The organism is Agrobacterium sp. El2ro-1b, from assembly GCF_048298475.1.
GTDB classification, from domain to species: domain Bacteria; phylum Pseudomonadota; class Alphaproteobacteria; order Rhizobiales; family Rhizobiaceae; genus Agrobacterium; species Agrobacterium fabrum.
In genome coordinates, this window is the sequence record NZ_CP103459.1 from 1,633,397 (window position 1) to 1,690,734 (window position 57,338).

Sequence of the window (57,338 nt, forward strand, 5' to 3'; positions counted from 1 at the left end):
GCGGTTCGCCCCAGAACAATTGCACGTCGGCCTCGGTTGCGGCGACCTGCTCAGCCGCTTCGGAAGTACCGCCGACATAAAGCCTGGGATGCGGGCGGCCCTCCTGTGAGGTGATACGTGGCAGGACGGTGGAATTCTTCACGCGGAAATGCTCACCGTCAAAGGTGACATTTCCTCCGTCCAGAGCCGTCGTACCAGCCGCATGAACTCTTTCGTGCGGGCATAACGCTGCGCCTGATCACCTTCTTCGTCGCCATAGGCTGTAAGCTCGTCTCGACCCGAGACGACATTGATCCGCACGCGGCCACCGGAAAGCTGGTCGAGCGTAGCGGCGGCCGAGGCTAGGTTGGCCGGTTTCCAGTAGCCGGGATGGATGGCGATCAGCGGCTCGAACGTGGTGGTCCGCGCCGCAAGGGCTGCCGCCACCGTGAAGGTGTCAGGCCGGCCCCAGCCGGTGCCAAGCAACGCGCCCTTCCAGCCATGATTTTCCAGCGCCCTGGCGTGGCTGTTGAATGTATCGAGGCTGTTATGGTTGTCGCTGACGGCATCGCCGCGATGACCGGGTTTGACGTCATTGGGATATACCAGAGAAATTCGCTCGTGCTGCTCGCATCATCCGCCTGAAATGTCGGTTTGTCGCGCGGAGGAAGGTTCCGCCGCTGCGATTTCCGGTTTGGGAGGCGAAAACCTCCGATGGCATGAGAATGGCAAAGCCGCATCGGCTGGGCCAAGCAGCGGCGTTTCTTTTGGCATGAGGCGGGGGAAAAGCTTTGCTCAGACTTTGCCCATATTGCACATATTTTCCATGTAAAAAATTGAGATAAAAGATTCCGTTTTTCCGGTTATCCTAAAGCCCATTGGAACCCATTTTCTACGCTGTCGTCATAGCTTGGTTTGATTTTTCCCGAGGTTTGAAAAGGTGAGCAAGGCAATAGTCGACGGGAACCGCAGGATTCTCCATTTTTGAGGCACACCGCCCGCAAACCACGGAGTAGGCATGTGTACCACCTTGATTGTCCCCGGTCTGAACGGTTCGGATGAGGGGCATTGGCAGCGGCACTGGTTGCTGGATGATCCTCAGGCCCGGCTGGTCGATCAGGACAATTGGCAATGCCCGGTTCTCGAAGACTGGATTGATCGTCTTGAGGCAGCGCTTTCCGCAGTTGAAAGCGCCTATATTGTTGCCCACAGCCTCGGTTGCCCGCTCGTGGCGAATATGGCGTCGCGACCTTCGGCTGCCAAAATCAGGGGTGCGCTTCTGGTCGCTCCCGCCCATCTCGATCGGGTGGAGGCGATGCATCCCTGTATCGTCCGGTTCGGCGCGTTTCCGCATCAGCCGCTTGCTTTTCCCAGTCTCGTCGTGGGGAGCATGAACGATCCCTATATGAACCCTGAAGAGCTGGCGCGAACCGCCACCAGATGGGGAAGCGACCTCGTCAATCTTGGCTGCGTCGGGCACATCAACATCGCCGCCGGTTTTGGTCGGTGGCCGGGTGGTTATGCGCTTTTCGACCGTCTGAAATCGATTGCTGAAAAGACCGCGACCGGATCGAGACTACACGGGTTGTCGGCGATACATGGCGCGTATCTTCAAAGCGACGCCAGCGTGCTCTGAAACGGAATTTTTTCCGCGGCCACATCCTTGGTCGACGTTTGCCGGCGACGCCTCAATTATAGAATAGTAATTTTATGGAAAATATTGACGATTTTTGCCAGTCGCCGGAGGATAGGGGGAATTGAGCAAAGGAGGCGCACATGCCGCAGGGACTTCATGCGTTTACTTTCGATCTGTTCGGCCTGACCCGGCGTCAGCCTCGTGAAGACGAGCCGCTTTATCTTCACCCGCTGGATCACTCCGGGCGCATCCGGCAGGGGAAAAGCGATCTCGAACTGGAGCGGGAAGAGATCTGCGAAATGAACTTCGCGATGCTGGGCCTTTACCCGGTCTTCTGAGCACAAGCGTTCCTTTGCCTTTGGGAGCGCCATTCATCCGAGAGAGAAACTCTCCGCGATGGATGGAAATTGGAACAAAATTTCTTAAACGCGCCGGGGAACTGGTTACCCTTTCATCATGACGTCGCATCGCCCGAGGGGCGGATTGCAAAGGACCTGCCGATGAGCAAGCACGATAAACCACTCGATTTCCTGTGGTTCATACCCACTTCCGGCGATGGCAGCTATCTCGGCTCCGATGATCTGTCGCGTCCCGCCGATCCCGGATATTTCCGGGAAATTGCCCAGGCCGCCGACAGGCTTGGTTATTCCGGCGTGCTCATTCCCACCGGCGTTGCCTGCGAAGAATCCTTCATTCTCGCGGCCAATCTCGCTGCCTATACCGAGAAGCTGAAATTCCTTGTCGCCATTCGCCCGGGCGTTGCTTCACCCGCTTATTACGCGCGTTTGGCCTCCACGCTCGATCGTGTGTCCCATGGGCGGTTGCTGCTCAACATCGTTGTTGGCGGCAGCGCGCAGGAACTGGCCGGGGACGGCATCTTCCTGCCGCATGACGAGCGTTACGACCATGCCGACGAATTCTTTCAGGTGTTCAATTCCCTGATCGAAACCGGCAAGGGAGATCTCGACGGCAAATACATCAAGGCGCAGGGGGCCAGGCTCGGCCTGCCGCCGGTACAGGAACCGCGCCCGCCCCTTTATTTCGGCGGCTCTTCCGATGCCGGCATCGATTTCTCCGCTGGGATCACTGACAAATATCTTACCTGGGGCGAGCCGCCGGCACAGGTGGCGGAAAAAATCGCCAAGGTGCGCGCCGCCGCCGCCCAAAAGGGGCGGGAGGTGACATTCGGTATCCGCCTGCACTTCATCGTGCGCGAAACCGATGAGGAAGCCTGGGCCGATGCCGATAAGCTGATTTCCAAGCTTTCCGATGAGACCATCGCCTCTGCCCAGGAAGTCTTCTCCAAGGCATCGGACTCCGTCGGGCAGGCCAGAATGCAGGCGCTGCACAATGGTCGGCGCGACAAGCTGGAGGTCTCTCCGAACCTGTGGGCGGGTATCGGTCTCGTGCGGTCTGGCGCGGGCACCGCGCTGGTCGGTTCACCGAAGACGGTGGCGGCACGGCTCAGGGAATATCAGGCGCTCGGCATCGATACCGTCATTGCTTCCGGGTATCCGCATCTCGAAGAAGCCTATCGCCTGTCCGAGTTGCTGTTTCCGGAAATCGGCATCGACGGGCCCAGAAACCAGATCCGGTCGTCGTTCGGCGCAAAACAGGTTTTCGGCGGCGGCGGCCATGGCGGCAACGTCAAGCTGGTGTCCGGATCCTGATCCATCCGTGGAGAGTTTGCAGCGATACCAACGCAACGGCGGCATATAAAACATTATTTCTATAGAATATTATGATTATGGAAAACGATGTCTATTTCAGCCCCCGCCACCGCTGCTAGCTATTGAACAATTCAGCTGTTTCAGGAGCCACGCGATGACATTGCAATATGCGGCCAAGGATCAACAATTCATCAATCTGCGCGACCCGGTCGCCGGCAGGGCGGCGGATGCCGACAGCCTCAAGGCGGCGCTGCGGACACTCGGCGGCGGCGTCAGCGTGATTACCGCAGGCGAAGGGGATGAGCGAACGGGCGCGACCGTGACATCGGCCACCGCTTTGTCGGTCGATCCGCCGCGAATCCTTGTCGCGCTCAACCGCTCCTCGTCCACATGGCCGGTGGTGCAGAGTTTCGGTCATTTCGCCGTCAACATCATCGGCACGAACCATCAGTTCGTCGCCAACCAGTTTGCCGGTATCGGCGGCCTGAAGGGCCCGGACCGGTATCGCGGTGCGGAATGGACAAGGCTGGCGAGCGGGGCCCCCATCCTCGAGGATGCCGTGGCCGCGATCGATTGCACCATCGAAGAGACGATCGAGCGTCACAGCCACGTCATCGTCATCGGCAAGGTGGAGGCGATCCGTGTCGGCTCCGGCCATTCGCTGCTCTACCAGAACGGGCGTTATCATTCACTGGACTGAGCGTCGGTCGTTTCGGCGCTTTCATTTTGTCATTGTTTGAGGGAGTTGAGCATGGGATCCGTCACGTCTCTTGGCGAAAGACTTCGTTTCGTTCCTCCACGCCTCGGCGCGGATATCGATGTGCTGACCGTCGCCCGGACGATCGCCGAAAAATGCGCCATCGAAAATCCGGGGCAAATCCATGCCCGGATTGCCCGCTCCGGCCTCCTCGCTCTCTCCGTTCCAACTGATATGGGCGGGGCGGATATCACCAATGATGTTCTCTCGCAGGCGCTTTCGATCATTGCCGCGGCCAATGCCGATGCGGCGCATGATCTCGTCGAGCATTTCACCGCGCTTGAATTCATCCGCAATGCGGGCGGCGATGAGCAGCGCAGGGCCCTCTTCGCCCGCCTCGATCTTGGTGAGACTTTCGCGCTGGCGACATCCGATGGCGGGTTGGATCAGGCAATCCCGGTGACGGCCGACGACTATGCCCTGCGGCTTCCCGACGACATTGCGCAGTTGGCAAGGGCCAATAATGCGGACTGGATCGTCGTTCCAGCCGTCAACACATCCGGGCAGCCCCTGCTTGTCGTTATGCGCAACCGACTGAATATCTCATGGGAGGGCCTGCTGCGCGCCGATCAGGTGGTGTTCCTCGCCCAGGGTGCGGAAAATCTCGCCGCCTCCGTTTCCACCCTGTTAAAGGCTGCGGTGGCTCTGGGGCAAAAACAGCGTGAGCTTTCGGGATTGCTGATTGACAGGCTGGCCGATGATGGCGCGGCGAAACCGGTCATTGGGGAAATATTCCTCGCGATCGAACTGCTGAAGGCACAGATATCAAGTCTGGCGACCCATATCGACGCGGCGCAGGTGGGAGCGGAAAACGTCACCTGTCGTTCGGTCCGCAACAATGCCATCACGCTGGAAATTCTGATGGCGCGCCTTGGTCTTATCGATGATGTCAGCGAATCCGGGCTCATCGCATCGCTGGTGGATGATCTGCGCCGGCAATAAAGAGGACGCTGCCGTCTCTGCGAAGTCCTATTCGCCGGCTGGGATGGACCGCTGGTCCTGCCCATCCTTTGCGACGAATTGCGCGAGCGTCATATTGTCCAGAATGGTTGCGATGGCATCACGCACGTCCGTCATCGAAACCCTGACCTGACAGGTTTCGGGATCATCGCAGTCATCGCAGGCTTCAAAGGCCGTGCGGCTTGCGCAGCGAATGGGCGCAAGCGGGCCATCCAGCGTGCGGATAACCTGTCCGATCATGATTTCGGAGGGCAGTTTCGAGAGCGAATAACCGCCATTCGGGCCCTTTTTGGAGCGCAGAATGCCGCTGTTGCGCAGTTCCAGAAGAATGGTGTCGAGGAATTTTTTCGGGATGTTGTTACGGGTCGCAATCTCGGTCACGAAAGCGGTCTCGCCCTGGGGCAACCGCGCCAGATCGACAAGCGCCTTCAATCCGTATTTGCCTTTTTTGGTCAACATCGCCTGATCCGAAAAGAGAGCCGGCGCATTCACAATGCCGGATCATATTATTCCCAACTTACTTAGTAGTTTTTAGCGAATTCCGGTGCAAGCCCGTTTCAGCGCGGTCTCGGGTGAAAGCGCCCTGTCGCAGTCTTTTGAGGCGAGGTTTTCAGCGTTTTCGAGCACCTTGATCGAGGCAGGCTTCGAAAACCTGACTGAAAACAATATTTTCTCTGATCCCCTCGCAGCATGGAACAAACATCCTTTATTAGAATATAAAATCGGTAGACAAACTATGCATCAAGACACACGAGGTGACGATGTATACGCTCAGTTTGCTCGACAAGAGCCCGGTGCCAACGGGTGAGGACGCGGTAAGCGCGTTCCGCGACACGATCAATCTTGCCAGGCGCGCCGAGGAACTGGGGTATCGCCGGTTCTGGGTGGCTGAACATCACAATTCGCCGGAACTTGCGGGTTCTGCGCCCGAGGCGCTGGTGGCTTGGATTCTGGCGAAGACCTCCCGTATCCGCGTCGGTTCGGGTGGCGTGATGCTGCAGCACTACAGCCCCTACAAGGTTGCCGAGGTCTTTAATGTCCTCTCCTCGCTGGCGCCCGGCCGGGTCGATCTTGGCGTCGGCAAGACACCGGGCGGCCTGCCGCTTGCGACCTCCGCCTTGCAGCAGGCCTATGATCCCGCCCGCAAGCCGGATTTCGAGACGGCTTTTGGTGCGCTCACGACATTTCTCGCCGGCAGCGCGCCGCAGGACCATGCGCAGGCGGGACTACAGGCGACACCCGTGCCGCCGATTGCGGCGGAGCGGTTCCTGCTCGGCGCCAGCCCGGAAAGCGCAAGGCTTGCGGCGTCGAAAGGATGGAATTTCGTTTTTGCCGGCCATCTCAATGGTGATCCGGAGGTTCTGCGCCGCAGCCTCTCGGCTTTCCGTGACACAAGCGGCGGAAGCGCGCCGATCCTTGCCCTCTCGGCTTTTGCCGCAAGCGATCCCGCGCATGCGGCAAGGCAGGTCGAAGGCCAGCGCATCTACCGCGTATTCCTGAGCGATGGCAGGGCCTTCAATCTCGGTCGCCGCGAACAGGCGGAAGAATTCGCGCGGCAATCCGGCGACAGCGATTATCGCATCGAGGAGCGCAAGCCCAATGTCCTGCATGGCGGGCCGGACGATATTCACCGGGCGCTGCGCGCGCTTTCGGAAGAGCACGGCATCGAGGAATTCATCATCGAGCCACCGCATGTCGGTGCCGATCAACGGCTTGCCTCGATCGAACTCTTGGCCACGCATCGCCTTTCCCGGGCGGCGTGATTTTGTCCTCAGGAGAAAATGACATGACGAAAAAGAAAATCCGTTTCGGCATCATGCTTCAGGGTCCCGGCGGGCACATGAACGCCTGGCGTCACCCCAAAAGCCCGGTGGATGCCAGCGTCAATTTCGACTTCTTCAGGAAGACCGCGCTGAAGGCGGAAGCGGCGGGCATCGCCTTCGCTTTTGTGGCGGACGGCCTCTATATCAACGACAAGTCCGTTCCGCATTTCCTCAACCGGTTCGAGCCGCTGACCATCCTTTCGGCGCTCGCTGCGGTCACCTCGAAGATCGGTCTCGCGGGTACGGTCTCCACCTCCTACAGCGATCCCTTCACGATTGCCCGACAATTCGCCTCGCTCGACCTTCTGAGCGGCGGCCGCGCGGGGTGGAACGCAGTGACGACGCCGCTTGAAGGCACGGCGAAGAACTACAGTCGCAACCACCCCGAACATGCGTTGCGTTACGAAATCGCCGACGAATATCTAGAGGTCATCAAGGGCCTGTGGGACAGCTGGGACGACGGTGCCTTCGTGCGCAACCGCGAGACGGGGCAATTCTTCGACCGAGACAAACTCCACACGCTCGGCCACAAGGGCCGTTTCTTTCAGGTGGAAGGCCCGCTCAACATCCAGCGGTCGCCGCAAGGGCAGCCGGTGGTGTTCCAGGCCGGTTCTTCCGATGCGGGCATCGGCCTTGCGGGCAAACATGCGGATGCAGTTTTTACCAATTCCGCCTCGCTGGAGGAAAACCAGACCTTCCTGAAGCGTGTGAAGCAGAGCGCCGTCGCGCAGGGCAGATCGGCGGCGGACGTCAAGATTTTCCCGGGCATAGGCCCCATCGTCGGGGAGACGCAGGAGGAGGCGGAGGCGAAATACGATGTCATCCGCAACCTCATCACGATAGAGGATGCGCTCGCCTATCTCGGACGCTTCTTCGATCATCATGATTTCAGCGTCTATCCGCTGGATGAGCCTTTCCCCGAGCTCGGCGAGATCGGCAAGAACAGCTTCCGCTCGACGACCGACCGCATCAAGCGGCGGGCGAAGGAAAAGAACCAGACGCTCAGGGAAGCGGCGCTGGAGGCCGCAACGCCGCGTGAAGGTTTCATCGGCACGCCGGACAAGGTGGCGGACGAGATCATCCGCTGGGTGGAGCATGATGCGGCCGACGGCTTCATTCTCGGCTTCCCGGTGATTGCCGAAGGGCTGGATGATTTCATCCGCCTCGTCATCCCGGTGTTGCAGCGGCGCGGTTATTTCGATCCGCATCTGGAAGGCGCGACTTTGCGCGACCATCTCGGCCTGCCTTTCAAGGAAAGTGTCTATTCCGGCAGCGAAAGCAGCGCGAACAAGGCCATCGCATAAGGTTGCGGCCGGGCGGTGGTGATCGCCGCCCGGCACAGATTTCAAGACGTGGGGCGAAAACGCGCTGCGCAGGAGACAGAACCATGAATATCCGCATTGACGGCGCGCGTCCGCAGGACGACGCCGAACGGGGGATCTTTGCCTTTATCGAGGAAAGCATCGCCATCCGGCACGATCTTCACCGGCATCCGGAGCTGTCGCTCAAGGAGACGCGCACGGCGGCGCTCATCGCCCGTTATCTCCTGTCATTCGGATATGAGGTGACGGAAGGTGTTGGCGGTAACGGCGTCGTCGCCACGCTGAAACGCGGTCAGGGCGAAAAACGTCTCGGCATCCGCGCCGATATCGATGCGCTGCCAATCCATGAAGAGACGGGCCTTGCTTATGCCAGCGAAACACCGGGCATCATGCATGCCTGCGGTCACGATGGCCATACGACGATACTGCTTGCCGCCGCCCGGTATCTCGCCGAAACCTCGAATTTTTCCGGCACGCTGACGCTGATCTTCCAGCCTGCGGAAGAAATCGGCGCCGGTGCGAGAGCAATGATAAAGGACCGGCTGTTCGAGCGTTTTCCCGTCGATGCGGTCTTCGGCCTGCACAATTGGCCGGGCGTCGAAACCGGCCAGTTCGGCTTCGTCGAAGGCCCGGCTATGGCCTCTGTCGACAAGGCGAGGGTCCGTATCATCGGCAAGGGTGGGCACGGCGCAGCACCACATGAGACGGTCGATCCGGTTCTCGCCTCGGCCAGCTTCATCACCGCCCTGCAAAGCATCGTCTCGCGCAATATCGATCCGCGTGAGATGGCGGTTCTGACGGTCGGTTCCATCCATGGCGGAACGGCCTCCAACGTCATTCCCGAAAGCGTGGAGCTGCAAATCACCGCGCGCGCCTTCTCAATCGCCGTGCGCGACCGGCTGGAGGAGCGGCTTCCGGCGCTGGCCAAAGCGCAGGCGGAAAGTTTTGGTGCAACGGCTGACGTCTCCTATTCCCGTGGTTTCCCGCCGGTCATCAATCACGTCCAGCAGACGGCCTTCGCCCGCGATGTCGCCAGACGGCATTTTCCTGCTGCACAGATCGCCGACGCCTTTCAGCCGCGGACGGCGAGCGAGGATTTTGCCTTCATGCTGCAGGAGCGGCCCGGCTCCTATCTCTTCGTCGGCAATGGCGAAAGCGCGCCGCTGCACAGCCCCCACTATGATTTCAACGACGCGATCATCGCACCGGCAGCGCGTTTCTGGGTGCGCCTGGCCGAAACCTACCTCTCCTGACGCAAAAATTGAGGACAAGGACATGAGCGACAGTTTTTTCTACACATCGGTCCAGGATCCGCTCGCAACCCCGCTTCTGGAGGAGTTGCTGTTCGAATATGACAGCCGTTACGGCACCTTTTTCAACGCCGAAGGGGCGAGAGCCGAGCTGAACAAATATCCGCCGGAGGCCTTCAGTCCGCCTTCGGGCAATTTCCTGCTGCTGCTGCGGGATGGCGAGCCGATCGCCGGTGGTGCCTTCATGCGTCACGACGAAGAGACCGCCGAGTTCAAGCGGGTCTGGACCCATTCCGCCCACCGCCGGCAGGGGCTTGCAAAAATCGTGCTGCGCGAACTGGAAGAGCAGGCGGTCCGGCAGGGTTATGCCCGCGTCTATCTGACCACGGGTTTCCGCCAGCCGGAGGCGGTCGGCCTTTATCTCACCAATGGATACCGCGCGCTTTTCGATACGGCGGCCGACCCCGAGACGATCAGGTCGCTGCCCTTCGAAAAATGGCTTTCCGACACGGTTCTGGATGGAGCGCCGATCCCGGTGGCCCAGCCGCAACCTTCCCCGGCCCACCCCTGAAAGGCCTGTTCCGATGACAATAGCCTCTGATTTTCCGCATGTTGCATTGAACGAACCGAAGGCCGCGCCGGTCGAGAGCGGTTCGGCCAAAAGCGGTTACTCCCATTTCCGTATCGTCCCGGCCCGGTATCCGCTGCGGACGGTGGGCACGGTTTTCTCCGTTCTCGTCATCGCGGCCGTCCTGCATTCCGTTTTCGGCAATCCACGCTGGGGCTGGGACGTGTTTGCCGAATGGTTCTTCGCCGAACCCGTGTTGGTCGGCCTTGGGCGAACGCTGCTGCTCACCGCGCTCGGCGCCCTTTTCGGTTTCGTGCTCGGAACGCTGTTGGCGCTTGCCCGCGTTTCCCGTTCGCCATTGCTGGTCGCCGTCTCCTGGACCTATATCTGGATTTTCCGGTCGATCCCGCTGATCGTGCTTCTGCTGATCCTCAACAATCTCGGTTATCTCTATGAGACCGTGACGATTGGCGTGCCCTATACCGGCATCAATTTCTTCAGCTGGAACACCACGCAGCTTGTGACGCCCTTTGCGGCTGCCATTCTGGGGCTGACGCTCAATCAGGCCGCCTTCGCATCCGAAATCGTGCGCGGTGGTATTCTCTCGGTCGATCAGGGCCAGCTGGAAGCCGCCGCCGCACTTGGCCTGCCACGCCGGCGGCAGGCCTCCCGTATCATTCTGCCGCAGGCGATGCGCTCCATCCTGCCGACCGCCTTCAACGATATTATTGGCCTCGCCAAGGGCACGTCGCAGGTCTATATCCTCGCGCTGCCGGAACTGTTCTACACGATCCAGATCATCTATCGGCGCAACCTCGAAGTGATCCCACTGCTGATGGTGGCGACCGTCTGGTATCTGGTGATCCTGACCGCGCTTTCCATCGTCCAGCATCATATTGAGCGACACTTCTCGCGCGGCGCGCTGCGCAATCCGCCGCCCTCCCTGTTTGCCACGATCTTCCGCACCTTCCTGCCGCGCAAATCAACGCCTGGAGCGGTGGAGACGGTCACGGCCAAGTCCGAACGTAAGGCACCGGCTCGCGCGGTGAGCTTCCAGCTCGGCAATCGCGGCGGTTCGGTCAATATCCACGGGGTTTCGAAATCCTTCGGATCGCTGAAGGTGCTTGACGATATCAGCCTCTCCATCCCGGCAGGCAGCGTCACCACCATTCTCGGCCAGTCCGGCTCCGGCAAGTCGACCTTGCTGCGCTCCATCAATCATCTCGAGCGCGTCGATGACGGTTTCATCGCCATCGATGGCGAGCTGGTTGGTTATCGCCAGAAGGGCGACACGCTTTACGAATTGAAGGAGCGGGAAATCCTCAAACGCCGCGCCGAAGTGGGCATGGTGTTCCAGAGCTTCAATCTCTTCCCGCATCTGACCGCGCTTGAAAACATCATCGAAGCGCCGGTCGCGGTTCGCGGCATCTCGAAAGAACAAGCGGAGGCCGAAGCGCGTGATCTTCTGGCCCGCGTCGGGCTTGCCGATAAGGCAGCGGCCTATCCCCGCCAGCTTTCCGGCGGGCAGCAGCAGCGCGTGGCGATTGCCCGCGCCTTGGCCCTGCGGCCGAAGGTGCTGCTCTTCGACGAACCGACATCGGCGCTTGACCCCGAACTGGTCAATGAGGTGCTTGATGTCATCAAGGAACTGTCCCGCTCCGGCGTCACCCTCATCATCGTCACCCATGAAATCGGTTTTGCCCGCGAAGTCTCCGACAGGGTCGTCTTCATGGAACAGGGCCGCATCCTCGAAACGGGCACGCCGGACAAGGTCTTCAACAGCCCGGACCACCCGCGCACCGCTGAATTTCTCGCAAAAGTCCTCTAATCAAAAACAAGGAAACACTCACATGGCATTTTCATCGAAATTATTGTCCTTGCTCGTGGCTGGTCTTTTCACCGCCACCGCTTCCCTTGTGCCGACCGCGCATGCGCAGGAGGTGGACCTGTCACCCGAGCAGAAGGGCCGTGTGCGCGCCGAAAAGGTGGAGGGGGCGATCAAGCTTCTGCCCGCCGGCCATAAATTCATTGCCGATGGAAAGCTGACGGTCGCGACCGTACCCTTCCGCCTGCCGCTGGTGGATTATGCCAGCGACACGAAGACACCTATTGGCGTTGAGCCGGATATTGCCCAGCTGGTCGCCGACAGTCTCGGGCTTGAGTTGCAGCTGGTTCCGATTGCCTGGGCGGACTGGCCGCTTGGCCTGTCATCCGGCAAATATGATGCCGTTACCTCCAACATCACCGTGACGGAAGAGCGCAAGCAGAAGTTCGATTTTTCCAGCTATCGTAATGATTTGCTCGGTTTTTACGTGGGCAATAACAGCAAGGTCGCCGCAATCGGCAAGCCCGAGGATGTCGCCGGGCTGAAGGTTATCGTCGGCGCCGCCACCAATCAGGAGCAGATCCTGCTGAAATGGATCAAGGAGAACAAGGCGAAGGGACTGGCCGATACCGAGGTGCAATATTACGACGATCAGGCCGTGCTTGACGTGGCCCTGCAATCCGGCCGCGCGGACGCCTATCTCGGCCCCAACGCCACGTCGGCCTACCAGGCGGCAAGCCAGAAGAAGACCAAGCTCGTCGGCACCTTCTCCGGCGGCTGGCCGGAAGCGGCGGAAATCGCCGTCGCCTCCAAAAAGGACGCCGGCATTGCGCAAGCCATCACAGCGGCGCTGAATGCCCAGATCAAGAACGGCAATTACGGCAAGGTTCTCGCCCGCTGGAACCTCGGCTCGGAAGCCATCACCGAATCCCGCACCAACCCGCCCGGCCTGCCGAAGAGCTGAGCGCGAAGTGCCCAAAAGCTGAACTGCCAAATGCTGAGTTGCCAAAATGCTGAGTTGAAGGTGGGACATCACTCAGCCAGTGGCGCGGGCATCCTCCCGCCCGCGCTACTTCCGTCCCGCAATCCTAATCGGGAAACTACAATGACCTTCATCTCTCGTTTCGCCACGGTTACGCTTGGCGTTTTCCTCTCCGTTGCAGGTCTTGGACCCGCTTCCGCCAGCGATGTCTTCGATCTGTCGCCGGATCAGCCCGGCCGCATCAGGGTTGAAAAAGACCCCGGCGCGATTGCCGCCGTGCCGAAGGATTTCAAGTTCGTGACGCCGGGCAAATTGACCGTTGCCGTTTCTCCCGGCGGTCCGCCGCTAGCCACCTATGCAACGGACGCAAAGACGGTAGTCGGCGCCGATCCCGATTATGCGCTGGCGGTGGCCGACAGCCTTGGTCTCGGGCTGGATCTGGTGGCGGTGGCATGGGCGGATTGGCCGCTCGGGCTTGCCTCGGGAAAATACGATGCTGTCATCTCCAATGTCGGCGTGACCGAACAGCGCAAGGAGAAGTTCGATTTCTCGACCTATCGCCAGGGCCTGCACGGCTTTTTCGTCAAATCGAACAGCGGCATCACCGAAATCAAGGAGCCGAAGGACGCGGCGGGGCTGAGGATCATCGTGGGAGCTGGCACCAACCAGGAGCGTATTCTGCTGAAATGGAGCGATGAGAATGTCGCCGCCGGATTGAAGCCAATCGAGTTGCAATATTATGATGACGAAGCCACCCGGTTTGTCGCGCTTTCGGCAGGGCGGGCGGATGTCATCGTGCAGCCGCATGCGCAGCTGGTTTTCATCGCGGCGCGCGACAAGACCATCAAGCGTGTCGGAACGCTCTCCGCCGGCTGGCCGGAACGATCGGATGTCGCCATCACCACGCGTAAGGGTTCGGGGCTCGCCGATGCCCTGACGCTTGCGACCAATGATCTGATCAAGAGCGGCGCCTACGCGAAAATTCTGGATCGCTGGCAACTTTCGGAAGAGGCCCTGCCGGAGTCACGCACCAACCCGCCCGGCCTGCCGAAAAGCTGATTGCTCGAATAGATGTGGTGGACGGCAATATCCGCGGGTTCCGGCCTGCGGATATTGTTTCGTCGGCACCTTCAGAAATCCGCGACTTTGCCCCAGGCCGTACCCTGGAAACGGCTCGGATGATAAGGAGCGGGGTCGACGATCGGGTTTGCACCCGTCACGATATCCGCGATCAGATGGCCGGCACCCGGCCCGATGCCGAAACCATGGCCGCTGAAGCCGGCGGCGAGAATGAAACCCGGCAATTCGCTGGTCTCGCCGATGGCGGGAACCCCATCCGGCGTGCTGTCGATGAAACCGGCCCAGGTGGCGGCAATCCGCGTTTTGTTCAGCGCCGGCAGAAGTTCGAGCGCCCTCTTGTGGGTTTCCTGGATGGCGGCGGCATTGGGTTTCGGATCGAGAATGCGCACCCGCTCCATCGGCGTCGGCGCATCGAGGCGCCAGTGCTTCAGGCTCTCGTGGCCGCCGCGAACGCCCTCCAGCCCGCCCGGCCGCAGGCTGCGCCAGCGTTTCAGGAACATCGGCACGAATTCGCGGGAAAACCGCATCTGCTGTGCCGTCGGGTCAATGCGCCCCAGCCCGCTGATGGCGAGGTTATAGCCGCCATTGTGCCGTTTCGTCACGGAGACGGCGGCGGTGTGCAGCGCATCCGGCAGGCCTTCCGCGCCCGGCGTGACGGACAGAATGGAAGAGCGAACCGAAGCCTGCGGAAAACGAATGCCGAGCTGGCGGCAGAAGGAGGAGGCCCAGGCCCCGCCGGACATGATGGCGGTTTTGGTGCGGATGGTGCCTTTTTCGGTGACGACGGCGCTGACCCGGCCGCCTTCCGTTTCCAACCCACGCGCGGCGCAATTCTGATGCACGGTGCCGCCCAGTTTGATGATGGCGCGCGCGACGGCGGGTGCCGCCATGGAAGGATCTGCCGTGCCGTCGGTTGGTGAAAAGACGCCGCCCTTCCAGCGTTTTCCGGTGGCGCGGCCGCGTTCGCTTGCCTCATCGGTACCAAGCATATGCGTCGTTACGCCGGCTGTAATGGCAAAGTCACGCCAGCGCGCCCAGCCGGCAAGCTCCGCCTCATTGTTGCTCAGGTAAAACAGTCCGCAGCGGCGAAAGCCGGTGTTTTCGCCGCTCTCAGTGGCAAATTGTTCCCAGAGTGCGAGGCTCTTGGTCGAGATCGGCAATTCGCGGGCATCGCGGTTCTGCTGGCGGCACCAGCCCCAGTTGCGGCTGGATTGCTCTGCGCCGATGAGGCCTTTTTCGACCAGGGCCACTTTCAGGCCGCGCCGGGCGAGGTAATAGGCCGTAAAGACACCGACAATGCCGCCGCCGATAATGACGGCGTCCGCGGATTTCGGCAGTTCCAGCGATGTGGTGATCTGTTGCAGCGGGGCAGGCATGGTGGGACTCCTTATAGTCGTCCTAATTTACCCCAGCCGACGTGTAAACGCTGCCAGACTGAGCCTCTTGCTGGAATTTCCTACCGTTCGGCAATGCTTCTGCAACTCTTTATGCTGCATCAAAAAAATATCCCCACGTCGACAGGGCTCGCCCATGTGATAAGATTTCCGTCAACGCGCCAGAATTTTATGCTGCGCTTACAAAAACAAAAAAGGGGTTCCGCAGATGATGAAACTTGATCGGATCGACATCAAGATCCTTTACGAACTGCAGAAAAACGGTCGTATCACCAATGTCGAGCTGGCGGAACTCGTCAACCTGTCGCCCAGCCCCTGCCTGATGCGCGTGAAGAAGCTGCAATCAGAAGGTTATATCGAAGGTTATTCGGCGCAGATCAACATCAACAAGCTCGGCCAGACGCTGACGGTCTTCACCGAGATCACGCTCAAGAACCACCGCCAGATCGATTTCGCCCGCTTCCTCGGCGTCGTCGAAAAGATCGACCAGGTGGTGGAATGCCACCTTGTTTCCGGCGGTTATGATTATCTGCTGAAATTCGTCACGTCAGGCATCGTGGAATATCAGTCGATCATGGAGCGGCTGACGGATATGGATGTCGGCATCGACAAATATTTCAGCTTCGTGGTGCTGAAATCGCCGATCATCAAATCGCATATGCCGCTGACCAGCCTGTTTCCGCTTTGAGGCGGAGGGGTGCCTCAAGCGCCCACAAAACCGATGGTTTTGGAAAGGCGTTGCATTGACACGCTGTCACCTGATCCTGGGTCCAGTGCGATCAAGTCCTTGATCGCAAAAGAGTCTTTTCACGGCGCAGACGCGTCGTGGCGGGATGCCGGCTCAAGGCCGGCATGACGGAGGAGAGTTTCTCACCGCCTAGAAAACGCCCGCACCAGCTCCGCATCCTGCTGGAGATTGTCGAGCCATGTCGGGTCGAGTTTCGGCACTGAGGAGAAGAGCAGCTTTGAATAGGGATGGGTGGGCGATTTGATCGCGTCCGTTTCCAGATGCTCCACCTTCTGTCCGCCATACATCACGACAATTTCGTCGCAGATGGTCTCCACCACGGAAAGATCGTGGCTGATGAAGATGTAGGAGAGGCCAAGCTCCCGCTGGAGTTCTCCCAGAAGATCGATGATCGCGGACGCGACCACGGTATCGAGCGCCGAGGTGACTTCATCGCAGATGATGAGCGACGGTTCGGCCGCAAGTGCCCGGGCGAAATTGACGCGCTGTTTCTGGCCGCCGGAAAGGCCGGAGGGGTGGCGATGGCGCACCGAGCGCGGCAGCTTCACCATATCGAGAAGCTGGTCGATCCGTGCGTCGCGCGCCTTGCCCTTCAAGCCGTGATAAAAGGTCAGCGGTCGCCCGAGAATATCCTCGATGGGTTTTGACGGGTTGAGTGCCGTGTCGGCATATTGGAAGACGATCTGCATGCGGCGCAGCTGATCGCTGGTCCGATGCCGGGCGTCGGCGTCCAGCTGTTTGCCTTCGAAGATGACATGGCCGCCTGCCGCCGGCAGGATACCGGCAATCGCACGCGCCAGCGTGGATTTCCCGCAACCGGATTCGCCGATGATGCCGAGATTGCGGCCGGGATAGACCGCAAGGTTGACGGAATTCACCGCCCGTACCAGCGGCAACTTGTCGTCGCCCCTGGTGCCGTAACCGGCGATCAGATTTTCAATGTCCAGCAGCGGTTTTGCCCGTTCCTGCTTGGCTGGTGTGACCACGCGGACCTTGTCATGAAACGCCGTCAGCAATTCCTTCGTATAAGGATGCTGCGCATTTTCGAGAATATCCCTGGTGGTGCCGGTTTCCTGCACCTCGCCGCCTTTCAGCACGACGATGCGGTCTGCGATCTGGGCGACGACGGCGAGATCGTGCGACACGTAAACGCCGCTGATCCCGCCCTTGCGCATGGCCGATTTGAAGGCGCGCAGAACCTCGATCTGGGTCGTTACATCAAGGGCGGTGGTCGGTTCGTCAAAGATCACCAGCTTTGGGTCGCCAATCAGCGCCATGGCGGCGGAGAGGCGCTGCAACTGGCCGCCGGAAACCTGGTGTGGGTAACGCTCGCCGATAGTCTCCGGGTTCGGCAGCGACAGCGCCTTGAAAAGTTCCACAGCCCGCGCGCGTGCCTCCTGCGGCGGCATCAGATGGTGGATGCGCGTGACTTCGATGACCTGGTCGATGATCTTCTGCGCCGGGTTGAAGGCGGCGGCCGCACTTTGCGGCACATAGGTCACTTTCGTGCCGCGCACCTTGGCGCGCTCGGCTTCCGAAAGCTGCACCATGTCGCGACCGGCAATCGTGACGCTGCCACCGGAAATGCGGCAGCCGGGGCGGGCATAGCCCATCAGCGTCAGCGCGATCGTTGTCTTGCCGGAGCCGCTTTCGCCGATCAGCGCGACGATCTCGCCATTGGCGATGTCGATGTCGACACCCTTGATGATATCGATGCGGCGGCCGCTGTCGGTGGTCGCTTCAACTTTCAGTCCGCGGATTTCAACGAGATTGTTCATGCTTCGCTCCTGTCGCGGATTTTCTGCGGCAGATTGTCGATCAGCAGGTTGACGCTGATCGTCAGGCTGGCAATTGCCAGCGACGGGAAGATCACGGCGGGTGCTGCGAAAGGCAGGCCGCCGATATTTTCACGCACCAGCGCGCCCCAGTCTGCATCCGGCGGCTGCAGGCCGAGGCCGAGGAAGGAGAGGCCCGACAAAAGCAGCACGATGAACACGAAACGCACGCCGAGATCGGCAAGCACGGGACGGATGATGTTGGGCAGGATTTCCGAGCCGATGAGGTAGAGCAGGCTTTCGCCGCGCACGCGGGCGACGGTGACGAAATCCATGGTGTTGACATTCACCGCGAGCGCCCGTGCGAAACGATAGGCGCCCGGCGTATAGATGACCGAGAGGGTGACGATCAGCACCGGAATGGACGAACCGACGGCGGCGACGACCACGAGGCCGAACAGCTTGCTTGGAATGGAATTCACCGCATCGAGAAACCGGCTGAGCATGGCATCGAACCAGCCGCCGACGACGGCCGCGCACATGCCGAGCACAACGCCGGACACGCAGGCGATGGTGACGGCCGCCAGGGAGATACCGACCGTGAAACGTGCACCCATGAGGATGCGGGAAAACACGTCGCGGCCAAGATAATCCGAACCGAGCCAGAGATCTGACGTCATCGGCCCGAAATAATCGAGATCGACGATGTCTCCCACCGGATGCGGAATGAGATAGGGCGCGAAGATCGCGACCATCGCCCAGATAAAAATGACGAGAAAGCCGAAAACGCCGACTGCGTTGATCTTGTAACCCAAACGCGAAGTCCCCTGATATGTCTTGATGTGATCGGTCATCAGCGCAGCCTCGGATTGGACATGATGGCGATGATGTCAGCTGTCGTGATGAGGAGGAGATAACCGACGCAGAAGATCATGGCGCAGCTCTGGATCAGCGGCAGATCGCGGGTCGCGACGCCATCGACCATCAGCTTGGCGATGCCAGGATAATTGAAGATCGTCTCGACGATGATGACGCCACCGACGAGATAGGAAAGCGATAGCGCCACGGCATTAACGATGGGGCCGAGCGCATTGGGAAGCGCGTGACGGAGCACGATGCGCATGCGCGGTGCGCCCTTCAAAAGCGCCATTTCCACATAGGGTGTATCGAGCGTCTCGATGACGGCGGCGCGGCTCATGCGAATCATCTGCGCCGAGACGACGAAGGTGAGTGTGATGACCGGCATGGCGTAAATACGCAGCACATCGAAGACCGAGTGAATCTCGCTCACCAGCGACAGGGCCGGTAGCCATTTCAGGTAAACGGCGAAAAGCAGAACGGCGAGCGTCGCGATCATGAATTCCGGCACCGAGATGACGCCGATGGTCAGGATGGTGACGGCCCGGTCATACAGAGTTCCGCGCAGCATGGCGGAGCTGATGCCGAGCGTCAGCGCCAGCGGCACGGCGATGACGGTGGTGATGCCGGCAAGCTTCATGGAGTTGATGAAACGTGGACCAATGAGGTCGGCAATTGCCATATTGTTGGCATAGGATGTGCCGAGCTCACCATGCAGCAGGCCGAAAAGCCAGCGCACGAATCGCAAAAGGGCGGGGTCATCGAGATGCATGGCGGTGCGCAGACCGGCCACGGCCTCCGGCGTTGCCGACTGACCAAGAAGGATCGTCGCCGTGTCGCCGGGCAGCAGGCTGGTGGCGGAAAAGACGATAAACGACACGATCAGCAGCGTCGTCAGCATGACGACCAGCCGCCTGGCGATAAGAGACAATATTCGGCTGTTCATTCAAGATGCTCCTGCGACCGGCCCTTATTGTGGAGGCTTCCCGCATCGGCGGAAAGGTCGCCGGGCACTTGAATGCCCGGCTCCATGGTCTATCAGGCTTCGAGCCAGACGTATTCCGCAAAGGCGTAACCCATCATGCCGCCAAGCGGATTTGCTTCCAAACCCTTCAGCTTGGAGGAGATCGCGTCGACATTCGAAATATAGGCCGGAATGATGGTGCCGGCTTCATCGGCAATCATTCTTTCCATTTCGAAGTAGATCTGCTTGCGCTTTTCCAGGTCCAGCAGACCGCGTGCTTCAAGCATCATCTTGTCGAATTTCGGCGACTTGTACTGGCTTTCGTTCCACGGCGCGTCGGAGGCATAAAGCAGCGAGAACAGAATATCCGGCGTCGGGCGCGGGTTGATATTGCCGAAGTGGATCGGTGCCTTCAGCCAGTAATTGCTCCAGTAGCCATCCGATGGCACCCGTTGCACGTCGAGCTTGACGCCGATTTGCGCGGCGGAAGCCTGCATGATCATTGCCATGTCAACGGAGGAGCCCGCCGCATCCGATGCGATGACCGGAATGGACTGACCGATGACGCCGGCTTTTTCGAAATGGAACTTGGCCTTGTCCAGATCAAAGGGCTTCGGTTTGAGGTCCGGGTTGTAATAGGGGCTCATCGGCGGAACGGGCTGGTCGTTGCCAACTTCACCGAGCCCGCGCAGCGCTGCCTTGACGATCTGCTCGCGATTGATCAGCGACTTCATGCCCGCAACGAAGTCGGTTTTGTTGCCGGGCGCCTGATCAAGCCGAATGTTGAGGTTGGTATAATTCCCGGACGTTGTCCTGGACATGACGACGCCGTCCTGTTTGTCGAGCAGGCGAAGCGCACGCGGGTTGATGGCGGCAGCCAGCTGGATGTCGCCGGAAAGGAGGGCGTTGACGCGTGCATTGTCGTCGGAAATCGCCATGAACTCAAAACTGTCGAGGTGCGGACCGCCGGACTTCCAGTAATTTGCATTCTTTGCCATGACGGAGCGAACGCCGGGCTCGAATTTCTCGAGCTTGAAGGCACCGGTGCCGTTGCCTTTGGAGAAGTCCGTGGCGCCATCGGCAACGATCATGAAGTGATGCAGCGCGAGGATGGATGGCAGGTCGGCGTTCGGGTTCGCCAGCGTAATTTCGACGGTGTTTTTGTCGACCGCCTTGAAACCGGTCATTTGAGCCGCGATCTTGGCGACCTTGGAGCCGACAGCGGGATCGAGATGGCGCTTTAGCGAATAGACCACGTCATCGGCCGTCAAAGTCTTGCCGTCATGGAAGGTGACGCCGGAACGCAGCTTGACCGTCCACGTCTTGGCATCCTTCGTTTCGATGGATTCGGCCAGCTCCATCTGCGGCGTGCCGGAAACGTCGAGGAAGCTCAGCCGGTTATAAAGGGCGCAGCAACGGACATAATCCGTCGAAAGCGAGGCCTTTGCGGGGTCGAGCGTATCGGCGGTGGAGGAAGACCATCCGGCCGCCTTTAACGAGCCGCCGGAAACCGGCGTTGCCGCCACCGCCTGCGAGGCGCGGCCGAAAATGGCGGAACCGGCGGAGAGCGCAACGCCACCCGCCAGCATCATGTGCAGCAGCTCACGCCGCGTCGCACCGCGGCGGATCGCCTGTTCAACGGCGGCATCGTCGGAGCGGGTCCAGTTTGTAATTCTGTCACTCATGGTCTTCCCCTTTTGTATGATTTGTTGAAATGCGTCAGCAGAAATGTCCGGCATGCCGCATCCCAGTTCGCGGCAAGCCATGGGAGGAGCGCTTCAGCCGCCCGTTTGCCTGACGGCCCCGGCAAGGTCGGCCATCGAGGTGAAGTGGTAGTCCGGCTCGGTGAAGTTTTCCGGCTCGATCGTGCCGCCATATCCCTTCTGGGCGTGGCGGCGCTCGATCCAGCAATTGGTCATTCCGAGCTGCCGGGAAATGCCGATATCGTGGTACTGGCTTTGCGCAACGTGCAGAATGTCGTCCTTCGATGCACCCTCGCTTTCCACGAAGGTAAACACCTTTTCGAAGAAGGCCGGGTCCGGTTTTTCCGTACCGGTATCATCGGCGGTGAAGGCGGCATGAAAGGGATTGCCGAGCTCTTTCGAGAAATATTCGAAGGCCCAGCGCTGGGCGTTGGTCATGGCGATCAGGCGATGCGTCTTTGCGAGTTCCGCCATGGCGGCGCGGCTGTCCGCAAAGCCTTTCCAGCTTTTTGCCGCGTCACGCAGGCGTTCGCCGAGCGCGCGTTCCGCCGGCAGGCCAAGTTCAGGAGCGATGATCAGGTAAACGCGGACGAGATCGTCCGGAAACAGATCGGTCGCATCGGAATAACGGGCCGCGCGGTAGAGCGAGAGCGCTTTTTCACCATCGACCTCCACGCCCTGCTCCGTGCCGATCTCGGCAAGCGTCGCTTTCAGACCACCTTCGAAATCGATGAGTGTTCCCACGACGTCGAAGCTCATATATTTGAAGTCGCTCAGTTTTTTGGGCAATGTCGGTCTCCGCTTCGCTGCCTTGGCCTCTTGGGGGAGCCTGCGGCAGATTATTCTGTTCCCGGACGGGATCCTTGTCCCGTTCCCATTTGTGACTACGCCCTTTTTTATGGCGTTTAGTGCCGTTTGCATTGATAGTTTGGCACTTCCAGCACGCTGGATACGCCGAAATGGATCGGCTGTTCGGCAGAATATTGCGAATATGCGGTGCGTTGCGACATTTCGAGAGGGTGCCGCAACGCCGCCGGTTTTTTCTCTCAGGCCATGGCCGCCCGCACGGCCGGGTCCTCAAGCGTCTGATCGAGCGTCTTCAGCGTCCGCTCGACGATGGCGTCGATTTCGCTATCGGTGCAGCAGAGCGGCGGCGCATAGCCGAGGATGCCGTTCGCGAAGGCGCGCACGATGAGGCCGTTTTCCCAGGCGCGGTCGAAAACTTTTCGCGCGGGGGCGGCTGCGGCCGGCAGGGGTGTCTTCTTGTCCTTGTCGGTCACGAGTTCGATGGCGGCAAGCATGCCCCGGCCGCGCACATCACCCACCAGCGGGTGGCTTCTCAATCCTTCAAGGCCGGCCATCAGCCGTTGACCGGCGCGGCGGCCGTTCTCCAGCAATCCGCCTTCATAAAGTTTCAGTACTTCAAGGCCGACAGCGGCGCTGACGGGGTGGGCGGAATAGGTATATCCGTGCCCGATGGCGGCGTCGCCGGCGAAGTCGGCTATTGTATCATAAACATGGTCGGCCATGAAGACGGCGCCCATCGGCACATAACCTGACGTGAGGCCTTTTGCTGCCGTGATGAAATCAGGCACGATGTCCTCGTCGGCACAGGCAAAGAGCGGTCCCGTGCGGCCGAAACCGGTGATGACTTCATCGGCGACGAAGAGAATGCCATAGGAACTGCAGAGCTCGCGCATGGCCTTGATCCAGCCCGGCGGTGGCACCAGAACGCCGCCCGAGCCCTGAATGGGTTCGGCATAAAAGGCGGCGACGCGGTCCGGGCCGATGGCCTCGATCTTGTCCTTCAGAATTTGAAGGGAGGATGCGATGATGGCCGCCGGATCGCTGCCGGCCGGATTGCGATAGGCATAGTGGGACGGAATTTTGTGCTGCCAGTCATAGGGCACGCCGAAACCCGCATGAAAAGCGGGTAGCGCAGTGAGGCCGGAGCCGGCGGTGGTGGAGCCGTGGTACCCCTGTTCGATGGAAATGAACTGGTCGCGCTGCGGCTGACCTTTCGCATGCCAGTAGTACCGGATGAACCGGATGGTGCTGTCCACCGCATCGGAACCGCCAAGCGTGAAATAGACGTGGTTGAGATCACCCGGCGCGCGGTCGGCAAGTTCCGAGGCCAGCCGGATCGCCGGTTCGCTGCCAATGTCGAAATAGGCGGTGGCATAGGGCAATTCACGCATCTGCTTTGCCGCGGCTTCAACGATGCTGTCGTGCCCGTAACCGGCATTGACGCACCAGAGGCCGGCAAAACCATCGATCAGCTGATGGCCGGTCATATCGGTGACGGTGGCGCCGCTTGCCGATTTCAGCACCCGCACGCCGAGCTTTTCATGGCCGCGGAAGGAGGAGACGGGGTGCACCAGATGGGCGCGGTCCAGTTCGATCAGTGAATTGCTTAACATGGGTCTCTCCCGATTCAGCCGAGTGCCTGGCTGGTCAATGCGAATGTCTTGAATTTTGTGTCGGCTGCGATCTCGGCTTTCGGCCGGCGCATGGCGATGCCACCGCCGACATGGGCAAGGCCGCGTTCTGCAAGCCAGGGGGCAAGGTCTGCATCCACTGTCGTATCCACGCGCAGGAATTCACCGGCGCGTTCGGACATTACGAAAGCAATCAAATCTTTTGCGATTTCAATGTTTTCCGCAACGACCGGGCCAATGACTTCGCCACGTCCGAAGGCGCGCAGGGCCGCAAAACCCTTGATGACGCCCTGTTCCTTCACGAGGGCAAAACGGGCGCGTTCTGCAAGCACGGCAAAGAGATTGCCTCGATCTGCGCCGAAGGCCTGGGCATCAAGCACGGCAAGTTCGGCTGGCTCGACCTTATCGGCCCATGCAACGCCGGCCGGTCGGTCGGTGGCGAGCGGGACGCCCTGATATTGAAGCACCTGGCCGCAGGCTACAAAGCCCATTTTTTCGTAAAGCGGCAAGCCGTCGGACGTCGCCGTCAAACGGCATTCCCGATTTTCTGCGGCTGCCATCGCCGCCTGCATCAACTGACGACCAACGCCGCGGCCTCGCATGGCCTCATCGACGATCACCATATTCACCGTGGCGCAACTGTCGCCGAGAAGGCTCGCCATGGCGGTCCCGACGACGCGCCCGTTATCGAGCGCGACGAAACCCTTGCTGATGGAAAGGGCCAGCGCCCAGTCGTCCTTCCGGTGCGGCCACCCTGCCTGGCGGGATAACTCAACCGCTGCGTCGAGATGGTCAGGTTGAAACGCCTGGATATCGATAAGGTTCGCCTGCATGCTGGAACTCCGTTTATTCTCGTTATTCATTGATAGACTGATGCGGGAAGAAGATTGTCCCGACAAATGGGAAGGTTCGATATGTTTCGCTGTTGCTTTTATCCGCCGCCGCATCTTATGCCGCCGATTGTCGGCAACGGGCGGTGGACCCGGGGCGGGCCATGGCTTTCGCTTAGCCTCAACGCAACTCTCTGCCAAACTGGCAGCCGCATACGCAACAATCTGCTTCCGTGAGCCGCAATTGCGGTGCGCCGATCAGATAAAGGCCTCTATGATCTCATTATTGCAGCCACCACCAATCCCCAAGCAAGGATGACGACGAGATGACCATCTTCCGCCCCAAATACATCACTTTCGATTGCCACGGCACGCTCATTCATTTCCAGATGGCAGAGGCTGCCCGCGATCTCTACGCTGATCGTCTGGGAGAAGCGGAAATGGAGGAATTCATCAAGAATTTTTCCGCCTATCGTCTGGATGAGGTCATGCACGACTGGAAGCCTTACGCAGAGGTCGTTCACAATGCTCTGTCGCGCACCTGCAAGCGCAATGGTGTAGCTTTCAAGGATGAAGATGCGGCAATGGTCTACGAGCGGGTTCCGACCTGGGGGCCGCATGCGGACGTTCCGGCGGGTCTTTCAAAGGTCGCCAAGGAGATTCCGCTGGTTATTCTGTCCAACGCCATGAACGCACAGATCATGTCGAATGTCGCAAAACTCGGCGCACCGTTCCACGCCGTTTATACGGCCGAACAGGCACAGGCCTACAAACCGCATTTCAAGGCTTTCGAATATATGTTCGACATGCTCGGTTGCGGCCCGGAGGAAATCCTGCACGTGTCGTCCTCCTTCCGTTACGATCTCATGTCCGCACATGATCTCGGCATCAAGAACAAGGTCTGGGTCAACCGCGGCCATGAGCCGGCAAACCCCTATTACGGTTATACGGAGATTTCGGATATTTCCGGTCTTGCGGGCGTTGTCGGACTGTAAGAAAAGGACTGGATCATGAAGCTCGTCTCCTATTGGCACGACACGGCGCCCCTGTTTGCGGGGGCGGCGCAAGGTCCTGTCGAAGGCCACTATGATGTGGCCGTCATCGGTGGCGGCTTCACGGGTCTCGGTGCCGCGCGCCAGCTTGCGAAAGCCGGTGCGCGTGTCGTCGTTCTGGAAGGGCAGCGTGTTGGCTGGGGTGCCTCTGGCCGTAATGGCGGGCATCTCAACAACGGCCTTGCCCATTCCTATCTTTCCGCCAAGGCTGAACTCGGCAAGGAACGCGCCATCGCTCTATACCAGGCGCTGGATGCTTCCATCGATACGCTGGAAAGCCTTATTGCCGAGGAGAAGATCGACTGTAATTTCCGCCGGGCGGGCAAGCTTAAAATGGCGTCAAAACCACAGCATTTCGAAGGACTTGCCAGGAATTTCGAAGCGGTTCATGCTGAGGTGGATCCCGATACGGCGCTGTTGTCCGAGGCGGATCTGAAGGCGGAAATCGGTTCGCCTTTTTACGGCGCGATGCTCTCTAAGAAAAGCGCCATGATGCATATGGGTCGCTATGTTGCCGGCCTTGCCGAGGCCGCCAGCCGGCATGGCGCGGTGATTTTCGAAAATGCGGCGGTGACGAAGCATACCCAGAACGGCAAGCTCCATGAGCTGGAAACCCCGCGCGGCAGGGTGACGGCCGACAATGTTCTTGTCGCCACCGGCGCCTATACGCCTTCCGGCTTTGGTTATTTCCGCCGCCGCATCATCGCCGTCGGCAGTTTCATCATCGCCACGCGACCGCTGACGGAAGCCGAGATCAAGGCATCGGTTCCGGGCAACCGTACCTATGTCAACTCCATGAATATCGGCAATTATTTCCGTCTGGCCCCGGATAATCGCTTGATCTTCGGCGGCCGCGCCCGTTTCTCCGCGACCTCGGACCAGCGTTCCGACGCCAAGAGCGGCGCGATCCTGACGGATGCCCTGCATCGCATCTTCCCGCAGCTTGCGCATGTGCCGATCGATTATTGCTGGGGTGGTCTGGTCGATATGACCAAGGATCGTTATCCACGCGCCGGTTTTCATGACGGCGTCTGGTATGCCATGGGCTATTCCGGCCATGGCGCGCAGCTTTCCACCCATCTCGGCATGATCATGGCCGACACCATCATGGGACGGCCAGATACCAACCCTCTGAAGGGGCTGGACTGGCCGGCAGTGCCGGGCCATTTCGGCAAGCCCTGGTTCCTGCCTCTGGTGGGCCTTTATTACAAGATGCTCGATAAGTTTCAGTAATTCAAAGCGGCCTCCGGGCCGCTTTTTTTGTTGCATCGGCACAAAAAGAAGGGCCGCTGAGCGACCCTTTAGGCGGGGAGAAAGAAACAGGCGTCAGGCAAGTCCGCCGATGTGGAACGTCTTCGTTTCCAGATATTCCTCGATGCCGACCTGCGCACCTTCGCGGCCAAGGCCGGATTGCTTGACGCCGCCGAAGGGGGCAACCTCGGTGGAGATCGCGCCGGTGTTGAGGCCCACCATGCCGAATTCCAGCGCTTCACCCACACGCCAGGCGCGCTTGAGGCTCTCGGTGTAGAAATAGGCGGCAAGGCCGAAGGGCGTGCCATTGGCGATGGCGAGCGCTTCTTCTTCCGTCTCGAAGCGGAAGAGTGGCGCGACGGGCCCGAAGGTTTCTTCGCTAGCCAGCTGCATTGCCGTTGTCGCGCCCGTCAGCACCACGGGTGCGGTATATTGCGGGCCTTCCGGCAGATCGCGCGGCTTGGTGATGATCGTTGCACCCTTGGCAACGGCGTCATCGATATGGGCGCGGATTTTCGTAATGGCCGGTTTGTTGATCATCGGGCCGATGGAGACGCCCGCTTCCGTTCCTGGACCGACCCGCATGGCGTCGACGCGATCCGCCAGCTTTTTCGCAAAGGCGTCGTAAACGCTCGACTGCACGAGAATGCGGTTGGCGCAGACGCAAGTCTGGCCGCCATTGCGGAATTTCGAAACGATCGCGCCTTCGATGGCGAGATCGAGATCGGCATCATCAAAAACGATGAAGGGCGCATTGCCGCCGAGTTCCAGCGACAGCCGCTTGACGCTATCGGCAGCACCCCGCATCAGAAGCGAGCCGACGCGGGTGGAGCCGGTGAAGGAAATTTTCCGCACCGTCTCGTTGGCCATGATTTCATTGCCGATTTCAGTCGGCATGCCGGTGACGATGTTGATGACGCCGGCGGGAATGCCCGCCCGTTCGGCGAGCACACCAAGGGCCAGCGCCGAATAGGGCGTGAATTCCGAAGGCTTGATGACGACGGTGCAGCCGGTGGCGAGTGCCGGCGCGACCTTGCGGGTGATCATCGCATTCGGGAAATTCCATGGTGTGATGATGCCGCAGACGCCGACCGGTTCCTTCAGCACCACGATGCGCCGGTCCGGCGTCGGTGAGGGGATGGTGCCGCCGCCGATACGCCGGGCCTCTTCCGCAAACCATTTGACGAAGGACGCGCCGTAGCGGATTTCGCCCTTGGCTTCGTCAAGCGGCTTGCCCTGTTCGAGGGTCAGGATCAGGCCGAGATCGTCGATGTTCTCGATCATCAGCGCAAACCATTTTTCGAGAAACGCTGCGCGTTCCGCATGGGTTTTCTTCTTCCATGGACCGAAGGCGACGTTGGCCGCCTCGATTGCCGCGCGGGTTTCCGCGCCGTCCATGTCCGGCACCGTGCCGATCACCACCTGTGTCGCCGGGTCGATCACGTCGACCACCTTGCCCGATGCTGCCGCTTTCCATGCGCCGCCGATCAAACCGGTCTGGCGAAAGAGTTCCCTGTCCTTCAAGCCCTGCATCATAATTCTCCGAAATCAGGCGAGTGCCGCGAGAACCGCGGCGGTGATGGTGTTCGTCTTGTCCTTGCCCGGCACCGTGCCGATGCCGCGACCGGTCGCCGTTTCCAGCGCCGTCATAATCCTTGCGGCCGCGTCCTTTTCTCCAAGATGCTCCAGCATCATCGCGCCGGACCAGATGGCGGCGATGGGGTTGGCGATGCCGAGATGGGCGATGTCAGGAGCGGAGCCATGCACCGGCTCGAACATCGAGGGCGCGCTGCGATCAGGATTGATATTGGCGGAAGCGGCAAAACCGAGGCCGCCCTGAATGGCCGCGCCGAGATCGGTCAGAATATCGCCGAACAGGTTGGAAGCGACCACCACATCGAGGCTTTCCGGCGCCATCACCATACGTGCCGCCATGGCGTCGATGTGATAGCTTGAGACCTCGACGTCAGGATATTCCGCCGCGAGCTTGTGGGTCACTTCGTCCCAGAACACCATCGAATATTTCTGGGCATTGGATTTGGTGATGGAGGCGAGCTTGCCGCGACGTTTTTGCGCCTGTTCGAAACCGAAGCGCAAGATCCGCTCCACGCCCTTGCGGGTGAAGATCGAGGTTTCGACAGCCACCTCGTCCTCCGTGCCCTGATGCACGCGGCCGCCGGCGCCGGAATATTCGCCCTCTGTATTTTCGCGAATGCAGAGAATATCGAAGCCATCGGCCTTCAAGGGCCCTTGTACGCCGGGCAGCAGCCGGTGCGGGCGGATATTGGCATATTGCACGAAAGCCTTGCGGATTGGCAGCAGCAGACCGTGCAGCGACACCGAGTCAGGCACTTCCGCCGGCCAGCCGACCGCGCCGAGCATGATGGCGTCGAATCCGCGCAGCGTTTCGATGCCGTCCTTCGGCATCATCGCCCCGGTTTCCTTGTAGAAGGCGCAGGACCAGGGGAATTCGGTTCCTTCGAGCGCAAAACCGGAGGTTTTGGCGACGGCATTGAGGACCTGCCACGCCGCGTCCGTCACGCTTTGGCCGATGCCGTCCCCGGGAATGAGTGCGATGCGATGCGTTTTCAAGAGGATTCCCCTGTTACAGTCCGATGAGGACGCTTTTGCTCTTGCGGTTAGCGAGATAGGCGTCCCGTCCCAGATCCTTGCCGATGCCCGAGCGCTTGTAGCCGCCGGTCGGCAATATGTGGTCGCGCGAACGCCCGTAACGATTGACCCAGATCGTTCCCGCCTGGATCGCGCGTGACAGGCGCAGAACGCGCGAGACGTCGCGGCTGAAAAGCCCCGCCGCCAGACCGTATGTCGGATGATCGGCAAGCGCCAGAGCCTCTTCTTCCGTGCGGAAGGTCTGTAGTGTCAGCACCGGCCCGAAGATTTCCTCGGTGACGGCGGGCGAGGTCTGGTCGACATTGGCGATCAGCGTCGGCTGGTAGAAATAACCGGGACCATCCATGATTGCGCCACCCGTCAGGCATTCGCCGCCCTGGGCGACGGCTGCCTGCACGATGCCGTCGATACGCTGGCGCTGAACGTCGGAGATGATCGGCGAATATTGGGTGGCCTCGTCCCAGGTCGGGCCGGGCTTTACCGTCTTCATGCGGGCGATGATCGCGGCGGAAAGGGCGTCGGCCGCACTTTCCTCAACGATGATGCGCGAGCCGGCGACACAGGCCTGTCCAGCATTTGAGAGAATATTGCCGGCGATTGCCGCTGCCGCCTTTTCGATATCGGCATCGGCAAAGACCAGCTGCGGGCTTTTGCCACCCAATTCCAGCGTCATGGGCTTGATGCCGGTGCGGGCGACATTGGCCATGATGGCGGCGCCGGCCGCGGTCGAGCCGGTGAAGCTGACCTTGGAAATCTCGGGATGGCCGGTGATGGCGTTGCCCGTCACGGGTCCGTCGCCCAGCACGATGTTGATGAGGCCGGCGGGCAGCCCGGCCTTGATGGCCAGCTCAGCCATGAAAATGCTGGAAAAAGGCGTCATTTCCGATGGTTTCAGCACCACGGCATTGCCGGCCGCGAGCGCCGGGCCGAGTTTCCAGCCGGCCATTGAGACGGGGAAATTCCACGGTGTAATCGCGCCAACCACGCCATAGGGCTCGGTCATGATCATGCCGAGGCTCGCATCGTCGGTCGGCACCAGATCGCCGCCTTCCTTGTCAGCGAATTCGGCGAAGAAGCGGATCTGTTCGGCGGTCACGGCGATGTCGCCGGCGATCAGCAGGCCGACGGGCCGCGTAGAGGACAGGGCCTCGATTTTCGCCAGCGTCTCGGCTTCCTGCTCGATCAGGTCTGCCCAGCGCTGCAGGACCTTCGTGCGTTCCCGCGGGCGCACGCCACCCCAGTTGCTGCTTTTCAACGCGGCCTTGGCGGTCTGCACCGCTTCATCGACGAGTTCGGCATCCGCCCTGGGGCAGCCGGCATATTCGACGCCGTCCGAGGGGCGATGCATGTCGATGCCGTTTTGAGCCGGGATCAACCGGCCGCCGATGAAATGGCCGATCGGCAAGGACAGGCTGTCTGGATCGAAGCTGAGCGTCATGGGAAACCCTCTGTGGACATGCCTCAAACCTAGTCCCTGATGGCAAGCAGCATCGACCGACTGCGGCGGGGGCGGTGAACGAAAATCCTGTTTTTCCGCCGGCGGACAGTGCAATCTTCGGTGCATGTGTCCGCTGGCATTGTCCCGGCACAAACCTTCACGGGCGCTGCCGAAATGCGGGATTTCAGCTCATCCGTTCACGGTGACGTAGATCTTGCGCACGGTCTCGATGGTCTTCCATACACCGACGAAACCCGGCTTCATGACGAAGCTGTCGCCCGCCGTGTAGCGAACCGGTTCGCCGCCTTCGGGGGTGATTTCGATCACGCCTGAAACGATGTGGCAGAACTCGAAGGTCTCACCTTTGATAGACCGGTTTGCACCGGGCGTTGCTTCAAATATGCCCGTTTTCACGGTGCCGTCACGGGCCTCGTCCAGCGCCCAAGTCTTGTAGGAGGGATCACCTTCGACGAGGCGTTCCGGCATGGTCTTGGTTTTCTTGGGCTCGAAGGTGGGATTGGTATCGATGGTCTTGAGAAGCGACATGGGGTGTCCTTTCCTGGAACGGGTGGGTTAATATCCGCGGTTGCGATCGACGAGGCCGAGCGGCTCGAGACCGGACTGGTATCGTTTGATGTTCTCGACAACGGTGCGCGCTGCCGAATGCGGCTGGGTGACGCTGGCGATATGCGGCGTCAGCAGAATTTTCGGATGTGTCCAGAAACGATGGTTTTCCGGCAGCGGTTCGGGCTCGGTGACGTCGAGCACCGCGCCGGAAAGCCTGTCGCTATCCAGCGCGTCGACGAGGGCATCGTGATCGAGCTGCCTGCCACGTCCGGCGTGGACCAGCCCCGCGCCCTCGGGAAGCATCCCCAGACGTTCGCTGTTCAAAAGACCCGTGGTCTCCTCCGTCAGCGGCAGCAGGCAGACGAGAATATCGCTCGTCGTGAGGATCGTCGCCAATCCGGTCTCGCCATGATGGCAGGTCACGCCATCGATCTCGCGCGGTGAGCGGCTCCAGCCGGACAGCGGAAAACCGAAGGGTTTCAGCCGCTCCAGCGCCGCAACGCCCAGCATGCCAAGGCCGAGAACGCCCACCCGGCATTCTTCCGCCTGGCGCTGGGGCAGGGCCTTCCACAGGCCTTGACGCTGCTGGCCCAGATAGGCAGGCAAATTGCGGTGAAGCGCCAGCACGCCGAGGCTGACATATTCCTGCATCATGCGGATGATGCCCTCATCCACCATGCGCACGACCTTCACATGGGGAGGGACTGCGTCGATGTGAAACTGGTCGACACCGGCGCCGATCGAGAACAGGATTTCGAGATTGCGGTAGCGGCGTATATCCTCGGGCACCGTCCAGCTGATGAGGTATCGAACAGCATCCGGATCGACGCGCGCGGCATCCATCGAAAAGGGCAGGTCCGGCAGGTCGCGGGCCAGGGCCTGGCGGAAAATCTCGCCGCGCTTGGCGTCGGAATTGAAGAAAAACGTCATCTGAAATCCGTGTTCCGAAGGTTCAAGCCGTGCAGCGGTTTGCCAGTGTTTCCAGCATGGACTGGCAGGCCGACAGTTCGCCGGTGGTGATATATTCATCCGGCTTGTGAGCGCGGCCGATATCGCCCGGGCCGCAGATGATGGCGTCAACGCCCGCCGCCTGGAAAAGCCCAGCCTCCGTACCGTAGCTGACGGCGGGAATGCAGGGCGCGCCGGTCAACTCTTCCAGAAGCTTTGCAAGCGGCGCATCGCCGGCAAGGGACAATGCCGGATAGTCGCTCATCGGCGTCCATTCGATATCGATGCCCTCAGCGGCAAGCGCCTCCACACCATCTCGCACCGGCTGAAGCAGCGCGAGTGGCGAAACGCCGGCAATCGCGCGCGCTTCCAGCTCGATGGCGCAATGATCGGGGATGATGTTGAGCGCCTGTCCGCCCCTAACCGTGCCGATCTGGAGGGAGGAATAGGGCGGCTCGAAGGTCGTTTCGAAGGGCCCCTGTGTCAGTGCCTGCGCCGTTTCGACCGCCTTAGCCATCATACCGGTCATCAGGTGGATGGCGTTGACGCCCTGATCGGGCCGCGACGAATGGCCGGAGCGGCCGCGAATGGAAATGCGTGCAGCGGCCTTGCCCTTGTGGGCGCGCACGGCGCGCAGATTACTCGGCTCGCCGATGATCGCACCCGCCGGCGGAGCGCATAGTTCCGGCAATCGGGCGATCATGTGCGGCACGCCGCGGCAACCCGCCTCTTCGTCATAGGAAAAGGCAATATGCACCGGCCGTTTCAGCGCCAGGCGCGAAAATGCCGGTGCAGCGGCGAGAACCGTGGCGAGAAAACCCTTCATGTCGGTGGTTCCGCGTCCGTAAAGACGCTCGCCTTGGGCTCTCAGCGTGAAGGGATCGGAAGACCATTCCGGCTCACCGGCGGGCACCACATCCATATGGCCGGAGAGGATATATCCGGCGACATCAGCCGGGCCGAAACTCGCGAAGAGATTGGCGCGGTCGCCTTCGGGGCCGGCAAGCAGCGATACTTTCGCGCCATGACTTTCCAGATAATCGGCGATCCATCCGGCGATATCGCCATTGGCAGTTCCGACGACCGATGGGAAGCCGACAAGACGCTCCAGAATTTCGATTGCGTTCATGGCTGCCCCCGTCGTTTCAACGTCGAAAGCTTAAAGTGGCTGATGGCGTTTATCTGCTGAAATGCAGGTGATTTCGGTAGATTGTTGTGTCCTTCCAGTGCTTTCGGAAAATTCGTGCTGGCAAGGCTGGTTATCTTCGGATGTCGTGGGTTGGGTTGTCGGGATCAAGGTTCCGCGCCGGAGGAAATGAGAGCCGTTTGCTATGGAGCTGCTCAAAGTCGATAGTTTCGAGTTGCGGACCGTGGATATCGCCGATGTCGAGGCCGATCATCTGCACGCGCTTTCCATGGCGGTGGGGTGGCAATATCACGCGAATGAATGGTGTTTTCTGCGGCAGTGCGGCGTCGGCCTCGCTGCCCTCGATGAGATTGATCGCGTCGTCGCAACCGCGATGATGTTTCCCTATGATGAGGGTTTTGCAACGCTCGGCATGGTCATCGTTTCCCCACGCCTGCAGGGGCAGGGTGTTGCGCCATGGCTGGTGCGGCGGCTTCTGACGAAGTTCCCTGCCGTATCGCTCCGGCTCAACGCCACGGACGAGTCGAGGCGGTTATTCGCCGGGCTGGGTTTCGCCGGAGAGACGGAAAAAGTGCATCTCTTTCGGGGGAAAACGCAATGCCCGGCAGAGATGCCGCCCACTGGCAGAAAACAGAAAATTGAGCCGCTATCCGAAGACCATCTTGCCGATGTGGCTGACATGGACCGGGCGGCTTTCGGTGTTGCGCGCAGCAGCGTCCTGTCGCGCCTTCTCAGGGAAAAGACGGGTTACGGCCTGTTCGAGGCCGGTCGGCTTGTCGCTTTCGCCTTTCGCCGGACGGCGGGGCGGGGCCATATCATCGGTCCGGTTGTTGCCATAGAGGAAATGGATGCGATCGCGCTGGTCAGGCGGCATTTTGCCGATCTGGAAGAACAGCTTGTCCGTCTCGATGCCGTGCGCGAGAGTGGCGCCTTTTCCGATTTTCTTGCGCAATCCGGCCTGGTGGCAATCGAAACGCTGACGACTATGTCGAAAGACGAGCGGCGGCCCATGGGGTCCGGCACGGCGAGAATTTTCGCGCTGGCGGGTCCTTCCCTGTTCTGACTTTGTGCTGAGCTGCGACACGATCGCAATTGACGCCCAGCCGCTTCGCCCGTATGTCAGAAACCGACGGTTCCTGCAGCCCAAGGGCGAAGGGATTAATAGGGAACATGGTGCGGGTGATTTTTTCGCCCAATGCCGTGGCTGCCCCCGCAACTGTAAGCGGATTGCCGTTCATCCTCGTGACGTCTGATGGCGTCATGCCACTGTATCCTTCGGGATGCGGGAAGGCAGGTGAACGGCGCATATTCGTGAGCCAGGAGACCTGCCGTCATAACATGGACCATCGTTACGGGCGGGGATGCCCGGAAGAGGAGCTGATTATGACCTTTCCGTCTGCGGAAGCGTATTCCGTGCCCCGTTCTCCATCTCCACACATGCCGTCTGTCTGTCGCGACGCGAAATGATACGCGCCGTCGCGGATAAGCCATTTTATTCTGACTGGAGAACATATGTTTCATTTCAAACACCTGCCGGTTGCTGCCGGTCTTCTGGCCGTTGCGGTCTCCACCCTGCCGACCGGCGCTGCAAAGGCTGCCGAAACCGTTTATCCCCTGACGATCAACAACTGCGGCCAGGAGATCACCTTCAAGCAGGCACCCTCCCGTACCGTTTCCGTCGGCCAGAGCACGACCGAGGTTCTTTACCTGCTCGGAGTGGCCGAAAAGGTCGTCGGCACGGCGCTGTGGATAGGTCCGGTTCTGAACAGTTATGAGGAGGCCAATGCCAAGGTCGAACGGCTGGCCGATAATGATCCGAGCTTCGAGGCGGTTGTCGGCAAGAGGCCGGACCTCGTCACGACGCAGTTCCAGTGGCAGATCGGCCCCGAGGGTGTTGTTGGCACGCCGGCGCAATTCGCCGAACTCGGTATTCCCGTCTATACCTCGCCTGCCGATTGCGTAGGCAAGGACAATTCCGGCGGCGGTGATGGCGTGCGCAATACCGGCTTCACCATGGAGTTGATCTATCAGGAAATCCGCGACCTCGCCAAAATCTTCAACGTGCAGGGTCGCGGTGAAGAGGTCGTTGCCGACCTGAAGAAGCGCGAGGAAGCCGCACGGGCCAAGATAGCCTCCGCGAATGGCAAGCTTTCCGCCGTCTTCTGGTTCTCCAGCGCCGAATTGGATATCGACCCCTATGTCGCCGGCCGCAACGGCGCTCCCGGTTACATCATGTCCGCGCTGGGCTTAAAGAATGTCATCGAAAGCGATGAGGAATGGCCAACCGTCGGCTGGGAGACGATCGCCAAGGCCAATCCGACCGCGATTGTAGCAGGCAAGATGGATCGCCGCCGCTTCCCGGCGGACGATATCGCCGTCAAGCGCAAGTTCCTGGAAACCGATCCCGTGGCCAGCATCATGCCTGCCGTCAGGCAAGGCCATGTCTTCGACATGGATGCGCAGGCGATGAACCCGACCATTCGTACCATCGAAGGTATTGAAACGCTGGCCGAGGCGATTTCGGCCGCTGGCCTCGCCAAGTGAACCGTTTCTCCACCCATCTTGGCAGGGCGGGGCTGGCATTTGCAGCACTCGCCCTGCTGCTTGTCGCGCTGATGGCCGGGGCGGCCATCGGCGAAACCGCCATTCCTTTCGATGTCGTGGCGAAAACAATCGCCAACCGCGTTTTCCATGCGGGTTATCCGCTTGAGCCGCTCGATGAGGGCATCGTCTGGAGTTACCGCCTCAGCCGCGCCGTTGTTGCCGCCTGCTGCGGGGCGTCGCTGGCGCTTGCCGGGGCGGTGCTGCAATCGCTTTTGCGCAATCCGCTTGCCGATCCCTATATTCTCGGCATCTCCGCCGGTGCCTCCACCGGTGCCGTTGCGGTCGCACTTCTGGGTTTCGGTGCGGGGTTTCTGACGATGCCGGCCGGTGCTCTCATTGGCGCTTTCGTCGCTTTTTCGCTGGTCAGCCTTCTGGCCGTGCGGGCGGGGCATGGTAACAGCGCCATCATTCTGGCGGGCGTTGCCGGTTCGCAGCTGTTCAACGCCATGACCTCCTTCATCGTCACCAAATCCGCCAATGCCGAACAGGCACGCGGCATCATGTTCTGGCTTCTCGGCAATCTCTCCGGTGTGCGCTGGCCGGATGTCTGGCTGGCGTTGCCCATCAGTCTTGCGGGCCTGGCCGTCTGCCTCTGGTATGCCCGGGCGCTCGATGCCTTCGCCTTTGGCGGTCAGGCGGCAGCCTCGCTCGGCATTCCGGTTCGCTGGGTCTATGCGGTGCTGATCTCCGTTTCCGCAATCATGACGGCCGCGATGGTGTCGCTGGTCGGTTCCATCGGTTTTGTCGGGCTCGTCATTCCGCATGCCGCGCGCATCTTCGTTGGTGTCCGCCATGGCATATTGCTGCCGGTGACGGCGCTGACCGGCGCGGTTTTCATGATTATTGCGGATATTCTGTCGCGCATCGTCATTCCGGGCCAGGTGCTGCCGATTGGCGTCATCACCGCGCTCGTCGGCGCGCCCGCCTTCGCTTTCATCCTGGGGCAGAAAAGGGGGCGGTCATGAAATTATCCGCCCACGGACTGCATTTCCATGCCGGCAATATCGATATTGTCCGCGGCGTCTCGCTTGATGTCGGTTCCGGGGAGTTTCTCGGCATCATCGGCCCGAACGGGTCCGGCAAGAGCACGCTTCTGTCCATGCTCGCCGGTATCCGCAAACCACGCCGGGGACACGTTACGCTTGGCGAGGAGCCGCTTGGCTCATTGGGACGGCGCGACCTTGCCCGCCGGCTGGCCTTCGTTGAGCAGCAGGCCGAAACCACCGAGCGCATTACCGCTCGGCAGGCGGTGGAGCTTGGGCGCACGCCCTATCTTGGCCCGCTTTCCGGCTGGTCGCAGAATGACGATGCCATCGTTGATGCAGCACTTGCCAATGTCGACATGGCCGACAAGGCGGAGCGCAGCTGGCACCACCTTTCCGGTGGTGAACGGCAGCGCCTGCATATTGCCCGAGCTTTGGCGCAGGAGCCGCACATTCTGCTGCTGGACGAACCGACCAATCACCTCGATATCGGCCACCAGATCGGTTTGCTCGATCTGGTGCGCCGGCAGGGGCTGACGGTCGTGGCGGCGCTGCATGATCTCAATCACGCCGCCATGTTCTGCGACCGCGTCGCGATCCTGCATCGGGGCGAGATGATCGCGGTCGGGCCGCCGCGTGAGGTCCTGACGGCGGCAACGATCGCCGACGTCTTCGGAGTGAAATGTGCGGTCACCACGGATGAGGGCGGTTTTTCCCATATTCGTTTTCTGCCGGCACATGGGCGGGCCGATCCAGCAAGGAAAGTACTGGCACGATGATGACATTGACGACGCTCGTAAACGCCGCCGCAAAGGCCAGACGGTTTTATGCCGCTGCCGCGATTACCGTGGTAGTCGCAGGGTTTCCCCTTCATGCTTCGGCCGAGACCTTCGAGGTTAAGATGCTGAACCGGGGTGAAAAAGGCCCGATGGTGTTCGAGCCCGATTTCCTGGAGATAGCCCCCGGCGACCGCGTGCGCTTCGTGCCGACCCACAAGAGCCACAATGCCGCGACCATCAACGGCATGGTTCCCGAAGGTGTTGAAGGGTTCAAAAGCCGGATCAATGACGAGTTCGAGACCGGGTTCGAAAAGCCGGGCTTTTACGGCATCAAATGCTCGCCGCATTACGGCATGGGCATGGTCATGTTGATCAAGGTGGGCGAGGCGACGTTGCCGCAAAGCTACAGGGAAGTCGAGGTGCCCGGTCGCGCCAAGACCCGGCTTGATGATCTTTTCGAGAAGGTGGGAAAATGAGTATTCTGCGGAAGTCTTGATTGGCGTTCTGGATTGTCCGGGAGGTTGCTTCCGGCATGCTCGGGCCTGTCCCGAGCATCTGCAACGCGTTGATTTTGCGATACGTGACTGGATCCTCGGGACAGGCCCGAGGATGACGTCGTGTATGCGGATAGTGAAGGGAACTGCGGCTTTCCTCAGCCCTTGCCAGAAGTATCCCGCTTCACCGCACAGACCGCATAACGGTGCTGCAACCCGCGCAGGATGCCCTTCAGCAGGCTGAAGTTTTTCGCCTGGGCGCGGTGAATGGCCTGAAGTTCCTGATCGATTGAGACAGGCTCGAAACCGGTCGCACGCAACATCGTCGCGACATCGCCGGCTCTCGCACCTTTCGAAAAATAAACCCGCGAGAGGATGCTGTTGAAGGTGTTTTCCGGGTCTGCCGGCTTGTGCGGCTGGTCGGCTTTGACGAGGCCGATGCTCTCCAGGCTGGCGGCCAGTTTCTTCACCAGTCTTTCGCGCCAGCCGGTATTCACAAAATCGCCGTCGACGATCAGCAGTTTCCCGCCGGGCTTCAGAACACGGAACCATTCGGCAAAACTTGCCTGCGGGTCCACCAGTGTCCAGACCAGATGGCGGGTGATGATGACGTCGGCGCTTTCGTCCGGCTCCATCGTATTTTCGGCGTCGCCAACGAAAAAGCGGATGTTGCGTCCACGGCTTTTTGCCTTTTCCCGGGCAAGCCCCAGCATCGTCTCGGACCAGTCCATGCCCGTCACCTGGAAGCCGAGATCGTCCATCAGGTGCGAGATGACGCCGGTTCCGCTGGCGAGATCGAGCGCCTTGCGGCCCTCACCGCGGCCCAGATGTTTCAGGATGAGCGCGTGCCAGGCCGCGCGCTCGTCTTCGGAGAAAATTTCGTGCCCGGGTGAAAGGTCGAAAGTCGCGGCGCGGCCGGACCAATAGGCCTTTATCTCGTCTCTCAGGCTGTCGTTTTTGCCATAATGGATAGTGTCGATCATCGGTCTTCAGCTCACATACCAGTCAGTTAAGAATGGCTCTAAAACATAAAACTTGACTAGTACAGTCAGAAAATAATACAGCCGCGCCAGTCAACACTGGAGAGCAATATCCGATGCGCATCTCAGCCAAATCCGCGGCACTTGCCCTTGGCCTTCTCGTATCCGCCGCATGGCCGGCATTTGCCGAAAAAGTCACCGTCAAGGATGTGACCGGCCGCGATGTCGAAGTCAATGTGCCAGTTTCGCATGTGATCCTCGGCGAAGGACGTCAGATCTATTTCCTGGCGGCGCTCGACAAGGAAAATCCTTTCCAGCACGTTGTCGGCTGGCGCGACGACCTGGCGAAAGCCGACCCGGAAACCTATGCGGCCTATCTCGCGAAATACCCTGAGATCGCCAAGCTGCCGACCTTTGGCGGCATGAAGGACGGCACCTTCGATATCGAGCAGGCCATTTCGCTGAAGCCAGACGTTATCCTGATGAATATCGATGCGAAGACCGCCACGCAGGAAGCCGGTTATATCGAGAAGCTCGAAAAGGTTGGCATCCCGCTCGTTTACGTCGACTTCCGCGAAAAGCCGATGGAGAATACCGAGCCGAGCATGCGCCTGATGGGCAAGCTGACCGGCAAGGAAAAGATCGCCGAAGACTTCATCAAGTTCCGCGCCGATTCCATCGCCAAGGTCACCGATACGCTTGAAAAGGCCAATCCGAAAAAGCCCGTCGTGTTCGTCGAACGCGCCGGCGGTTATTCCGACGATTGCTGCATGTCCTTCGGCAACGAGAATTTCGGCAAGATGGTCGAGCTCGCCGGCGGCATCAACATGGCCAAGGACATCATTCCCGGCACGTTCGGCAACGTCAATCCGGAACAGATCATCGCTTCCAACCCGGAACAGATCATCATCACGGGTGGCAACTGGAACGGTTATGTTCCCGGCGGCAACTGGGTCGGTGTCGGTTATGGCGCGGATCTGAAGGAAGCCCATCGCAAGCTCGAAAACCTGACCAAGCGTCCGGCGTTCACCGGCGTGCAGGCGGTCAAGGACGGCAATGTCCACGCAATCTGGCACCAGTTCTATAACAACCCGTATCAGTTCGTGGCCATTCAGGAAATTGCCAAGTGGCTGCATCCGGATCTGTTCAAAGACCTTGACCCCGAGGCGACCTTTAAGGAATTGCATGCCCGCTTCCTGCCGCTCGACTACAAGTCCGGCTACTTCGTGTCGCTGAAGGACGCGAAATAAGACAGGGACGGTGAGGGGGAGCGCCGTCCGATCGATGGATGAAGCCGCAGCCTTGCGGCTTCATCGTTTTGTTTAGGAACTCAGTGAGGATTTCTCATGCGGCCCAACGCTCTCAGGCATCTTGCAGTGCTGGCTTTCTCCCTTCTCGCCGTGGCGGCGCAGGCCGGGGCAATTACCGACGTCACCGGGCGTAAGGTCGAGCTGGACCTGCCGGCCAAGCGTGTCATCGTTGGCGAAGCCCGCCAGGTGCATGTCATCGCCGCGCTTAAAGGCGATCAGACCTTCGATACCATCGTCGGCTGGCGTGACGATCTCCTCAAGAAGGACCCGGACAGCTACGCCGCCTATGTCGAGCGTTTCCCTGCGATCGAAAAACTGCCGCGTTTCGGTTATGTGCCGCAGGGCGATTTCAGCCTGGAAACGGCCATCACCCTGTCGCCTGATGTGATTACCCTCAATCTGGAAGCGGAAAAATCCGCGAAGGAAAGCGGTTTCGAAGACAAGGCCGCGGCTGCCGGAATCAAGGTCATCTATCTCGATTTCCGTATCGATCCCGAAAAGAACAGCGAAGCTTCCATCGAAATCCTCGGCAAACTCTTCGGTGCCGAAGAGCGCGCCAAGGAATTCATCGCCTATCGACGGGCTGAAATCGCCCGCGTGACCGACCGCCTTGCCGGCGTCAAGGACCTGGAGCGGCCGAAGGTCTTCATCGAGCGCGCGCCCGGCATTTCCGGCGAGGACAATTGCTGCCGCACCTTCGGCCCGGTCAATTTCGGCGCGATGGTCGACCTCGCCGGTGGCCACAACATCGCCGACGGCATCATCAAGACGACCTTCGGTGATCTCAATCCCGAGCAGCTGGTGATTGCCGACCCTGATCATGTCATCGTCACCGGCTCCAACTGGGCGGCGGAATCCGATATCAACCAGTTCGTTCCCGTCGGACGCGGCGCCGATATGGCCCTTTCCCGTCAGAGGCTTGCTAATCTGATGAAGCGCACGCCGTTTCCGGAACTGAATGCCGTGAAGCGTGGCAACGTCCACGCCGTCTGGCACCAGTTCTACGGCGCGCCTTACGAGTTCTTCCCGATCCAGCAATTTGCCAAGTGGTTCCACCCCGATCTCTTCGCCGATCTCGATCCGGAAAAGAATTTTGAGGAATTCCACCGGAAATTCCTCCCCGTCACCTATAAGCCGGGCTATTTCGCCTCGCTCGAAAAAGGTTTGAACCAATGACTTCGCTGAATGAAAGCGCCGATGGCGTCAGCGGGCGCGATCAATATCGCGCCCTTGCGGCGCGCAGGATCCTTATCCTCGTCGGGCTTTTCCTCGCCCTGTGTTTCAGCATGGCCGCAGACATGGCGCTCGGCCCGGCGCGTTATACGCTGTCGGAAGTTCTGGCGACCATTGCCGATCCGGCGGCCGTCGGAAACCAGCTTCGGGTGGTGATCTGGGATATCCGCATGCCGATCGCGCTGATGGCGGTTACCGTTGGTGCGTCGCTTTCGGTTGCGGGCGCGCAGATGCAGACCATCCTCTCCAACCCGCTCGCCAGCCCCTTCACACTCGGTATTTCGGCGGCTGCAAGCTTTGGCGCTGCGCTGGCGCTTGTCGGCGGCGTGGCGATCTTTCCTGGGGCGGTGCATTACATGGTGCCGATCAACGCTTTCATCATGGCGATGATTGCGGCGCTCTTCATCCATTTTGCCTCGACGATGCGCGGCGTGACGGTCGAAACCATCGTGCTCCTCGGCATCGCGCTGGTTTTCACCTTCAATGCGGCGCTGTCGCTACTCGAATATCTGGCTTCCGAACAGGCGCTTGCTGCCGTGGTGTTCTGGACCATGGGCAGTCTGACCAAGGCGACCTGGGACAAGGTCTATATCACCGCCGCCATTCTCGTCGTCACCGTACCGCTGTTCATGCGCCAAGCCTGGGCACTGACGGCACTCAGGCTTGGCGACGACAAGGCGGCCAGCATGGGTATCAATGTGCGCCGGCTGCGGCTGACGACCATGCTGACGGTCAGCCTTCTCGCCGCCATTCCGGTTTCCTTTGTCGGCACCATCGGCTTTGTCGGTCTGGTCGGGCCGCATATCGCCCGCATGGTGGTGGGTGAAGACCAGCGTTTCTTCCTGCCCGGCGCGATCATCTGCGGCGCGCTGCTTCTGTCGGCAACCTCGGTCATCAGCAAGATCCTCATTCCCGGTGCGATCCTGCCGATCGGCGTCATCACGGCGCTCGTTGGCGTACCTTTCTTCTTCGCGCTCATTTTCGGCAACAGGAGACGCGCATGGTAATGCTCGCACTGAAAGATGTCGGGGCCGCCTATGGCCGCACCACCGTTCTCTCCAAGGTCGGCATCGATACGCTGGAAAGCGGCAGCGTTACGGCCGTGATCGGCCCCAACGCCGCCGGCAAGTCGACGCTTTTCAAGCGTATCGCAAGCCTCATTTCCGGACCCGGCCTGGTTGAATTGTCCGACACGGCCCGCGGCAACCGCGCCATCTGCTACATGCCGCAGGATACCGGCGCCAATGCTGTGCTGACGGTTTACGAATCCGTGCTTCTTTCGGCCAAGCAGGGCGGCGGCTGGCGCGTTCATGACGATGAATTGTTCGAGATCGACGCCATTCTCAAGGCGCTGAAAATCCACGACCTTGCCTTTCGTGGCCTCGGCGAACTGTCCGGTGGCCAGCGGCAGCTTGTGTCGCTGGCGCAGGCGCTCGCCCGCAAACAGGAAGTGCTGCTGATGGACGAGCCGACCTCCGCACTCGATCTTCACCGGCAGATCGAGGTTCTGGGGTTCGTCTCCGATCTCGCGCAGAAAGCCGGCATGATCGTGCTGATCGCCCTGCATGACCTCAACCATGCGCTTCGTTATTGCGAAAATACGATGGTGATTGCGCGCGGTGAAATGGTGGTGAGCGGTAGTACCGAAGCGGTGATCACCCCCGCCATGCTGCGCGATATCTATCGCATCGATGCCCGCATCGAGCCCTGTTCGCAGGGCAGGCCGATGGTTATCGTCGACGGCGCTATCTGAGAGAGCAAGACCCGGCCGCATCTGTGGCCGGGTTCCCGTCGCCGGCCGGTCGTCAAGCATAGATCGCTACCGCCTTAATTCTTGATAATAATTGTCATGAAATATCTGTTCGATGCCGCTTTTGGATGTTAGAGCTATGGACGGCAAAACTGCGCGGCCATTCAGGCTCCGGCGGGTTTCGTCGATCCCTCGAATTTCTCTCGGTTGAGACATGGGCATACGGGAAGATGACAGGCGTTATAACGCTTACGTCGCGCATAGGGTCGACCTGATCAAATACGCCACCCTTATTCTGGGGTCACGCGCGGATGCGGAGGACGTGGTTCAGGAAGCCTTCCTGAAATTCGTTCCCGAAGCCTCCGGCAATCCCACCAATCTCAAATCCTATCTTTTCCGCATCGTTCGCAATCTTGCGCTTGATAATCGCCGGCGCAGCCGGCAGGACCTTCGGGAACGGCCGGACGATACGCCTTTCTGGGGCATGCCGCAGGATAATGGCACACCGGAGGAACATGCGCTTTTCTGCGATGAAGTCCGGCAGATGCAGACTATTTTGGCGGGCCTCCCGGTTCAGGCACGGGTGGCATTGGAAATGCACAGATTCGGCGGTTACAACATGGAGGAGATCGCGCGTCATCTCGGCGTGTCGGTGGCCAGCGCCCACCGTCTCATAAAGGGCAGCATTGTCGCGATTACCAGAGAAATGAAGTAAAATAGCCTTATTGTCCTGTCTTGTGAAAAAAATCCCGTCGTCAAACGTCTTTATAACAATTGAGCAAGACGACGCTTCCCGTCTGCCCCGCAAAGGAACTGGCCCGGTTCAATGACTGTTGATCCCGATAACAAGATTGAGTTGCCGACCGGGAAGGCGGAAGAGGCGGCCGACTGGCTGCTGCGGCTGCAGGGGGGCGCGACGGAACCGCGATTGAAGGCGGAATTCGAGCGATGGCTGGCGGCCTCGCAGGCAAACCGCCTTGCCTGGGAACGGACATGCAAGATCTGGCGGAACCTCGGCCTGGTCGAACCGGAATTCAAGAACCTCTGGGAAGATGCAGCGCATCTGCCGGGCAAGGCCGCGATAAATCCAAAGCGGCGGCGCTGGTCCGTCAGGCATTATGCAGGTGCCGCCGTGGCGGCGGCATCGCTCTGTCTTGTGGTGCTGTTCATCCCGACTTTTTCTGTTCGCCTTGAGGCGGATTATCAGACCAGCACGGCCGAAAGGCGCACCATCACGCTCGAAGACGGCAGCACGGTGGAGCTTGCCGCGGCCAGTGCGCTTTCCGCAGAGTTCAGGGATGGCCGCCGCACCGTGAAGGTGCTGAAGGGCGAAGCGTTCTTCGATGTCGTGCCGGATAAGACCCGTCCCTTCGTCGTAGAGGCGAAGAACGTCACCGTTCAGGTGCTGGGGACGGCATTTGATGTCGACTTGACGGATGGCGTGACGCAAGTCGCACTGGCCCATGGTTCCGTGGAAGCCTCCTTCCGCAACGCGCCGCCAACGCGGCTTGTGCCGGGCGAGATGCTGGTCGTCGACGCCGCCGGTGCGATCCGCAAAGAGAATGTCCCGGTCGAAGATATTGGCGGCTGGCGCAAGGGCGAACTTTACGTGGTCGACGCAACGATAGGCTCGGTGGTGGAGCAGATCCAGCGTTACCATCCCGCATGGCTGACCATGGCCGACAAGCGGCTGGCCGAGCAGAAAGTGACGGGATTTTACGATCTGCGAGACCCTGACCGGGCGCTGGAAGCGCTTGTGGAACCCTATAGGGGCAAGGTGCATGCGATTGGCGGATCGGCCCGCATCATTACCCGTTTCTAAAAAGGCCAGAATCATAAAATATTATTTACTTTCAGTTACTTATAAAATTTTCTCCGAAAGCCTGAAAAAAATCCCCGCGGCAATCGTCTTTTTGTTGAGTAATCCGGTCAAGATATGTCCGGAGTGAAAGACAGGAAGACAGAAGTATTATGCGCCTCCAGATATGCAGGACCGGGTCGAGGGAAACAGCCGCAGGGCAGACCCGCAGGGCCGTGTTGCTGGCGACAACAGCGATCGCCATTTCATTCGCACCGCCTGTTCTTGCCCAGACCGGAGCGGATGCCGCAAATTCCAGGCAGTCGGGCGGTGAGCAGGGGGCGACGCGTCCATTCAATATTCCCGCCCAGTCGCTGTCGTCAGTCGTCGGTGCTTTCGGCCGGCAATCCGGCCTTCAGGTCACGCTTGCCACGCCGACGGCCGGTAATGTCCGCACCAATGCCGTCACCGGCAGTTTTACGGTGCGGGAGGCTCTGTCGCGACTTCTGGCCGGCACGGGTGTCAATTTCCGCATTGCCGGGAATGGCAGGACGGTGATCATCGGCGCGGAGGAATCCACCGTCGATCTTTCCGGGGCGGCGGGTACTACGGTTCTCGAAACCATCACCGTGACCGGTAAGAGCGGGCGCAATTCCCTTGCCGGCGCCGGTTATCAGGGAACGCCTGACTGGGTTTACGACACGCCCGCCAGCGTCAGCGTGGTCAGTCGCGAGGCAATCCAGACGGCCGGCGTGCGCAACACGCGCGATGTCTTCAACCGGGTCTCCGGCGTTTATGCCGGCGAGGGCAATGGCAGCTTCCCGACCGTTTCGCCCAATGTGCGCGGCTTGCAGGAAAGTGGCCGCGTGGTCGTCTCCATCGATGGCGCGCGGCAGAATGCGCAGCGTGGGGCGGCGTTCGGCGGCGCCACGAGCTACACCGCAAGCGCTGGGCAGGGTTATGTAGATGTCGCCTTTATCCGTTCCGTCGAAATCGAGAAAATAACCAATGCGCGCTCAGGTAACGCGGGCTCGCTAGGTGGCAAGGTGGAATTCCGCACCGTCAGCGCCGATGATCTGATTGCCGCAGGCGAAAACAAGGGTGGGGAAGTGAATGTTTCCCGCGGCACCAATGGTTATGATTTTCAAGGCTCGGTTCTCGGTGCCGTTCGTGAGCCGGATGGTCCTCTTTCCTTTGTCGCCGGTTATAGCCGCACGATCATGGACGAATACAAGATCGGAACTAAAGGCGAGGCCAGAAGTACCGCGCTGACGATGAAAGACCTTTTGGGCCGCGATGGCTGGTCGACGTTTTTCAAGGGTGAAGGCGATTTTGGCGATGTAAAGGCCTCGCTCTCTTGGATGCATCAGGAGAATGATTTCGTTCAGGGCGCTTCCACTGTCATCGACCGGGAAAGCGTTCGCAATGACAGCGTCGTCGCGAAGCTGGACTGGGACCCGGAAAGCGAACTCATCGACGTCAAGTCATCGCTGTGGCTGAACGATAATATGACGCATGAATTGCGGGCGGCGCGCACTTATGCGGTAGAGACGAATCTTGACATGGGCCTGCGCAGTTTCGGCGGCAGCCTGGAAAATACCAGTCGTTTCGACACCAGGGCTGGTGCGCTCAGCTTGAACTACGGAGCCGAAGCCTTTCGGGACATCGCGACATCCGTTGCGACGAGTGCCACAATTGCGCAAAATCCCGCCTATGCCAGCAGCTACACGTCTTTCAGCCCTGCAGGGCGGCGTGATGTGGCCAGCCTGTTCTTAAACGGGGAATTGGAGCCGGCGGATTGGGTCACGCTCAGCGGTGGTGTACGTTACGATTGGTCGCGTCTGAAAGGATCGGCTACTTATTACAGCACCCACAGTTACCTGATTGACACGTCTGTTGCGTGCGATCCCGTTCGTAATCACTATACGCCCCTCGACTATTTCAATCAGGTTTTCCTTCCGGCAAATCCGAGCTGGGCGACACGTTACGCGCTTTATCTCGCGCGTGCCTGGCCAAATGCCTCGGCAGGTTGCATGCCGGGAACCGGAACAACTAAACCACCGATACCGGTCACCGAATATCCCTCGCATGAGGTCGATATCGACCGCACCTACAGCGCCTGGTTGCCCTCCGCCACCATCGAACTGAAACCCGTCGACTGGTTCCGCCCCTATGTGAGCTATTCCCAGAGCCTGCGCCCACCGACAATTCTCGAGACATTTTTCGCCGGTGCGCGCCCGGGTGATAGCGCCGGATACGAATACGCTCCGAACCAGTCTCTACGCGCCGAAAAAGCGACGACCTATGAAATTGGCGCGAATATGAGTTTCGACGGCGTGCTGCTGGACGATGATACCCTGCGCATCAAAATGGCAGCCTTTCGCCGGGAGGTGAAGGACTACATCGCTCTCGGTTATCTCGTCACGGATCAGGTCTTCGACCGCACCTATACCAGCTTCGTCAATCTGGATGGCACGACCTATATGCGCGGGCTTGAATTGGAGGGCAATTATGATGCCCGCAGTTTCTGGATTGGCGGTTCGGCGACGGTTCTGAAAACGGAATGGCCTGAAAAGACGCAGGTTTTTTCCAACAGCACGACCACCACGTCAGGTGAAATCGTGGCCTGGCCCGGCGATGTGGCGCCCAAGATGAAGCTGACGCTCGATGGCGGCATGCGTTTCTTCGATGAAAAATTCTCGCTGGGCGCAAGGCTCAACCACGTCACGCCGACCCAGTCGCGCACGCTGGATACGGAGGGCAATCTGCGCGAGATAACCGATCCTTATACGACGGTGGACCTCTACGGTTCCTATGCCTTCAACGACAAGGCCACGCTTCGTTTCGCCGTAAACAACCTGACGGACCGCAAATATATCCCGGCCGCAAGCGCCTACACGGCGCCGGGCCGCACCTTTATCGCGACGATGAACGTGAAGTTCTGAAACGCGGAAGAATTCTCCGGGCTGGGTTGCAGCCCGTCCCGGAGATGAAACGCCTTCGCTACAGGACGAAGGTACCTCTATTGGCCAGCAAAGGAGTACACCTATGGCTACCACAATTCAACTGACGCAGTCTTCCTCCGACCTGATCGGTTACCTCAACGGTTGGACCAGCGGTTTCGGTTCGACCTATGGTGCGTTCTACGACGCTCAGACCAGCTCTCTCGCCACCACCACCATTGACCCAAACACGACCTATGAGGCGTGGGGCGATGGCAGCTCCGGCGGCAAGGGCATCGTCATGAGCGGCGCTCTGCAATACTCCCAGGGCAACCTGACGGGTTCGGTTGACAGCATCGTTCTGGGCACCGGCTACAGCCAGTCCAGCAGCGGCATCGCGGTCAGCCAGCAGGAACTGCTGATCGACCCTGACAGCGCGTACTCGCTGGCCGGTGCCCGCGATCTTCTCGATCTCGCCGTCTACCAGCTTGCCCGCTTCGGTTCGCTGGCCGGCTTCTATGATTATTTTGCGGCCACCGGCACGGTGATCGAGGATACGGCTGCCTCCAATACCCTGACCGGTTTTGCCGGTGCGGATACCTTCGTATTCTCGGGCGGCAACGACGTCGTAGCGGCTGGCCCGACCGGAACCTATGGCTATCAGGACGGCACGGATACGCTTGATGTCTCGGCCTGGGGCGCAACTTCGGTGGACGATTTGTTGTGGTATAATGATAACGGAAATGCCGTTATCCTTTCCGCAACAGACACGTCCGTCTCCATCACGCTGAATGGCGTCGATGCAAATGTACTCGACGCATCGGACTTCATTTTCGCCAGCGCATTGGCGCTTGCCGCGTAAAGGAAAAACAGGCTGTGGGCTTTCAAAACCACCAGCAGACACCGCCGCAGTCCCTCACTGCGGCGGTTGTTTCGCCCCTTAAAAGCACGTTTCTCGGCGTCGCGCTCGTCAGCGGCGTGGTCAACATACTGGCGCTGACGTCGCCTCTGTTCATGCTGCAGGTCTATGACCGGGTGCTGGCCAGCGGCAGCCTGCCGACACTGGTTGGGCTCGCGCTGCTTGCGCTTGGGCTTTATGGCTTCCAGTGCCTGCTTGATATTATCCGCGCGCGTGTCCTGATCCGTATCGGCGAAGATTTCGACATGCGTTATTCCGGGAGAGTGCACGACGCGGTGGTACGCCTGCCGCTCGTCAACCGCATGCCGGGCGATGGGCTGCAGCCGCTGCGCGATCTCGACAATGTGCGCGGCTTCCTCTCCGGCACCGGACCGACCGCCTTTTTCGATCTGCCGTGGATGCCGCTTTATCTCGGCATATGTTTTCTGTTTCATGTCTGGATCGGCGTGACCGCGCTCGCCGGCGCCGTGCTGCTGGTATCGCTCACGATCCTCACCAACATCTTTTCGCAAAAGCCGATCCGCGACACCATGGTGGAAAACATGGCCCGCAACCGGCAGCTGGAAGCTTCGCGCCGCAATGCCGAGATCGTGCAGGCCATGGGGCTTGGCCGCCGGCTCGGCAAACGCTGGCAGAATTCCAACGAGGCCTATCTCGCCGCCAACCGCAAGGCAGGTGACGTGGCCGGTGGTCTCGGCAATCTCGCAAAATCGCTGCGGGTCGTGCTGCAATCGGCCATTCTGGCGGTTGGCGCCTGGCTGGTCATCAGGCAGGAAGCCTCTGGTGGTGTGATGATCGCCAGCTCGATTATGATGGGCCGGGCATTGGCCCCCGTCGATCTCGCCATTTCCAACTGGAAGTCCTTCGTGGCCGCCCGGCAGAGCTGGGCGCGGCTGAGAGAGCTGTTTGCGCAGATGCCGGCCAATGCCGCCGCCATGGCCCTGCCAAAGCCGGAAAAGGAATTGCGGGTCGAGAATGTCACCATCGTTCCGCCGGGAGAAAGAAAACCCACCGTCACCGGGCTTAGTTTTGTCGTAACCGCCGGAAATGCGCTCGGTGTCATCGGCCCTTCCGGCTCGGGCAAATCCACGCTCGCGCGCATTCTCACCGGCGCCTGGATGCCCGCTGCCGGCAAGGTGCGGCTGGATGGCGCGAGCTTCGATCAATGGGATCGCGAAACGCTCGGTCGCCATATCGGTTATCTGCCGCAGGGGGTGGAGCTGTTCGATGGCACGATCGGCGAGAATATTTCGCGCTTCGACGACAATCCCGATCCGGAGGCTCTCATCGCAGCGGCCAGGGCGGCCGGTGCGCATGAGCTGATCCTGCGTTTTGAAAAAGGTTATGACAGCGATATTGGCGAGGCGGGTTCTGCACTTTCGGCCGGACAACGCCAGCGCATCGGTCTTGCCCGCGCGCTCTACGGCAATCCCTTTATCGTAGTGCTGGACGAGCCGAACGCCAATCTCGATGCCGAGGGCGAGGCCGCCGTGGTCAGGGCGATTACATCGGTCAAGGCGCGGGGCGGGATTGCCGTCGTCGTCGCCCACCGGCCGAGTGCGATCGGCGCCGTCGATTATATTTTGATGATGGAAGAGGGGCGAATGAAGGCTTTCGGCCCACGCGACGAGGTACTGTCGAAGGTGTTGCGCGTTCCGCAGGCGCAGGCGGCCAAGGGATTTGCCGCATCCGCCCAGACCGTCTCGCCGCTGCGTGTCGTTGCCAATGTCCAGCTCAAACCCGCGCTGGTGGAGGATGTTCAGGATGAGCAGAGCCAGGAAGGAGATGCGGATGCCAAACATTGATCAGCGAACCCTTGTCTCCCGCTCCATCCGCAAACATCTCCTTGCCGGTCTTGCCGCAGGCGCAGCACTACTGGCCGGGGTTGGCGGCTGGGCCGCGACGACCAATCTTGCCGGCGCGGTGGTCGCTTCCGGTCACCTGGTGGTGGATTCCTATACGAAGAAGGTGCAGCATCCGAAGGGTGGTGTCGTCGGCGAAATCCTGGTGAATGAGGGAGAGAGGGTAAAAGCGGGCGACGTGGTCATGCGTCTTGACGCGACCCAGACCCGCGCCAATCTGGCCATCGTCACCAAGCGTCTGGATGAGCTGGGCGCGCGCATGGCAAGGCTGGAAGCGGAGCGCGACGACCTTCAGGAACTCATCTTTCCACAAGCTTTGATAGCGCGAAGCGACGATCCCGATGTCGCCTCCGCCATGCGCAGCGAAACGAAGCTGTTCGAATTCCGCAAATCCTACCGTGAGGGCCGCAAGGCGCAGCTTGCCGAACGCATCACTCAGTTCGAGCATGAAATCGAAGGGCTGAAGGCGCAGGAAGTCGCTTATGATAACGGCCTTGCGGTACTGGAAGCGGAAATCACGTCGCAGAAATCCCTGCGTGAACAGGGCGTCGTGTCCGTGCAGCGGCTGAACAGCCTGCAGACACAGGCCGCGACCTTTGGTGGCGAGCGTGGTGAAAAAATTGCCTATCAGGCGCAAACGGCGGGGCGAATCACCGAAACGAAGCTGCAGATCCTGCAGATCGATCAGGAATTGCGCACCGAGGTCGGCCGGGAACTGCGCGAGATACAGGCTCAGATGGGCGAGTTCGTCGAGCGCAAGGTCGCCGCTGAAGATGAGTTGAAGCGCATCGATATCGTCGCGCCGCAATCCGGCATGGTGCATGAAATGGCCGTGCATACGGTCGGCGGCGTGGTGACGCCCGCCGATCCGATCATGCTGATCGTGCCAGACGGAGACGAGCTGGCGCTGGAGGTGCAGATCGTGCCGAAGGATATAGACCAGCTGCAGGTGGGGCAAAAGGCCATGCTGCGCATGACCGCCTTCAACCAGCGGGTCACGCCGGAACTGGAGGGCCATGTCAGCCGTATCGCGGCTGACATCACCACAGATCAGCGCACCGGTCTTTCCTATTATCTGGCGCGGATTTCCGTACCCGTTACCGAGCGGAAGAAGCTGAACAATGCGCCGCTGATGCCGGGCATGCCTGCCGAGGCCTTCATCCAGACCAGCGAAAGAACGGCGCTGTCCTATATCGCCAAACCACTCACCGACCAGATCAGCCGCGCCTTCCGCGAGGAATAGCGAGCTTTTTGCCGGTCCTACGCTGTCATAGCCGTGCGGCGGTGGCTCCATTAGGCGAGGCACGCGTCGCGACGAACGACACGATCTATGAGGTGAAATTGTAGGCGGCTATCGAGCTTGGGATAAAAAAACGGTGACATGAAGCACTATCGGCGGCAAAAGGTTTGAACCGATACCGGCTCGTTTTTCATCCATTGGTGCTGGCCTTATGAATATCAAGCAGCTCGAAGTCCTGCGCACGCTTCTTTCCACCGGCTCGACCATCGCCACCGCCAAGGCCATGGGCCTCAGCCAGTCCGGCGTCAGCCGGCTTCTGGCGCAGCTCGAGTCGGATCTGTCGCTGACACTGTTTGCCCGTGACAAGGGGCGGCTCATTCCGACGCCGGAGGCCGCACTTCTTGCCCGTGATGCGGAAAATGTGCTGCTTGCCGTCGACCGCATGTCCGGCCACGCAGAAGATTTGCGCAATGGTGCTGCCGGTCCGGAAATCGTCCGCATCGGCCTGCCGAGCAGCATGTGGGAAAATTTCGCGCCCGCCATGCTGATCGACTATGTCAGGGATTTTCCCGGCGTTCGCATCGAAACTTTTTTCGAAACGACCACCGCCATCAACAAGCTGGTGGGTGAGCGGGTGATCGATCTGGGTTTCCTGCGGATGGAAGGCGAGATCGGGCCGGGCATCGATGTTGAGCGTGTTGCGACCGGCGAGAGCGTCTGCGTGGTCCGGGAGGATCATCCGCTGGCCGACCTTCAAGAGATCACCGTCAAGGACCTGCGCGATATTCCGCTGATCCTCATTGGTCGCCAGCGGCCGAACCGTATGGCGCTCGATCAGGTTTTCAAGAAGGCCGGCGTCAAGCCGATGGTGAAGATCGAGACCCATACCAACAGTTCCGCCTGCGCCTATGTGGCGCACGGGTTGGGGGTAACGATCATCAGCAGTTTTTATGCGAATCTCTACCGGCATCTTCCCGTTGTCGCCCGACCATTCGTCCCGCAGGCGACGCAGGAATTCGGCCTTGCCCGCGCGTCGGGCGCACCGTTGTCCATCGCCGCCCAGGCACTCAGCGACGCCTTGAAGCGGGAAATCCAGCTTTCGCAAAAAATCGACTAAAAACGGGATTTGGGCGGGAAATCTCATTGTCGTCATCAGCAGGAAACGCGGCCGTCATTCTGCATAGCTATATGACGTTTACGCATAATATTGCGTGATATTTCTCAATCCGTCATAGTTACCAGCAACGAAACCGATAGAGGCGGGATGTCATTCCCGGCCATCAATCGTGGGGAACCGATGATAAGATTCATACTGAGCCGTCTTTTGATGGCGCTGCCGACGATCGCATTCGTGTCGATCACGGTCTTTGCGCTCATCCGCTTCATCCCGGGCGATCCGGCCGCCCTGATGCTGGGCGATATGGCACAACCTGAACAGATCGAGGCGATGAGGACCGAACTCGGCCTCGACAAGTCCATGCCGCAACAATTCGTCATCTGGGCCGGCAATGTGGTGCAGGGCGATTTCGGCCGCTCCATCGTCAATGACGAGGCGGTGTTGCCGCTGGTCGTCTCGCGCTTTCTCGTCAGCGCAGAGATCGTCGTGGTTGCCGTGCTGCTCGCCAGCCTGATTGCGGTTCCCGCGGGCGTCATTGCCGCCTGGAAACAGAACAGCGTGACCGATCTTGCGCTGGTGGGAACGGCAACGCTCCTGCTGTCCATCCCGACATTCTGGCTGGGTCTTCTGCTTCTGCTGTTCTTCGGCCTAAAACTCGGCTGGTTGCCGGTGCTGGGATATGTATCGATCAGCGACAATCTCGTTGGCGGCATGCTCTATCTCGTCCTGCCTGTCATGACGCTTGTCATCCATGAAATGGGCGTTCTGATCCGCATGGCGCGCGCCTCGACGCTGGAGGTGCTGCGGCTGGATTACATCACCCATGCCCGCGCCAAGGGGCTGTCGGAAAGCGCCGTTCTCTGGCGGCACGCCTTCAAGAATGCCTTTGGCCCGACCTGGACGATGATCGGCCTCATCCTCGGCAATCTTCTCGGCGGCATCGCCGTCATTGAGACGGTGTTCACCATTCCGGGGCTGGGACGGCTGATGGTCGACAGTATTTTCGCCCGCGACTACCCCGTGATCCAGGGCTGCCTGCTGTTCGTTTCGCTGTCCTATGTGCTGGTCAACCTCTTCGTCGACCTTCTTTATCCCCTCTTCGATCCGCGTGTGGTTGCCGAATGAAAAAGTTCACACTCAACGGGCTTATCGGCGGCTTCCTCATCGCCGTCCTGCTCATCACCGCCATCACCGGCCTGCTCTGGACGCCCTACGATCCGATGAAACTCGGTTTCGCCTCGCGTCTGGCCGGACCAAGCCCCAGCCATCTTCTCGGCACCGACGAATTCGGGCGCGATGTTTTGAGCCGCCTGATGGTCGGCGCGCGCGCCAGCGTCTGGATCGGTTTTCTGACGGTCAGCTTCGCGACGATCTTCGGCACCCTGATCGGCCTTGTCAGCGGTTATGCGCGGGGCTGGGTGGATGGTGTCATCATGGCCATCAACAATGCGCTCTTGGCCTTTCCGGGTATTCTTCTGGCACTTGGTCTGCTCGCGGTTTTTGGCGCCAACCAGTATGGCATCATCTTCGCGCTCGGCATCGCCTATACGCCGTCCATGGCCCGCGTGGTGCGCGGTGCAGTGCTTTCACTGCGCGAGCGGGAATTCATCGAGGCGTCGATGGTGATGGGCAATGGTGAGATCTACACCATGTTCCGCCATATCCTGCCCAATTGCATTGCGCCGATCACGGTTCTCGCTACCTCCATGTTCGGCTGGGCCATCCTGTCGGAAAGCGCGCTGTCCTTCCTCGGTCTCGGCGTGCCGCCGCCGGCCCCCACCTGGGGCAACATGCTGGCCGCCGGTCGGCCCTTCATCCAGCAGGCCGTGTGGCTGGGGCTTTTCCCGGGTCTCTGCATCGCGCTGACGCTGCTTGGCATCAATCTTCTGGGCGATGCCCTTCGCGACAGGCTTGACCCGCGCATGAGAGGTCTCAAATGACGGACAATACTCTTCTTACCGTGCGCGGCCTTTCGCTGGAGGTCAAAGGAAGCGGCCACCGGGTGGTGAAGGATGTCTCCTTCGATATTGCCGCTGGTGAAATCTTCGGCATCGTCGGCGAAAGCGGTTCGGGAAAGACGCTTGCCACCCGCGCGCTCATCTCGCTTCTGCCCCCGGCGATTGCCGTTGCCGGTGGATCGGTCATTTATAAAGGGCAGGATGTTATGTCCCTGCCGACGAGCGAGCTTCGCCGACTGCGCGGCGCGGAGATCGGCGTCGTGTTTCAGGAACCGATGACCTCCCTTAATCCGTCGATGACGATCGGCCGCCAGCTGGAAGAGGGGCTGATCCTTCACACGAAATTATCGTCCGAAGAGCGCCGCGAGAAAATTCTCGATATGTTGCGGCGGGTCGGCATCCGCGATCCGGAAGGTGCACTGGCAGCCTATCCGCACGAGTTTTCCGGCGGTATGCGCCAGCGCATCATGCTCGCCTCGGTCATGCTGCTGAAGCCGGCATTGCTGATCGCCGACGAGCCGACGACGGCGCTCGATGCTGTCATCCAGCGCGACGTCATGGAATTGATGGTGGAACTGACACGGGCGGAAGGCACCGCCGTGCTGCTCATCAGTCACGATCTGCCGATGGTGGCGCGTTATACCAGCCGCATCGTGGTGATGGAAAAAGGCGCGATTGTCGAACAGGGCCGCACCGAGGACCTGCTTGATGCGCCGCAGCACCCCTATACGAAGAAACTTCTCTCCTCCCTGCCGTTCCGCGGCGAGGCGCGCAGCATCGACACGTCCAAGGCGCCGATGGTTTCGGCCCGCGATATCGTCGTCGATTATGCCGGCCGCAAATCTCTACTCAAGAAGGCCAAGCCGAAGCGGGCGCTGCACGGTGTCAGCATCGATATTCATGAAGGTGAGGTTGTGGCGCTGGTCGGCGGTTCGGGCTCCGGCAAGACAACGCTTGGCCGCACCATCGCCGGTCTCGTCAAGGAAAGCGAAGGACAAATCCGCTTTCAGGGCAGGGAGCGCAACGAGGACTGGAAGGACTACCGCCTGAATTGCCAGATGGTGTTTCAGGATCCCTATTCCTCCCTTGATCCACGCATGACCATTCAGGCGCTGGTGGAAGAGGCGCTGCGCCTCGTGCCCGGCCTTGATCAATCAGCCAAGCGCAAGCGGGCGCTGGAAACGCTGGAGGAAGTTGGGCTGGGCGCCGACTATGCCGGCCGTTATCCGCACGAGCTTTCCGGCGGCCAGCGCCAGCGCGTGGCGATTGCCCGCGCCATTGCCCGCCGCCCGCGCTTCCTGATCGCCGACGAACCGGTTTCGGCGCTGGATGTGACGGTGCGGGCGCAGGTGCTCGATCTCTTTTCTGATCTGCAGAAACGTTACGGTTTTTCCTGCCTGTTCATCAGCCACGATCTCGGCGTGGTGGAGCAGGTGGCCGACCGCGTCGTCGTCATGCAGGACGGCCGCATCATCGAAGAAGGTGACCGCGACACGATTTTCGACAGTCCGAGAGAGGCCTATACGCGCCGGCTGCTTTCGGCCATTCCCGCCCTCGACCAGAATGAAAAGGGCGGCGTGACACTGAAATGGCGTCTGGAAGATGAAGTTTAACAGGAAGATGACAATGACTGTGGCTGCCCAACTGAATGCGATCTGTGATGCACAGCCTTTCGTGACGCGCTTCATGGTGCGCAATCTCCTGACCGGCGAAGAGATCGGCCGGGGAGAAAACGAGGAGACGCCGTCGGGCAGCACCCGCAAAACATCGATC

Annotated in this window: 51 protein-coding genes, 1 pseudogene and 1 riboswitch (2 of these 53 running past the window's edge); of the genes and pseudogenes, 35 read left to right on the plus strand and 17 right to left on the minus strand. The window is 60.2% G+C overall.

Features of this window, described 5'->3' with window-relative positions; genetic code table 11:
• Positions 1-695, minus strand: a pseudogene (locus NYR50_RS21615) (LLM class flavin-dependent oxidoreductase); its annotated part reaches 53 nt to the left of the window's first position; the annotation flags it as partial.
• Between the two features lie 302 nt (positions 696-997).
• Here NYR50_RS21615 and NYR50_RS21620 point away from each other — a divergent pair.
• From NYR50_RS21620 to NYR50_RS21640, 5 genes are all read left to right on the plus strand, one after another.
• Complete coding sequence (locus NYR50_RS21620; RefSeq protein WP_174009950.1) at positions 998-1,615, plus strand: alpha/beta hydrolase; 618 nt, start codon at positions 998-1,000, stop codon at positions 1,613-1,615.
• Positions 1,616-1,755: 140 nt separating this feature from the next.
• Positions 1,756-1,953 (plus strand): hypothetical protein, encoded by a 198-nt coding sequence (locus NYR50_RS21625; RefSeq protein WP_174009949.1) that lies wholly within the window; start codon positions 1,756-1,758, stop codon positions 1,951-1,953.
• 162 nt (positions 1,954-2,115) lie between these two features.
• On the plus strand, positions 2,116-3,285 hold the full coding sequence (gene ssuD / locus NYR50_RS21630) for an FMNH2-dependent alkanesulfonate monooxygenase (RefSeq protein ID WP_418138037.1): 1,170 nt from the start codon (positions 2,116-2,118) through the stop codon (positions 3,283-3,285).
• Between the two features lie 154 nt (positions 3,286-3,439).
• Entirely contained in the window at positions 3,440-3,985 is a 546-nt protein-coding gene (locus tag NYR50_RS21635) for a flavin reductase family protein (RefSeq protein WP_010973028.1), read from the plus strand.
• Between the two features lie 51 nt (positions 3,986-4,036).
• Positions 4,037-4,984 (plus strand): acyl-CoA dehydrogenase, encoded by a 948-nt coding sequence (locus NYR50_RS21640; protein WP_174009947.1) that lies wholly within the window; start codon positions 4,037-4,039, stop codon positions 4,982-4,984.
• A gap of 27 nt (positions 4,985-5,011) precedes the next feature.
• Here the strand turns inward: NYR50_RS21640 and NYR50_RS21645 are convergent, their stop codons facing one another.
• Entirely contained in the window at positions 5,012-5,461 is a 450-nt protein-coding gene (locus NYR50_RS21645; RefSeq protein WP_010973026.1) for an RrF2 family transcriptional regulator, read from the minus strand.
• 302 nt (positions 5,462-5,763) lie between these two features.
• Here NYR50_RS21645 and NYR50_RS21650 point away from each other — a divergent pair, with 302 nt between their 5' ends.
• The 7 genes from NYR50_RS21650 to NYR50_RS21680 all read left to right on the plus strand — a co-directional run bounded on the left by NYR50_RS21650 (position 5,764) and on the right by NYR50_RS21680 (position 13,831).
• A complete protein-coding gene (locus NYR50_RS21650; protein ID WP_174009946.1) occupies positions 5,764-6,765 on the plus strand; it encodes an LLM class flavin-dependent oxidoreductase in 1,002 nt (333 codons plus the stop codon).
• A 23-nt stretch (positions 6,766-6,788) separates the two neighbouring features.
• Positions 6,789-8,129: an LLM class flavin-dependent oxidoreductase gene (locus tag NYR50_RS21655; protein ID WP_174009945.1), complete on the plus strand. Its 1,341-nt coding sequence runs from the start codon at positions 6,789-6,791 to the stop codon at positions 8,127-8,129.
• A gap of 83 nt (positions 8,130-8,212) precedes the next feature.
• Complete coding sequence (locus tag NYR50_RS21660; RefSeq protein WP_174009944.1) at positions 8,213-9,400, plus strand: M20 aminoacylase family protein; 1,188 nt, start codon at positions 8,213-8,215, stop codon at positions 9,398-9,400.
• A gap of 22 nt (positions 9,401-9,422) precedes the next feature.
• Entirely contained in the window at positions 9,423-9,968 is a 546-nt protein-coding gene (locus NYR50_RS21665) for a GNAT family N-acetyltransferase (RefSeq protein WP_174009943.1), read from the plus strand.
• 13 nt (positions 9,969-9,981) lie between these two features.
• Positions 9,982-11,793: an amino acid ABC transporter permease/ATP-binding protein gene (locus tag NYR50_RS21670; protein ID WP_174009942.1), complete on the plus strand. Its 1,812-nt coding sequence runs from the start codon at positions 9,982-9,984 to the stop codon at positions 11,791-11,793.
• Positions 11,794-11,815: 22 nt separating this feature from the next.
• Entirely contained in the window at positions 11,816-12,754 is a 939-nt protein-coding gene (locus tag NYR50_RS21675) for an ABC transporter substrate-binding protein (RefSeq protein ID WP_174009941.1), read from the plus strand.
• Between the two features lie 141 nt (positions 12,755-12,895).
• The gene (locus NYR50_RS21680; RefSeq protein WP_174009940.1) at positions 12,896-13,831 is read left to right on the plus strand and encodes an ABC transporter substrate-binding protein; all 936 of its coding nucleotides are present in this window, start codon (positions 12,896-12,898) and stop codon (positions 13,829-13,831) included.
• A 71-nt stretch (positions 13,832-13,902) separates the two neighbouring features.
• On the opposite strand, the gene NYR50_RS21685 is transcribed toward NYR50_RS21680, so the two are convergent.
• Positions 13,903-15,228 carry an NAD(P)/FAD-dependent oxidoreductase gene (locus NYR50_RS21685; RefSeq protein ID WP_174009939.1) on the minus strand — a complete coding sequence of 442 codons (1,326 nt, stop codon included), beginning with the start codon at positions 15,226-15,228 and terminating at the stop codon, positions 13,903-13,905.
• A 229-nt stretch (positions 15,229-15,457) separates the two neighbouring features.
• On the opposite strand from NYR50_RS21685, the gene NYR50_RS21690 reads away from it, so the two are divergent.
• Positions 15,458-15,934, plus strand: coding sequence for an Lrp/AsnC family transcriptional regulator (locus NYR50_RS21690; protein WP_004445447.1), 477 nt, complete (start codon positions 15,458-15,460; stop codon positions 15,932-15,934).
• 182 nt (positions 15,935-16,116) lie between these two features.
• Here the strand turns inward: NYR50_RS21690 and NYR50_RS21695 are convergent, their stop codons facing one another.
• The 7 genes from NYR50_RS21695 to NYR50_RS21725 form a co-directional block, all read right to left on the minus strand.
• Positions 16,117-17,772, minus strand: coding sequence for an ABC transporter ATP-binding protein (locus NYR50_RS21695; protein WP_418138038.1), 1,656 nt, complete (start codon positions 17,770-17,772; stop codon positions 16,117-16,119).
• Positions 17,769-18,623, minus strand: coding sequence for an ABC transporter permease (locus NYR50_RS21700; RefSeq protein WP_174009937.1), 855 nt, complete (start codon positions 18,621-18,623; stop codon positions 17,769-17,771). The genes NYR50_RS21695 and NYR50_RS21700 overlap by 4 nt, the downstream gene beginning before the upstream one ends.
• Positions 18,623-19,573 carry an ABC transporter permease gene (locus NYR50_RS21705; RefSeq protein ID WP_230058131.1) on the minus strand — a complete coding sequence of 317 codons (951 nt, stop codon included), beginning with the start codon at positions 19,571-19,573 and terminating at the stop codon, positions 18,623-18,625. The genes NYR50_RS21700 and NYR50_RS21705 overlap by 1 nt, the downstream gene beginning before the upstream one ends.
• A gap of 92 nt (positions 19,574-19,665) precedes the next feature.
• Positions 19,666-21,276: an ABC transporter substrate-binding protein gene (locus tag NYR50_RS21710; protein WP_418138039.1), complete on the minus strand. Its 1,611-nt coding sequence runs from the start codon at positions 21,274-21,276 to the stop codon at positions 19,666-19,668.
• 93 nt (positions 21,277-21,369) lie between these two features.
• Positions 21,370-22,083 (minus strand): HAD-IA family hydrolase, encoded by a 714-nt coding sequence (locus tag NYR50_RS21715; RefSeq protein WP_418138040.1) that lies wholly within the window; start codon positions 22,081-22,083, stop codon positions 21,370-21,372.
• A 257-nt stretch (positions 22,084-22,340) separates the two neighbouring features.
• The gene (locus tag NYR50_RS21720) at positions 22,341-23,714 is read right to left on the minus strand and encodes an aspartate aminotransferase family protein (protein WP_418138041.1); all 1,374 of its coding nucleotides are present in this window, start codon (positions 23,712-23,714) and stop codon (positions 22,341-22,343) included.
• A 14-nt stretch (positions 23,715-23,728) separates the two neighbouring features.
• Complete coding sequence (locus tag NYR50_RS21725; protein ID WP_418138042.1) at positions 23,729-24,565, minus strand: GNAT family N-acetyltransferase; 837 nt, start codon at positions 24,563-24,565, stop codon at positions 23,729-23,731.
• Positions 24,566-24,888: 323 nt separating this feature from the next.
• Here NYR50_RS21725 and NYR50_RS21730 point away from each other — a divergent pair, with 323 nt between their 5' ends.
• Positions 24,889-25,557, plus strand: a complete 669-nt coding sequence (locus NYR50_RS21730) for a haloacid dehalogenase type II (protein WP_174009931.1) — start codon at positions 24,889-24,891, stop codon at positions 25,555-25,557.
• A 15-nt stretch (positions 25,558-25,572) separates the two neighbouring features.
• Entirely contained in the window at positions 25,573-26,847 is a 1,275-nt protein-coding gene (locus NYR50_RS21735; protein ID WP_418138043.1) for an NAD(P)/FAD-dependent oxidoreductase, read from the plus strand.
• 93 nt (positions 26,848-26,940) lie between these two features.
• Here the strand turns inward: NYR50_RS21735 and NYR50_RS21740 are convergent, their stop codons facing one another.
• The 6 genes from NYR50_RS21740 to argE all read right to left on the minus strand — a co-directional run bounded on the left by NYR50_RS21740 (position 26,941) and on the right by argE (position 33,578).
• A complete protein-coding gene (locus tag NYR50_RS21740; RefSeq protein ID WP_174009929.1) occupies positions 26,941-28,398 on the minus strand; it encodes an NAD-dependent succinate-semialdehyde dehydrogenase in 1,458 nt (485 codons plus the stop codon).
• Positions 28,399-28,413: 15 nt separating this feature from the next.
• Positions 28,414-29,457 (minus strand): tartrate dehydrogenase, encoded by a 1,044-nt coding sequence (locus tag NYR50_RS21745; protein WP_418138044.1) that lies wholly within the window; start codon positions 29,455-29,457, stop codon positions 28,414-28,416.
• A gap of 13 nt (positions 29,458-29,470) precedes the next feature.
• Positions 29,471-30,934, minus strand: coding sequence for an aldehyde dehydrogenase family protein (locus NYR50_RS21750; protein WP_174009927.1), 1,464 nt, complete (start codon positions 30,932-30,934; stop codon positions 29,471-29,473).
• Positions 30,935-31,123: 189 nt separating this feature from the next.
• Positions 31,124-31,480, minus strand: coding sequence for a cupin domain-containing protein (locus tag NYR50_RS21755; RefSeq protein ID WP_080814058.1), 357 nt, complete (start codon positions 31,478-31,480; stop codon positions 31,124-31,126).
• Positions 31,481-31,507: 27 nt separating this feature from the next.
• Complete coding sequence (locus NYR50_RS21760; RefSeq protein ID WP_174009926.1) at positions 31,508-32,431, minus strand: 2-hydroxyacid dehydrogenase; 924 nt, start codon at positions 32,429-32,431, stop codon at positions 31,508-31,510.
• 22 nt (positions 32,432-32,453) lie between these two features.
• Positions 32,454-33,578, minus strand: a complete 1,125-nt coding sequence (gene argE, locus NYR50_RS21765) for an acetylornithine deacetylase (protein WP_174009925.1) — start codon at positions 33,576-33,578, stop codon at positions 32,454-32,456.
• Between the two features lie 202 nt (positions 33,579-33,780).
• Here argE and NYR50_RS21770 point away from each other — a divergent pair, with 202 nt between their 5' ends.
• The 5 genes from NYR50_RS21770 to NYR50_RS21790 all read left to right on the plus strand — a co-directional run bounded on the left by NYR50_RS21770 (position 33,781) and on the right by NYR50_RS21790 (position 38,438).
• Positions 33,781-34,659 carry a GNAT family N-acetyltransferase gene (locus NYR50_RS21770; protein ID WP_174009924.1) on the plus strand — a complete coding sequence of 293 codons (879 nt, stop codon included), beginning with the start codon at positions 33,781-33,783 and terminating at the stop codon, positions 34,657-34,659.
• A 50-nt stretch (positions 34,660-34,709) separates the two neighbouring features.
• Positions 34,710-34,944, plus strand: a riboswitch (cobalamin riboswitch).
• Positions 34,945-35,108: 164 nt separating this feature from the next.
• Positions 35,109-36,140, plus strand: coding sequence for an ABC transporter substrate-binding protein (locus tag NYR50_RS21775; protein ID WP_174009923.1), 1,032 nt, complete (start codon positions 35,109-35,111; stop codon positions 36,138-36,140).
• Positions 36,137-37,165 (plus strand): FecCD family ABC transporter permease, encoded by a 1,029-nt coding sequence (locus NYR50_RS21780; RefSeq protein WP_174009922.1) that lies wholly within the window; start codon positions 36,137-36,139, stop codon positions 37,163-37,165. Before NYR50_RS21775 ends, NYR50_RS21780 begins: the two co-directional genes overlap by 4 nt.
• On the plus strand, positions 37,162-37,962 hold the full coding sequence (locus NYR50_RS21785) for an ABC transporter ATP-binding protein (protein ID WP_174009921.1): 801 nt from the start codon (positions 37,162-37,164) through the stop codon (positions 37,960-37,962). The genes NYR50_RS21780 and NYR50_RS21785 overlap by 4 nt, the downstream gene beginning before the upstream one ends.
• Positions 37,959-38,438, plus strand: coding sequence for a pseudoazurin (locus tag NYR50_RS21790; RefSeq protein ID WP_174009920.1), 480 nt, complete (start codon positions 37,959-37,961; stop codon positions 38,436-38,438). The genes NYR50_RS21785 and NYR50_RS21790 overlap by 4 nt, the downstream gene beginning before the upstream one ends.
• A 176-nt stretch (positions 38,439-38,614) precedes the next feature.
• Here the strand turns inward: NYR50_RS21790 and NYR50_RS21795 are convergent, their stop codons facing one another.
• Positions 38,615-39,439, minus strand: coding sequence for a class I SAM-dependent methyltransferase (locus NYR50_RS21795; RefSeq protein ID WP_174009919.1), 825 nt, complete (start codon positions 39,437-39,439; stop codon positions 38,615-38,617).
• A 113-nt stretch (positions 39,440-39,552) separates the two neighbouring features.
• Between NYR50_RS21795 and NYR50_RS21800 the strand changes: the two genes are divergently transcribed.
• From NYR50_RS21800 to NYR50_RS21870, 15 genes are all read left to right on the plus strand, one after another.
• Entirely contained in the window at positions 39,553-40,686 is a 1,134-nt protein-coding gene (locus tag NYR50_RS21800) for an ABC transporter substrate-binding protein (protein WP_080814073.1), read from the plus strand.
• Positions 40,687-40,782: 96 nt separating this feature from the next.
• Positions 40,783-41,922: an ABC transporter substrate-binding protein gene (locus NYR50_RS21805; protein WP_174009918.1), complete on the plus strand. Its 1,140-nt coding sequence runs from the start codon at positions 40,783-40,785 to the stop codon at positions 41,920-41,922.
• Complete coding sequence (locus NYR50_RS21810; RefSeq protein WP_174009917.1) at positions 41,919-42,986, plus strand: FecCD family ABC transporter permease; 1,068 nt, start codon at positions 41,919-41,921, stop codon at positions 42,984-42,986. Before NYR50_RS21805 ends, NYR50_RS21810 begins: the two co-directional genes overlap by 4 nt.
• The gene (locus NYR50_RS21815; RefSeq protein WP_418138045.1) at positions 42,980-43,732 is read left to right on the plus strand and encodes an ABC transporter ATP-binding protein; all 753 of its coding nucleotides are present in this window, start codon (positions 42,980-42,982) and stop codon (positions 43,730-43,732) included. Before NYR50_RS21810 ends, NYR50_RS21815 begins: the two co-directional genes overlap by 7 nt.
• Before the next feature lie 211 nt (positions 43,733-43,943).
• On the plus strand, positions 43,944-44,444 hold the full coding sequence (locus NYR50_RS21820) for an RNA polymerase sigma factor (protein ID WP_174009916.1): 501 nt from the start codon (positions 43,944-43,946) through the stop codon (positions 44,442-44,444).
• Positions 44,445-44,555: 111 nt separating this feature from the next.
• Positions 44,556-45,551: a FecR family protein gene (locus NYR50_RS21825; RefSeq protein ID WP_174009915.1), complete on the plus strand. Its 996-nt coding sequence runs from the start codon at positions 44,556-44,558 to the stop codon at positions 45,549-45,551.
• Positions 45,552-45,700: 149 nt separating this feature from the next.
• Positions 45,701-48,472, plus strand: a complete 2,772-nt coding sequence (locus NYR50_RS21830) for a TonB-dependent receptor (protein WP_174009914.1) — start codon at positions 45,701-45,703, stop codon at positions 48,470-48,472.
• 103 nt (positions 48,473-48,575) lie between these two features.
• Positions 48,576-49,331: a hypothetical protein gene (locus tag NYR50_RS21835; protein ID WP_174009913.1), complete on the plus strand. Its 756-nt coding sequence runs from the start codon at positions 48,576-48,578 to the stop codon at positions 49,329-49,331.
• Positions 49,332-49,345: 14 nt separating this feature from the next.
• Positions 49,346-51,193, plus strand: coding sequence for a type I secretion system permease/ATPase (locus NYR50_RS21840; protein ID WP_418138046.1), 1,848 nt, complete (start codon positions 49,346-49,348; stop codon positions 51,191-51,193).
• Entirely contained in the window at positions 51,180-52,493 is a 1,314-nt protein-coding gene (locus NYR50_RS21845; RefSeq protein WP_418138047.1) for an HlyD family type I secretion periplasmic adaptor subunit, read from the plus strand. Before NYR50_RS21840 ends, NYR50_RS21845 begins: the two co-directional genes overlap by 14 nt.
• Before the next feature lie 208 nt (positions 52,494-52,701).
• Positions 52,702-53,607 (plus strand): LysR family transcriptional regulator, encoded by a 906-nt coding sequence (locus NYR50_RS21850; RefSeq protein ID WP_174009910.1) that lies wholly within the window; start codon positions 52,702-52,704, stop codon positions 53,605-53,607.
• A 180-nt stretch (positions 53,608-53,787) separates the two neighbouring features.
• Positions 53,788-54,732 (plus strand): ABC transporter permease, encoded by a 945-nt coding sequence (locus NYR50_RS21855; RefSeq protein WP_174009909.1) that lies wholly within the window; start codon positions 53,788-53,790, stop codon positions 54,730-54,732.
• The gene (locus NYR50_RS21860; RefSeq protein ID WP_174009908.1) at positions 54,729-55,547 is read left to right on the plus strand and encodes an ABC transporter permease; all 819 of its coding nucleotides are present in this window, start codon (positions 54,729-54,731) and stop codon (positions 55,545-55,547) included. The genes NYR50_RS21855 and NYR50_RS21860 overlap by 4 nt, the downstream gene beginning before the upstream one ends.
• Positions 55,544-57,178: an ABC transporter ATP-binding protein gene (locus NYR50_RS21865; protein ID WP_418138048.1), complete on the plus strand. Its 1,635-nt coding sequence runs from the start codon at positions 55,544-55,546 to the stop codon at positions 57,176-57,178. The genes NYR50_RS21860 and NYR50_RS21865 overlap by 4 nt, the downstream gene beginning before the upstream one ends.
• 13 nt (positions 57,179-57,191) lie before the next feature.
• Positions 57,192-57,338 carry the 5' end (the start) of a serine hydrolase gene (locus NYR50_RS21870; RefSeq protein ID WP_174009906.1) on the plus strand. 696 nt of this gene lie beyond the right edge of the window, so the window shows 147 of its 843 coding nt (coding positions 1-147); its start codon is at positions 57,192-57,194; its stop codon lies off the right edge, out of view.

What these genes read in the sequence shown, in the direction of transcription:
- NYR50_RS21620 (WP_174009950.1), top strand. Translation starts at nt 998, where the DNA reads ATGTGTACCACCTTGATTGTCCCCGGTCTGAACGGTTCGGATGAGGGG.
- NYR50_RS21625 (WP_174009949.1), top strand. Translation starts at nt 1,756, where the DNA reads ATGCCGCAGGGACTTCATGCGTTTACTTTCGATCTGTTCGGCCTGACC.
- ssuD (WP_418138037.1), top strand. Translation starts at nt 2,116, where the DNA reads ATGAGCAAGCACGATAAACCACTCGATTTCCTGTGGTTCATACCCACT.
- NYR50_RS21635 (WP_010973028.1), top strand. Translation starts at nt 3,440, where the DNA reads ATGACATTGCAATATGCGGCCAAGGATCAACAATTCATCAATCTGCGC.
- NYR50_RS21640 (WP_174009947.1), top strand. Translation starts at nt 4,037, where the DNA reads ATGGGATCCGTCACGTCTCTTGGCGAAAGACTTCGTTTCGTTCCTCCA.
- NYR50_RS21645 (WP_010973026.1), bottom strand. Translation starts at nt 5,461, where the DNA reads ATGTTGACCAAAAAAGGCAAATACGGATTGAAGGCGCTTGTCGATCTG.
- NYR50_RS21650 (WP_174009946.1), top strand. Translation starts at nt 5,764, where the DNA reads ATGTATACGCTCAGTTTGCTCGACAAGAGCCCGGTGCCAACGGGTGAG.
- NYR50_RS21655 (WP_174009945.1), top strand. Translation starts at nt 6,789, where the DNA reads ATGACGAAAAAGAAAATCCGTTTCGGCATCATGCTTCAGGGTCCCGGC.
- NYR50_RS21660 (WP_174009944.1), top strand. Translation starts at nt 8,213, where the DNA reads ATGAATATCCGCATTGACGGCGCGCGTCCGCAGGACGACGCCGAACGG.
- NYR50_RS21665 (WP_174009943.1), top strand. Translation starts at nt 9,423, where the DNA reads ATGAGCGACAGTTTTTTCTACACATCGGTCCAGGATCCGCTCGCAACC.
- NYR50_RS21670 (WP_174009942.1), top strand. Translation starts at nt 9,982, where the DNA reads ATGACAATAGCCTCTGATTTTCCGCATGTTGCATTGAACGAACCGAAG.
- NYR50_RS21675 (WP_174009941.1), top strand. Translation starts at nt 11,816, where the DNA reads ATGGCATTTTCATCGAAATTATTGTCCTTGCTCGTGGCTGGTCTTTTC.
- NYR50_RS21680 (WP_174009940.1), top strand. Translation starts at nt 12,896, where the DNA reads ATGACCTTCATCTCTCGTTTCGCCACGGTTACGCTTGGCGTTTTCCTC.
- NYR50_RS21685 (WP_174009939.1), bottom strand. Translation starts at nt 15,228, where the DNA reads ATGCCTGCCCCGCTGCAACAGATCACCACATCGCTGGAACTGCCGAAA.
- NYR50_RS21690 (WP_004445447.1), top strand. Translation starts at nt 15,458, where the DNA reads ATGAAACTTGATCGGATCGACATCAAGATCCTTTACGAACTGCAGAAA.
- NYR50_RS21695 (WP_418138038.1), bottom strand. Translation starts at nt 17,772, where the DNA reads ATGAACAATCTCGTTGAAATCCGCGGACTGAAAGTTGAAGCGACCACC.
- NYR50_RS21700 (WP_174009937.1), bottom strand. Translation starts at nt 18,623, where the DNA reads ATGACCGATCACATCAAGACATATCAGGGGACTTCGCGTTTGGGTTAC.
- NYR50_RS21705 (WP_230058131.1), bottom strand. Translation starts at nt 19,573, where the DNA reads ATGAACAGCCGAATATTGTCTCTTATCGCCAGGCGGCTGGTCGTCATG.
- NYR50_RS21710 (WP_418138039.1), bottom strand. Translation starts at nt 21,276, where the DNA reads ATGAGTGACAGAATTACAAACTGGACCCGCTCCGACGATGCCGCCGTT.
- NYR50_RS21720 (WP_418138041.1), bottom strand. Translation starts at nt 23,714, where the DNA reads ATGTTAAGCAATTCACTGATCGAACTGGACCGCGCCCATCTGGTGCAC.
- NYR50_RS21725 (WP_418138042.1), bottom strand. Translation starts at nt 24,565, where the DNA reads ATGCAGGCGAACCTTATCGATATCCAGGCGTTTCAACCTGACCATCTC.
- NYR50_RS21730 (WP_174009931.1), top strand. Translation starts at nt 24,889, where the DNA reads ATGACCATCTTCCGCCCCAAATACATCACTTTCGATTGCCACGGCACG.
- NYR50_RS21735 (WP_418138043.1), top strand. Translation starts at nt 25,573, where the DNA reads ATGAAGCTCGTCTCCTATTGGCACGACACGGCGCCCCTGTTTGCGGGG.
- NYR50_RS21740 (WP_174009929.1), bottom strand. Translation starts at nt 28,398, where the DNA reads ATGCAGGGCTTGAAGGACAGGGAACTCTTTCGCCAGACCGGTTTGATC.
- NYR50_RS21750 (WP_174009927.1), bottom strand. Translation starts at nt 30,934, where the DNA reads ATGACGCTCAGCTTCGATCCAGACAGCCTGTCCTTGCCGATCGGCCAT.
- NYR50_RS21755 (WP_080814058.1), bottom strand. Translation starts at nt 31,480, where the DNA reads ATGTCGCTTCTCAAGACCATCGATACCAATCCCACCTTCGAGCCCAAG.
- NYR50_RS21760 (WP_174009926.1), bottom strand. Translation starts at nt 32,431, where the DNA reads ATGACGTTTTTCTTCAATTCCGACGCCAAGCGCGGCGAGATTTTCCGC.
- argE (WP_174009925.1), bottom strand. Translation starts at nt 33,578, where the DNA reads ATGAACGCAATCGAAATTCTGGAGCGTCTTGTCGGCTTCCCATCGGTC.
- NYR50_RS21770 (WP_174009924.1), top strand. Translation starts at nt 33,781, where the DNA reads ATGGAGCTGCTCAAAGTCGATAGTTTCGAGTTGCGGACCGTGGATATC.
- NYR50_RS21775 (WP_174009923.1), top strand. Translation starts at nt 35,109, where the DNA reads ATGTTTCATTTCAAACACCTGCCGGTTGCTGCCGGTCTTCTGGCCGTT.
- NYR50_RS21785 (WP_174009921.1), top strand. Translation starts at nt 37,162, where the DNA reads ATGAAATTATCCGCCCACGGACTGCATTTCCATGCCGGCAATATCGAT.
- NYR50_RS21790 (WP_174009920.1), top strand. Translation starts at nt 37,959, where the DNA reads ATGATGACATTGACGACGCTCGTAAACGCCGCCGCAAAGGCCAGACGG.
- NYR50_RS21795 (WP_174009919.1), bottom strand. Translation starts at nt 39,439, where the DNA reads ATGATCGACACTATCCATTATGGCAAAAACGACAGCCTGAGAGACGAG.
- NYR50_RS21800 (WP_080814073.1), top strand. Translation starts at nt 39,553, where the DNA reads ATGCGCATCTCAGCCAAATCCGCGGCACTTGCCCTTGGCCTTCTCGTA.
- NYR50_RS21805 (WP_174009918.1), top strand. Translation starts at nt 40,783, where the DNA reads ATGCGGCCCAACGCTCTCAGGCATCTTGCAGTGCTGGCTTTCTCCCTT.
- NYR50_RS21810 (WP_174009917.1), top strand. Translation starts at nt 41,919, where the DNA reads ATGACTTCGCTGAATGAAAGCGCCGATGGCGTCAGCGGGCGCGATCAA.
- NYR50_RS21815 (WP_418138045.1), top strand. Translation starts at nt 42,980, where the DNA reads ATGGTAATGCTCGCACTGAAAGATGTCGGGGCCGCCTATGGCCGCACC.
- NYR50_RS21820 (WP_174009916.1), top strand. Translation starts at nt 43,944, where the DNA reads ATGGGCATACGGGAAGATGACAGGCGTTATAACGCTTACGTCGCGCAT.
- NYR50_RS21825 (WP_174009915.1), top strand. Translation starts at nt 44,556, where the DNA reads ATGACTGTTGATCCCGATAACAAGATTGAGTTGCCGACCGGGAAGGCG.
- NYR50_RS21830 (WP_174009914.1), top strand. Translation starts at nt 45,701, where the DNA reads ATGCGCCTCCAGATATGCAGGACCGGGTCGAGGGAAACAGCCGCAGGG.
- NYR50_RS21835 (WP_174009913.1), top strand. Translation starts at nt 48,576, where the DNA reads ATGGCTACCACAATTCAACTGACGCAGTCTTCCTCCGACCTGATCGGT.
- NYR50_RS21845 (WP_418138047.1), top strand. Translation starts at nt 51,180, where the DNA reads ATGCCAAACATTGATCAGCGAACCCTTGTCTCCCGCTCCATCCGCAAA.
- NYR50_RS21850 (WP_174009910.1), top strand. Translation starts at nt 52,702, where the DNA reads ATGAATATCAAGCAGCTCGAAGTCCTGCGCACGCTTCTTTCCACCGGC.
- NYR50_RS21855 (WP_174009909.1), top strand. Translation starts at nt 53,788, where the DNA reads ATGATAAGATTCATACTGAGCCGTCTTTTGATGGCGCTGCCGACGATC.
- NYR50_RS21860 (WP_174009908.1), top strand. Translation starts at nt 54,729, where the DNA reads ATGAAAAAGTTCACACTCAACGGGCTTATCGGCGGCTTCCTCATCGCC.
- NYR50_RS21865 (WP_418138048.1), top strand. Translation starts at nt 55,544, where the DNA reads ATGACGGACAATACTCTTCTTACCGTGCGCGGCCTTTCGCTGGAGGTC.